The 57,390-nt window shown below is 63.4% G+C and carries 47 protein-coding genes, 2 tRNA genes, 1 pseudogene and 1 riboswitch (1 of these 51 only partly in view); of the genes and pseudogenes, 24 read left to right on the top strand and 26 right to left on the bottom strand.

The genetic code is table 11. The annotated features are described in order from the left end of the window. On the bottom strand, positions 1 to 420 hold the 5' portion of the coding sequence (locus RLDS_RS42155; RefSeq protein ID WP_408021114.1) for a hypothetical protein. Its footprint begins 81 nt before the window's first position; only the first 420 of its 501 coding nucleotides appear in the window; its start codon is at positions 418 to 420; the stop codon falls past the left edge of the window. Positions 421 to 856: 436 nt separating this feature from the next. On the opposite strand from RLDS_RS42155, the gene RLDS_RS42150 reads away from it, so the two are divergent. After that, entirely contained in the window at positions 857 to 3,739 is a 2,883-nt protein-coding gene (locus RLDS_RS42150) for a TonB-dependent receptor domain-containing protein (protein WP_021226444.1), read from the top strand. A gap of 73 nt (positions 3,740 to 3,812) precedes the next feature. Here RLDS_RS42150 and RLDS_RS42145 read toward each other — a convergent pair whose 3' ends face one another. The 3 genes from RLDS_RS42145 to RLDS_RS42135 all read right to left on the bottom strand — a co-directional run bounded on the left by RLDS_RS42145 (position 3,813) and on the right by RLDS_RS42135 (position 8,872). After that, on the bottom strand, positions 3,813 to 4,550 hold the full coding sequence (locus RLDS_RS42145; RefSeq protein WP_021226443.1) for a 2OG-Fe(II) oxygenase: 738 nt from the start codon (positions 4,548 to 4,550) through the stop codon (positions 3,813 to 3,815). Beyond that, the gene (clpB, locus tag RLDS_RS42140) at positions 4,547 to 7,120 is read right to left on the bottom strand and encodes an ATP-dependent chaperone ClpB (protein ID WP_021226442.1); all 2,574 of its coding nucleotides are present in this window, start codon (positions 7,118 to 7,120) and stop codon (positions 4,547 to 4,549) included. The genes RLDS_RS42145 and clpB overlap by 4 nt, the downstream gene beginning before the upstream one ends. 75 nt (positions 7,121 to 7,195) lie before the next feature. Then, positions 7,196 to 8,872, bottom strand: coding sequence for a M28 family metallopeptidase (locus RLDS_RS42135; protein ID WP_031298303.1), 1,677 nt, complete (start codon positions 8,870 to 8,872; stop codon positions 7,196 to 7,198). Between the two features lie 167 nt (positions 8,873 to 9,039). On the opposite strand from RLDS_RS42135, the gene RLDS_RS42130 reads away from it, so the two are divergent. From RLDS_RS42130 to RLDS_RS42095, 8 genes are all read left to right on the top strand, one after another. Next, positions 9,040 to 11,922, top strand: a complete 2,883-nt coding sequence (locus RLDS_RS42130; protein WP_021226440.1) for a M16 family metallopeptidase — start codon at positions 9,040 to 9,042, stop codon at positions 11,920 to 11,922. Positions 11,923 to 11,945: 23 nt separating this feature from the next. Beyond that, entirely contained in the window at positions 11,946 to 12,245 is a 300-nt protein-coding gene (locus RLDS_RS42125) for a hypothetical protein (protein WP_021226439.1), read from the top strand. Between the two features lie 124 nt (positions 12,246 to 12,369). Further along, positions 12,370 to 12,825 (top strand): MarR family winged helix-turn-helix transcriptional regulator, encoded by a 456-nt coding sequence (locus RLDS_RS42120; RefSeq protein ID WP_031298302.1) that lies wholly within the window; start codon positions 12,370 to 12,372, stop codon positions 12,823 to 12,825. Continuing rightward, positions 12,822 to 14,888 (top strand): FUSC family protein, encoded by a 2,067-nt coding sequence (locus RLDS_RS42115; protein WP_021226437.1) that lies wholly within the window; start codon positions 12,822 to 12,824, stop codon positions 14,886 to 14,888. The genes RLDS_RS42120 and RLDS_RS42115 overlap by 4 nt, the downstream gene beginning before the upstream one ends. After that, complete coding sequence (locus tag RLDS_RS42110; protein WP_021226436.1) at positions 14,885 to 15,100, top strand: DUF1656 domain-containing protein; 216 nt, start codon at positions 14,885 to 14,887, stop codon at positions 15,098 to 15,100. The genes RLDS_RS42115 and RLDS_RS42110 overlap by 4 nt, the downstream gene beginning before the upstream one ends. Further along, positions 15,097 to 15,999: an efflux RND transporter periplasmic adaptor subunit gene (locus tag RLDS_RS42105; RefSeq protein WP_021226435.1), complete on the top strand. Its 903-nt coding sequence runs from the start codon at positions 15,097 to 15,099 to the stop codon at positions 15,997 to 15,999. The genes RLDS_RS42110 and RLDS_RS42105 overlap by 4 nt, the downstream gene beginning before the upstream one ends. Beyond that, the gene (locus RLDS_RS42100; RefSeq protein ID WP_031298301.1) at positions 15,992 to 17,389 is read left to right on the top strand and encodes an efflux transporter outer membrane subunit; all 1,398 of its coding nucleotides are present in this window, start codon (positions 15,992 to 15,994) and stop codon (positions 17,387 to 17,389) included. The genes RLDS_RS42105 and RLDS_RS42100 overlap by 8 nt, the downstream gene beginning before the upstream one ends. 73 nt (positions 17,390 to 17,462) lie before the next feature. Beyond that, positions 17,463 to 18,320, top strand: a complete 858-nt coding sequence (locus tag RLDS_RS42095; protein WP_021226433.1) for a fumarylacetoacetate hydrolase family protein — start codon at positions 17,463 to 17,465, stop codon at positions 18,318 to 18,320. A 17-nt stretch (positions 18,321 to 18,337) separates the two neighbouring features. Here RLDS_RS42095 and RLDS_RS42090 read toward each other — a convergent pair whose 3' ends face one another. The 7 genes from RLDS_RS42090 to RLDS_RS42060 all read right to left on the bottom strand — a co-directional run bounded on the left by RLDS_RS42090 (position 18,338) and on the right by RLDS_RS42060 (position 24,209). After that, positions 18,338 to 19,384 (bottom strand): LacI family DNA-binding transcriptional regulator, encoded by a 1,047-nt coding sequence (locus tag RLDS_RS42090; protein ID WP_021226432.1) that lies wholly within the window; start codon positions 19,382 to 19,384, stop codon positions 18,338 to 18,340. 218 nt (positions 19,385 to 19,602) lie between these two features. Continuing rightward, the gene (pal, locus tag RLDS_RS42085) at positions 19,603 to 20,121 is read right to left on the bottom strand and encodes a peptidoglycan-associated lipoprotein Pal (RefSeq protein ID WP_009820520.1); all 519 of its coding nucleotides are present in this window, start codon (positions 20,119 to 20,121) and stop codon (positions 19,603 to 19,605) included. A 114-nt stretch (positions 20,122 to 20,235) separates the two neighbouring features. Beyond that, positions 20,236 to 21,570, bottom strand: a complete 1,335-nt coding sequence (tolB, locus tag RLDS_RS42080) for a Tol-Pal system beta propeller repeat protein TolB (RefSeq protein WP_021226431.1) — start codon at positions 21,568 to 21,570, stop codon at positions 20,236 to 20,238. Continuing rightward, entirely contained in the window at positions 21,567 to 22,532 is a 966-nt protein-coding gene (locus RLDS_RS42075; RefSeq protein ID WP_021226430.1) for a cell envelope integrity/translocation protein TolA, read from the bottom strand. Before RLDS_RS42075 ends, tolB begins: the two co-directional genes overlap by 4 nt. An 18-nt stretch (positions 22,533 to 22,550) precedes the next feature. Beyond that, positions 22,551 to 23,003 (bottom strand): protein TolR, encoded by a 453-nt coding sequence (tolR, locus tag RLDS_RS42070; RefSeq protein WP_021226429.1) that lies wholly within the window; start codon positions 23,001 to 23,003, stop codon positions 22,551 to 22,553. 34 nt (positions 23,004 to 23,037) lie between these two features. Beyond that, on the bottom strand, positions 23,038 to 23,742 hold the full coding sequence (gene tolQ, locus RLDS_RS42065) for a protein TolQ (protein ID WP_009820524.1): 705 nt from the start codon (positions 23,740 to 23,742) through the stop codon (positions 23,038 to 23,040). Next, a complete protein-coding gene (locus tag RLDS_RS42060; RefSeq protein ID WP_021226428.1) occupies positions 23,739 to 24,209 on the bottom strand; it encodes a YbgC/FadM family acyl-CoA thioesterase in 471 nt (156 codons plus the stop codon). The genes tolQ and RLDS_RS42060 overlap by 4 nt, the downstream gene beginning before the upstream one ends. 175 nt (positions 24,210 to 24,384) lie before the next feature. Here RLDS_RS42060 and RLDS_RS42055 point away from each other — a divergent pair, with 175 nt between their 5' ends. Continuing rightward, positions 24,385 to 25,263, top strand: coding sequence for a 3-hydroxyacyl-CoA dehydrogenase NAD-binding domain-containing protein (locus RLDS_RS42055; RefSeq protein ID WP_021226427.1), 879 nt, complete (start codon positions 24,385 to 24,387; stop codon positions 25,261 to 25,263). Positions 25,264 to 25,267: 4 nt separating this feature from the next. On the opposite strand, the gene RLDS_RS42050 is transcribed toward RLDS_RS42055, so the two are convergent. Continuing rightward, on the bottom strand, positions 25,268 to 25,681 hold the full coding sequence (locus RLDS_RS42050; RefSeq protein ID WP_021226426.1) for a DUF1801 domain-containing protein: 414 nt from the start codon (positions 25,679 to 25,681) through the stop codon (positions 25,268 to 25,270). A gap of 33 nt (positions 25,682 to 25,714) precedes the next feature. Beyond that, positions 25,715 to 25,822, top strand: a riboswitch (yybP-ykoY riboswitch). 97 nt (positions 25,823 to 25,919) lie between these two features. Here RLDS_RS42050 and RLDS_RS42045 point away from each other — a divergent pair. The 6 genes from RLDS_RS42045 to gltB all read left to right on the top strand — a co-directional run bounded on the left by RLDS_RS42045 (position 25,920) and on the right by gltB (position 35,205). Further along, positions 25,920 to 26,498 carry a TMEM165/GDT1 family protein gene (locus RLDS_RS42045; RefSeq protein ID WP_031298300.1) on the top strand — a complete coding sequence of 193 codons (579 nt, stop codon included), beginning with the start codon at positions 25,920 to 25,922 and terminating at the stop codon, positions 26,496 to 26,498. Between the two features lie 133 nt (positions 26,499 to 26,631). After that, positions 26,632 to 27,558, top strand: a complete 927-nt coding sequence (locus RLDS_RS42040; protein WP_021226424.1) for a complex I NDUFA9 subunit family protein — start codon at positions 26,632 to 26,634, stop codon at positions 27,556 to 27,558. A gap of 107 nt (positions 27,559 to 27,665) precedes the next feature. Continuing rightward, the gene (locus tag RLDS_RS42035) at positions 27,666 to 28,475 is read left to right on the top strand and encodes an undecaprenyl-diphosphate phosphatase (RefSeq protein ID WP_021226423.1); all 810 of its coding nucleotides are present in this window, start codon (positions 27,666 to 27,668) and stop codon (positions 28,473 to 28,475) included. Positions 28,476 to 28,640: 165 nt separating this feature from the next. Continuing rightward, positions 28,641 to 30,092, top strand: coding sequence for an NAD(P)-dependent oxidoreductase (locus RLDS_RS42030; RefSeq protein WP_021226422.1), 1,452 nt, complete (start codon positions 28,641 to 28,643; stop codon positions 30,090 to 30,092). Between the two features lie 23 nt (positions 30,093 to 30,115). Continuing rightward, positions 30,116 to 30,688 (top strand): DUF2059 domain-containing protein, encoded by a 573-nt coding sequence (locus RLDS_RS42025; RefSeq protein ID WP_021226421.1) that lies wholly within the window; start codon positions 30,116 to 30,118, stop codon positions 30,686 to 30,688. Further along, on the top strand, positions 30,688 to 35,205 hold the full coding sequence (gene gltB / locus RLDS_RS42020; RefSeq protein ID WP_021226420.1) for a glutamate synthase large subunit: 4,518 nt from the start codon (positions 30,688 to 30,690) through the stop codon (positions 35,203 to 35,205). The genes RLDS_RS42025 and gltB overlap by 1 nt, the downstream gene beginning before the upstream one ends. A 26-nt stretch (positions 35,206 to 35,231) precedes the next feature. On the opposite strand, the gene RLDS_RS56520 is transcribed toward gltB, so the two are convergent. Further along, the gene (locus RLDS_RS56520) at positions 35,232 to 35,795 is read right to left on the bottom strand and encodes a hypothetical protein (protein WP_021226419.1); all 564 of its coding nucleotides are present in this window, start codon (positions 35,793 to 35,795) and stop codon (positions 35,232 to 35,234) included. Positions 35,796 to 35,949: 154 nt separating this feature from the next. Here RLDS_RS56520 and RLDS_RS42010 point away from each other — a divergent pair. After that, positions 35,950 to 36,036 (top strand) — tRNA-Leu (locus RLDS_RS42010). A 60-nt stretch (positions 36,037 to 36,096) separates the two neighbouring features. Here RLDS_RS42010 and RLDS_RS42005 read toward each other — a convergent pair. Continuing rightward, positions 36,097 to 37,314: an MBL fold metallo-hydrolase gene (locus tag RLDS_RS42005; protein ID WP_021226418.1), complete on the bottom strand. Its 1,218-nt coding sequence runs from the start codon at positions 37,312 to 37,314 to the stop codon at positions 36,097 to 36,099. A 122-nt stretch (positions 37,315 to 37,436) separates the two neighbouring features. Between RLDS_RS42005 and fumC the strand changes: the two genes are divergently transcribed. Further along, on the top strand, positions 37,437 to 38,822 hold the full coding sequence (gene fumC, locus RLDS_RS42000) for a class II fumarate hydratase (protein WP_021226417.1): 1,386 nt from the start codon (positions 37,437 to 37,439) through the stop codon (positions 38,820 to 38,822). A 40-nt stretch (positions 38,823 to 38,862) separates the two neighbouring features. Next, positions 38,863 to 39,204 (top strand): hypothetical protein, encoded by a 342-nt coding sequence (locus RLDS_RS41995; protein ID WP_031298296.1) that lies wholly within the window; start codon positions 38,863 to 38,865, stop codon positions 39,202 to 39,204. Positions 39,205 to 39,210: 6 nt separating this feature from the next. Here the strand turns inward: RLDS_RS41995 and RLDS_RS41990 are convergent, their stop codons facing one another. Beyond that, the gene (locus tag RLDS_RS41990) at positions 39,211 to 39,783 is read right to left on the bottom strand and encodes a DUF2585 domain-containing protein (protein ID WP_021226415.1); all 573 of its coding nucleotides are present in this window, start codon (positions 39,781 to 39,783) and stop codon (positions 39,211 to 39,213) included. 53 nt (positions 39,784 to 39,836) lie between these two features. Between RLDS_RS41990 and gmk the strand changes: the two genes are divergently transcribed. Continuing rightward, positions 39,837 to 40,502 (top strand): guanylate kinase, encoded by a 666-nt coding sequence (gene gmk / locus RLDS_RS41985; RefSeq protein ID WP_009820539.1) that lies wholly within the window; start codon positions 39,837 to 39,839, stop codon positions 40,500 to 40,502. Between the two features lie 18 nt (positions 40,503 to 40,520). Here the strand turns inward: gmk and RLDS_RS41980 are convergent, their stop codons facing one another. From RLDS_RS41980 to hspQ, 8 genes are all read right to left on the bottom strand, one after another. Then, complete coding sequence (locus tag RLDS_RS41980) at positions 40,521 to 41,585, bottom strand: class I SAM-dependent methyltransferase (protein WP_021226414.1); 1,065 nt, start codon at positions 41,583 to 41,585, stop codon at positions 40,521 to 40,523. Continuing rightward, positions 41,575 to 42,477: a prolipoprotein diacylglyceryl transferase gene (lgt, locus tag RLDS_RS41975; protein WP_021226413.1), complete on the bottom strand. Its 903-nt coding sequence runs from the start codon at positions 42,475 to 42,477 to the stop codon at positions 41,575 to 41,577. Before lgt ends, RLDS_RS41980 begins: the two co-directional genes overlap by 11 nt. Before the next feature lie 73 nt (positions 42,478 to 42,550). Next, a complete protein-coding gene (locus RLDS_RS41970; protein ID WP_021226412.1) occupies positions 42,551 to 43,621 on the bottom strand; it encodes a phytase in 1,071 nt (356 codons plus the stop codon). Between the two features lie 11 nt (positions 43,622 to 43,632). Further along, positions 43,633 to 45,033: a purple acid phosphatase family protein gene (locus RLDS_RS41965; protein WP_021226411.1), complete on the bottom strand. Its 1,401-nt coding sequence runs from the start codon at positions 45,031 to 45,033 to the stop codon at positions 43,633 to 43,635. Between the two features lie 70 nt (positions 45,034 to 45,103). After that, complete coding sequence (locus tag RLDS_RS41960; protein ID WP_021226410.1) at positions 45,104 to 47,929, bottom strand: TonB-dependent receptor; 2,826 nt, start codon at positions 47,927 to 47,929, stop codon at positions 45,104 to 45,106. A 163-nt stretch (positions 47,930 to 48,092) separates the two neighbouring features. Then, positions 48,093 to 48,275 carry a DUF3606 domain-containing protein gene (locus tag RLDS_RS41955; protein WP_021226409.1) on the bottom strand — a complete coding sequence of 61 codons (183 nt, stop codon included), beginning with the start codon at positions 48,273 to 48,275 and terminating at the stop codon, positions 48,093 to 48,095. An 89-nt stretch (positions 48,276 to 48,364) separates the two neighbouring features. Further along, positions 48,365 to 50,332, bottom strand: a complete 1,968-nt coding sequence (locus RLDS_RS41950; RefSeq protein ID WP_021226408.1) for an OPT family oligopeptide transporter — start codon at positions 50,330 to 50,332, stop codon at positions 48,365 to 48,367. Positions 50,333 to 50,432: 100 nt separating this feature from the next. Continuing rightward, complete coding sequence (gene hspQ, locus RLDS_RS41945; protein ID WP_031298291.1) at positions 50,433 to 50,804, bottom strand: heat shock protein HspQ; 372 nt, start codon at positions 50,802 to 50,804, stop codon at positions 50,433 to 50,435. Positions 50,805 to 50,940: 136 nt separating this feature from the next. On the opposite strand from hspQ, the gene RLDS_RS41940 reads away from it, so the two are divergent. Next, positions 50,941 to 51,030 (top strand) — tRNA-Ser (locus RLDS_RS41940). A gap of 186 nt (positions 51,031 to 51,216) precedes the next feature. Further along, positions 51,217 to 52,575 carry a tyrosine-type recombinase/integrase gene (locus RLDS_RS41935; protein WP_021226406.1) on the top strand — a complete coding sequence of 453 codons (1,359 nt, stop codon included), beginning with the start codon at positions 51,217 to 51,219 and terminating at the stop codon, positions 52,573 to 52,575. 137 nt (positions 52,576 to 52,712) lie between these two features. Here RLDS_RS41935 and RLDS_RS41930 read toward each other — a convergent pair whose 3' ends face one another. Further along, positions 52,713 to 53,615 carry an exonuclease domain-containing protein gene (locus RLDS_RS41930; RefSeq protein ID WP_021226405.1) on the bottom strand — a complete coding sequence of 301 codons (903 nt, stop codon included), beginning with the start codon at positions 53,613 to 53,615 and terminating at the stop codon, positions 52,713 to 52,715. A gap of 274 nt (positions 53,616 to 53,889) precedes the next feature. On the opposite strand from RLDS_RS41930, the gene RLDS_RS41925 reads away from it, so the two are divergent. Together RLDS_RS41925 and RLDS_RS41920 are read left to right on the top strand one after the other, a co-directional pair. Next, positions 53,890 to 54,126 carry a DUF5818 domain-containing protein gene (locus RLDS_RS41925; RefSeq protein ID WP_021226404.1) on the top strand — a complete coding sequence of 79 codons (237 nt, stop codon included), beginning with the start codon at positions 53,890 to 53,892 and terminating at the stop codon, positions 54,124 to 54,126. Positions 54,127 to 54,622: 496 nt separating this feature from the next. Next, positions 54,623 to 54,907 (top strand): annotated as a pseudogene (locus tag RLDS_RS41920) (transposase); the annotation flags it as partial. Positions 54,908 to 54,958: 51 nt separating this feature from the next. Here the strand turns inward: RLDS_RS41920 and istB are convergent. Next, positions 54,959 to 55,765 carry an IS21-like element helper ATPase IstB gene (gene istB / locus RLDS_RS41915; RefSeq protein WP_009821099.1) on the bottom strand — a complete coding sequence of 269 codons (807 nt, stop codon included), beginning with the start codon at positions 55,763 to 55,765 and terminating at the stop codon, positions 54,959 to 54,961. After that, a complete protein-coding gene (istA, locus tag RLDS_RS41910; RefSeq protein ID WP_009823850.1) occupies positions 55,755 to 57,278 on the bottom strand; it encodes an IS21 family transposase in 1,524 nt (507 codons plus the stop codon). Before istA ends, istB begins: the two co-directional genes overlap by 11 nt. Positions 57,279 to 57,390 lie beyond the last annotated feature (112 nt).

Genomic DNA, 57,390 nt, shown 5'->3' with positions numbered 1-57,390 from the left:
GATCGACTGGCCAGCCTTCGGGTCACGTCCGGTCACCGCTTCGGTCGTCATCCATTGCGCGCCGTCTTCCAGCCCGATCTGCCATTTGCCGTAACCCAGGCTGCGCACGCTGGCGATCGTCGCTTGGATGTGGCTGACGCCTTCCTCTTCCTTGGCCGCGTCATCATCGTCGCCCCCGCCCAGGAAAGGCAGCTTCGGGAAGGAGAAGCCGAACAGCGTCTTGCGCGTCTTGTTAAGCTCGCTCTTGTCCAGAACCACGACTTCGTCGCGTTGCGATGCTGTCTCCATCGCGCCGACCTGGCGGTCGAAGCAGGCAAGGCGCTCGGCATCCGCTGCGATCGACCGGCATTGGAGCAGGTTGGTGAACAATTCCGCCTGTGGTGGGCGCGCCTTGGTCGCTGCCTGCCCGGGATTCGCCATCAGGACCAGCGTCACGACCCCCAGCATTTTGTATCCGCGTGTCATGCCACCTGTCTCCCTGTTCGTTCGATGCCGCCTTATCATGCCTTTTGCTGAAAATATGCGTCAAGAGATGGCCCTGTACCGCATGGATTGCACAGCACCATATTTTCCGACACTGTTCTGGCTAAGTGATGCACGAAAGCTGCACTGGCATGCTACGAGGTGAAATTTAATTGCAACAAGATCGTAAAACTGCCGCTCCCCGCCCTTGTTGCAATTATGATACAGCCCTCGTCAAAAGCGGCGCTGGACCTTTTCCCATGCTTTACAGCGCCCTGAAGCCCGCGCAGGTTCCACCAATCCATATGGGGGGATCGCTGTCGGGCACCATATCCCTCCGTACGGGCTACTAGGTGGCAGATAATCTGCCGACTCCAGAGCAAGGGACTGGACCGTGAAGACATTTTCGAAAAGGGCACTGCTGCGTGCCAGCGCCGCTCCGGCGATCCTGAGCGCGTCGCTGATCGCCAGCGCCGCCATCGCGCAGGACGCGCCCCAGGCAGCCGAAGCGGATATGGGTGATACTATTATCGTTACGGGGTCGCGTATTGCGCGTCCGGATCTTTCCAGCAGCAGTCCAATCAATATCGTTGGCGCTCAGGACATCGCTCTAAAGGGCGGTTCCGCGAATATCGAAAACGTGCTGAATGACCTTCCCCAGGTAACGGCGACATCGACGTCCGCTTCGAACAATCCAGGCGGTGGCGTCGCGACAGTCAACCTTCGTGGCCTCGGTTCGCAGCGGACACTCGTGCTGGTCGATGGGCGTCGCTACATGTCGTATGATGTGAGCCAGATTGTCGATCTGAACACGATTCCATCTGCCTTGATTGAGCGCGTCGATGTCGTGACTGGGGGGCAGTCCGCAGTTTACGGTTCCGACGCAATTGCGGGCGCGGTCAATTTCATTCTCAAGAAAGACTTTTCGGGTGTTGAGCTGAATTCCAGCTATGACATCACCAGCCGCGGCGATGGCGGAGTGTGGGATGTAAACGGCGTTATCGGTGGTAATTTCGATGATGGTCGTGGCAATGCCACCGTCTTTGCCGGTTACACCAAGCGAAAGTCAGTGTTCGCTGACGCCCGAGGTTTTGCCCGCAATGCTTTGGTCGATGATGGCAATGGCGGCTTCGTGTTTGGCGGTTCGCCCTCGGTCCCGCAGGGGCGTGTCAACGTGCCAGGCCTGGGCGCAGCGACTGGCCTGGGCTGCGACATTCAAGATTTCGCGGGTAATGTGAACACGTGCTATGACGGGGCTGCCGATGCATATAACTATGCGCCGGTCAACTATTTGCAGGTTCCGCAAGAGCGCTTTGTCCTCGCTGCTCAGGCGCGCTACGAAATCAATGACAGTTTCCAGCCTTATATTGAAACTCAGTTTGTTAATAACCGCGTAAGCGCTCAACTTGCGGCCACACCGATCAGCAATGGTACGCCGTATGGTGATGGCGTAATTGGTCAGATTCCGCTCTATGTCGATTCTCCTTACTTTACGGGAGATTTCCAGAACGCTCTACGCTCTCTGGACACGGATGGCGATGGCTACGTCAATGCCAACTTCAATTATCGTACTACGCAACTGGGTGGTCGTTTGAACTTTGACGACCGCAATGCATATCGCTTCGTAGCTGGTATGAAGGGCGACATCGGTAGCGGATTTAGCTACGACGGATACTATATGTATGCTCGTACGAAAAATACGCAGCGCCAGGCGGGCAACGTCGCCATTGATCGGTTCCTCAATGCGACCAACAATGTGCTTTTGAACGGTGAACTGGTTTGCGCAAGCGAATCTGCTCGCGACGCGGGTTGTGTGCCGGCCAACATCTTCGGTTTCAATAACCTGTCACCAGAAGCCGCCGATTATCTTGGCATCACGGCGACCAATGTCGAAACGTACAGCACGCAGGTCGCTTCCTTCGCCGTGACCAATTCGAGTCTGTTTGATCTCGGTGCTGGCGGTGTTGGTATTGCTCTGGGCGCCGAATATCGTAAGGAAGCGGGGTCGGTCGCGCCTGATACCTATCTGGCCAGCGGAAACGTTGCTGGTTTCAATCCTGGACAGGCCACGTCGGGTTCTTACAACGTCACCGAATTTTTCGGCGAAACGCGCATTCCGCTGCTGCGCGACAACATCGTAACTCGGTTCGAACTGACCGGTGCTGCTCGTTTCTCCAAGTATTCGAACGCTCCGGGCAATGTGTTCACATGGTCGGCAGGCGCCGAGTTGGAGCCGGTGCGTGGCATCACGCTGCGCGGTCAATACCAGAAGGCTGTTCGCGGACCGAGCGTCAACGAATTGTATCTTGGATCGACTGTTAGCTTTAACGGAAATGCTGACCAGTGCGGTACTGCGGCCGCCCTGCAGGGTCAGCTAAATGCCATCTGCCTAGCGCAGTTCGCGGCTGCTGGAGCGCCGACTTCCAACATCGGCAACGCAGCTATTCAAGATCCCAATAACGTCAACCCGCTCACTTTCATCGGTGGTAACCCGGACCTTCGTGAGGAAACCGCGAAGACATATACTGTTGGGATCGTGATTGCGCCGCCGAGCCTGTCGGGCTTCTCTGCAACTGTCGATTACTACAACATCAAGATCGACAATTATATCACCGCCGGTGTTGGTACTGATGCGATTGGAACGCTTTGTTTCACTCGCTTCAACCAGGATTATTGTGATGCTATCGCTCGTAATAGCATTGGTGAAATCGATACGTTCACTGATGGATATGTGAACAGCGGTGGTTTGAAGACCTCTGGTGTTGACGTCACGGCAAATTATCGGATCGGACTGGGTCCCGTTCTGGGCGCGGAAGATGCGCGTCTAACGTTTGGCTTTGATGGTACCCGTTTGATCAAAAATGACTTCACGCCAGTCGTTGGTTTGGATCTCACCTATAAATGCGCGGGTGCATTTGGTGCGAACTGCGGAGTTCCAACTCCGAAATGGCGGTCCACTTTGCGGACTACTTTTGAAACTGAGAAGTTCGAACTGTCGCTGCTGTGGCGCTATCTGGGTTCGGCAAATGATGATGATCCGGACACGGTCTACGCCTCAGAGCATTTTGACTCGGTCAACTATTTCGACCTGTCAGGTGCTTTCCACGTGAACGATAACTTCACGCTGAGAGGCGGTGTGGTCAACCTGTTCGATAAGAAGCCGCCGCTGTCCGCGAGCACGCAGAATGGTGGTAACGGTGAGCAGACCAATACCTTCCCGACGCTCTATGATGTCTTGGGTAGCCGCTTCTTTATGAGCGCAACCATGAAGTTTTAAATGCGTCGCATTCGGTTTGCGAATGCTCATAATGATAAAGAAGGGGGAGCGAGAAATCGCTCCCCCTTCTTTATCATGAGTAAGAACGGAACCATCCCGTGACCGATAATCTGCTGCTCGCCGCTGAGGGATTGACGAACGATACGCTATGCACGGACGGCACCTTGAAAAGATCAAGGCTGTTAAACGCCGGCCTGCGCCCTGCCAATTGATCTCGGCCTTCATGAAAAAGCAGGAGGCCTCCCCACTCAGCGCGCCAATTGTCGGTCAAGCCCATCACATACGCTGCGTGACGATGCTTGCCCTCGACGGCATCGTCATGCGCGGTAAGAAAGTGGCCCACATCGTATCTCGTGGCCTGTCCATCCGCGAAAGCAATTTGCTGCATGCCAATCGTCGTGCGCACGAGCTTTAATACGGACTCGGAGCGTAAGAATGCGACGAACTGCATCAACACATCCCCAGTACACAGGGTATCCTCGAAAAAGTCTGGCACCCGGATCGAACAATATCGATACTGAAATTCGTATCTGCTGGATTCTAAGACAGCCTTGTCGAGAGCAGCCCGATGATCCCGCCCCATGTTGCGGAGCATATCGGCGTCAAGTTCGAATACCTTGTCCCCGGAGTTTAGAACGAGTCGCCAATCCTTACGGGCCAATAGAGCCAAGCGTAATATGTTGGCATCGTCGGGATGAAGAAAAGGCTCAATCCGGACATGCCCATCCTTTAGAAAGTCCCTTCTCAACTGCTTTACGTCAATTCCACCAGCTAACCGCAGCGGTTTTGGGTATGGCATTTCCTGTGTCATCTCAACACCAACGCGCCGTCGCCTTCATCGACGCGCACGGTGGATCCGTCTGGCACGTCTCCGCGCAGGATCATGTCGGCAAGGGGGTCCTGCAAATAGCGCTGGACCGCCCTTTTCAGCGGGCGTGCGCCATAGACCGGGTCATAGCCCACCCGGCCCAGCCAAGCCCGCGCGCCGTCGGTCAGGTCGAGCGTGATCTTGCGGTCCTTCAGCAGCGTGCCGATGCGGGCGACCTGGATGTCGACGATCGGCGCCATATGGGCGGCGCCCAGCCGGTGGAACAGGATGATTTCGTCCAGCCGGTTCAGGAATTCGGGGCGAAAATGGGCGCGAACGACGTCCATCACCTGATCCTCGACCTTTTCGACCGGGTCGTCATCGCCAAGAGCGGCAATATATTGGCTGCCCAGGTTCGACGTCAGCACGATGATCGTGTTGGTGAAGTCGACGGTTCGGCCCTGCCCGTCGGTCAGGCGGCCATCATCCAGCACCTGGAGCAGGATGTTGAACACATCGCCATGCGCTTTCTCAACCTCGTCGAACAGGACGACTTGATAGGGACGGCGGCGAACCGCTTCGGTCAGCACGCCGCCTTCCTCATAGCCGACATAGCCCGGAGGCGCGCCGATCAGGCGGGCGACCGAGTGCTTCTCCATGAATTCGCTCATGTCGATGCGCACCATCGCGCTGTCATCGTCGAACAGGAAACCGGCCAGCGCCTTGGTCAGTTCGGTCTTGCCGACGCCCGTGGGGCCAAGGAACAGGAAGGAGCCGAGCGGACGATTGGGGTCCTGTAGCCCGGCGCGGCTGCGGCGCACGGCCGTAGACACGGCTTTCACCGCGTCGGCCTGCCCGATGACGCGCTTGGCCAGTTCGGCCTCCATCGCCAGCAGCTTCTCACGCTCGCCCTCCAGCATGCGGTCGACCGGGATGCCGGTCCAGCGGGATACCACGGCGGCGATGTCCTCGGCTGTCACTTCCTCGCGCAGCATGGCGCCGGCCGAGGCGGACTGTGCTTCGCTCAACCGCTTTTCGAGATCGGGGATGGTGCCATATTGCAACTCGCCGGCGCGGGCATATTCACCCGTGCGCTGCGCCTGTTCCAGCTGGATGCGCGCGGCGTCCAGCTGTTCCTTGAGCTTGGCCTCACCTGCAATCTTGTCCTTTTCCGCCTGCCAGCGGGCGGTGAGTTCAGCGGATTGTTGCTCCAGATTGGCAAGATCACTTTCCAGCGCCGCCAATCGGTCCTTCGACGCCTGGTCGCTTTCCTTTTTCAATGCCTCCCGCTCGATCTGCAACTGCATGATACGGCGGTCGAGATTTTCGATTTCCTCGGGCTTGCTCTCCACCTCCATGCGGATGCGGGATGCGGCCTCGTCCATCAGATCGATCGCCTTGTCGGGCAGGAAGCGGTCGGTGATGTACCGGTTGGACAGGGTCGCGGCGGACACGATCGCGCCGTCGGCGATGCGGACGCCGTGATGCGTTTCATATTTGTCCTTGATGCCGCGCAGGATGGAGATGGTGTCCTCCACCGTCGGTTCGCCGACGAAGACGGGCTGGAACCGCCGCTGGAGCGCAGGGTCTTTCTCGACATATTTGCGATATTCGTCGAGCGTGGTTGCACCGATGCAGTGGAGTTCACCGCGCGCGAGGGCGGGTTTCAGCAGGTTGCCTGCATCCATTGCGCCTTCGGATTTGCCTGCGCCGATCAGCGTATGCATTTCGTCGATAAAAAGGACGATCTGGCCCTCGGCCGCCTTCACCTCGTCGAGCACGCCCTTCAGCCGCTCCTCGAACTCGCCACGATATTTTGCCCCCGCGATCAGCGAGCCCATATCGAGCGCCATCAAGGTGCGGTCTTTCAGCGTATCAGGCACGTCGCCATTGGCGATGCGCAGCGCCAGACCTTCGGCAATCGCCGTCTTGCCGACGCCGGGGTCGCCGATCAGGACGGGGTTGTTCTTGGTCCGGCGAGCGAGAATCTGGATGGTGCGGCGGATTTCCTCGTCGCGGCCGATCACGGGGTCGAGCTTGCCGTCGCGCGCCGCCTCCGTGAGGTCGCGCGCGAATTTCTTGAGCGCGTCATAGCGATCCTCCGCGCCGGCCGTGTCGGCGGTGCGCCCTTGGCGCAACTGGTTGATCGCAGCGTTGAGCGCGTCGGCCTTGACCCCGGCGGCGGCCAGCGCCTTGCCCGCCGTCGTCGTGGTGGCGAGGGTGAGCGCGAGCAACAGCCGTTCGACGGTGACGAAACTGTCGCCCGCCTTCTGCGCCACTTGCTCGGCGCTGTCGAGCACGCGCACCGCATCATTGTCGAGGCCGGGCGTCTGCTGCGCGCCGCTGCCCGACACGGCGGGCACCTTGGCGAGCGCGGCATCGGTGTCGCGCAGCGCGACCTGCGGCGATCCGCCTGCCGCCTGGATAAGGCCCGACGCCATGCCCTGCTCATCCTCCAGCAGCGCCTTTAGCAGATGTTCCGGGCTGATCCGCTGATGGTTCATGCGGATCGCGACGGTTTGCGCCGACTGGAGGAAGCCCTTGGCGCGATCAGTGAATTTTTCGAGGTTCATGACATCCCCATGGAAGTAGATGGATCGGATGTAGTGTTGCTTAAAAACCACACAAGGGGCGAGGCGGGATAATCGTTATTTTGACGCCTTGCGCGCCTGCGGTGCGAAGAGATCGCCAAAAAAGTCGTTCTGGAACCACAGCGGCGGCGTGTCGGCGTCGGCCATGGCGCGGGTGATGCGGTAATTGGCCTGCGCAAAACGCGCGCCGGCCTGCCAGTCGATCTTCTGGCTCATATCGTCGCCGGGATGGTGATAGGCGCCGGACAGGAAATCGCCCCAGGCCTTTTCACCGCCATTGGCATAGCCGGTGGCGAGGAAAACGGCGGGGACGCCCTGCTTCACGAACATATAATGGTCCGATCGCACGAAGATGCTTTCCTGCGGCATCGGGTCGGGAGACAGGCTGACGCCCATGGGCTTGACCGCCTGCGCGACGATGGGGCCGAGCGTGGAGTGATCCGCGCCAAAGGCGATGACGTCGGTGAAGGGGTAGAGCAGCAGCGGCATGTCGAGATCGACATTGCCGACGATCTGGCGAATGGGGACGGAAGGGTGGCGGGCGAAATAATCGGCGCCCAGCAGGCCCTTTTCCTCGCCGGTCGAGGCCAGGAAGATGATCGACCGGCGCGGCTTGTTCGGCGCCATGGCCATTGCGCGCGCGACTTCCAGCATCGTCGCGATGCCCGCGCCATTATCGAGCGCGCCATTGTTGATGCGGTCCTTGTCCGCAGGTTCGCCCGGTTTTGCCGGGCTGACGCCGATATGGTCGAGATGGGCGGACAGGACGACATATTCATCCTTCAGCACCGGGTCGCTGCCGGGCAGGATGGCGACGACATTGGGGCTGGTGACGCGCTGGCTGGCGCTCTCGGACTGGATGCGAACGCTGGTCTTGAGCGCGAAGCCCTTGGGCTTGCCGCCCTTGCGATCGGCCAATTTGCGGATCGCGGCAATGCTTTGCGGCGCGCCGGCAAAAATAGCCTGCGCGGCCGGGTCGTTGAGCGCCGCGCCGGCGCGGATGCCCGGTGCCTGGTCGAAGGGCTGGCCTTCGGGCGATACCCAGGTGAAATCGGGTTCGTCGGCGAACTGCACCATGCGCGCCCAGGGCCGCGCCTTCATTGACTGGAGCGTGCCGATCGACAGCATGCCGATCGCGCCATGCTGTTCCGCGATCATTGCCTTGGTCGCCGACAGATGCGCGCCTTCCTCGCTCGGCAAGCCCTCGGGATAGCCGCGCAGGGTGACGACGATCTTGCCCTTCACGTCCAGCCTGGCATAATCGTCCAGGCCAAAGCGCTGATTTTCGAGGCCATAGCCGACGAAGACCAGCGGCGCGCGCACGTCCAGCCGCGGCTGCGCCGCATTCATGCCGATCAGCACGTCACCGGCATGGGTGAAACTCTGGTCGCCCGCGGGGCCGGAGACAGTGAGGGTCGCCGGCGTCGATGTCCGCTCCGTTTTCTGGAAAGTGATGCGCTGAAGCCAGCCGCGCCCCTGTCCATCGGCGTCACCGGCGGGTTCGAGGCCCAGGCCATCAAACTGGCTGGCGACATAGCGGGCGGCAATCTCATGCCCCTCGCTGCCGGTGTCGCGGCCCTGAAGCAGATCATCGGCGAGGAATTCGACATGGGCCCGCATCGCGGCCGCAGTGAAGACCGGATCGGTGGCGGCCGGTTGGCCGGGCGATTGTGCGGGGAGGGCGGCCGGCAGGATCAGGGCGAGCGCGGCGGCCGACAGGGACAGGCGTTTGATCAAGGGACAGGGCTTTCTGCTGAACGGATATGGCGCGCAGGATTGCCGTCCCGCAGGGTCGCTGTCCACCCTTTGCGTATTGCGCGCCTATCACGCCTCGCTATGGTGCAGGTCCTTCGGACGCGTCTGCGTCCCATGGTCCACATGCTCCTGCCAGAGGCCCTTCGATGACCCTATCCTCCCTGTCGCGCCGCCTGCCCCTGCTGATCGGCCTGTCGGCGATCGCGCTGATGCCCAGCCTGCCTGCCGCCGCGCAGGCGACCGCTGCAAGCGCCGCGCCCGCGCCCTTGTCCAGCCTGGTCGCCAAGGTCGATATTCCCTATGAGGAATTCACGCTGAAGAACGGCCTGCGCGTCATCGTCCATACCGACCGGAAGGCGCCGATCGTCGCGGTGTCGGTGTGGTATCATGTCGGGTCGCGCTACGAGCCGGCGGGCAAGACGGGCTTTGCCCATTTGTTCGAACATCTGATGTTCTATGGCTCGGAAAATGCCGACGGGCCTTTTTTCGGGCGACTGGAGGATATCGGCGCGACCGACTGGAACGGCACGACCTGGTTTGACCGCACCAATTATTTCGAAACGGTCCCGACTGGCGCACTTGATCGGGCGTTGTTCCTGGAGAGCGACCGCATGGGGCATTTGCTGGGCGCGGTGACGCAAGTGAAGCTGGATACGCAGCGCGGCGTCGTCCAGAATGAAAAGCGCATGGGCGAAAATGAGCCCTATGGATTGGTGGAATATGCCCAGCTGGCCGCGCTGATGCCCGAAGGCCATCCCTATCGCCATTCGACCATCGGGTCGATGGCGGATCTCAATGCCGCGAGCCTGGCTGACGTGCAGATGTGGTTCAAGACCCATTATGGCCCGAACAACGCCGTGCTGGTGCTGGCCGGCGATATCGACGCGGCGACGGCGAAGGCGAAGGTCGAAAAATGGTTCGGCAACATCCCGGCCGGCCCCGCGCCCCAGGATGTGGATGCCAGCGTGCCCACTTTGGCGAAGGACGCCGAGGTGATGATGCACGACAATGTCGCGGCCACGCGGCTGTATCGCAACTGGGTGGTGCCCGGCGTCAATTCCGCCGACCTGCCGCAGCTGGACCTGGCGCTGGCGGTGTTCGGCGGCCTGGGTTCATCGCGCCTCGACAATGCGCTGGTGCGGGACGAGAAGGTGGCTGTGGGCGTCAAGGCAAGCATGCAGCCGTTCGAAAAGCTGAGCCTCGCGGAGATCACGGTCGACGTGAAACCGGGCGTGGACCCGATCGCGGTGGGCAAGCGGCTGGACCAGTTGCTGGCCGATTATCTGGCCAACGGGCCAAGCGCCGACGAGGTGCAGCGCGCCGCGACCCGCCAACTGTCGGGCACGATCGGCGGGCTGGAAAAGGTGGGCGGCTTTACCGGCAAGGCGGTGACGCTGGCCGAAGGCGCGGTCTATTCCGACGATCCGGCCAAATATAAGAAGGACCTGGCGATCTACGCCGCCGCGACGCCGCAGAGTGTGGCGGCGGCCGCGCGCAAATGGCTGGGCCGCCCGGTGCTGCGCCTGACTGTCGCGCCCGGCGAGCGTAGCGCCGCCGACAATGCGCTGGCGGGGAATGTGAAGGCAGAAGGCGCCACGCACCAGCCGGCGCATTTTCGTGATCCCGCCGCGCCGGCTCCCGCCGCTGCGACGCCGCCGGCCCCCACTAGGATCGCCGAGCCACCGATCGAGCCGGTCAAGGATCTGGACTTTCCCGACGTCGAGCATGGGACGCTCAAGAACGGCATTCCGGTCGTCTTCGCCCGGCGCGACGCCGTGCCGACGGTTCGGGTGTCGGTGGCGTTCGACGCGGGCAATGCCGCCGATGACAAGGCGAAGCTGGGGACGGCAGGCCTGACCACCGCGCTGCTGGACGAAGGCACGACGACCCGGTCGTCGATCGAGATTGCCGAGGAGCAGGAACGGCTGGGCGCGGCGATCAGCGCGGCCAACAGCATGGACAGCACGACCGTCGGGCTGTTCGCGCTCAAGCCCAATCTGGATGCGTCGCTGGGCCTGCTGGCCGATGTGATCCGCAATCCCGCCTTCCGCCCCGAGGAGGTCGAGCGGCTACGCGGCCAGGTACTGACCCGCATCGCGGCGGAAAAGACCGAGCCGATGGCGATCGCGCAGCGCATGCTGCCGCCGCTGCTCTATGGGCAGGCGCACCCCTATGGCATTCCCTTCACCGGGTCGGGCACGGAAAGCGGCGTGAAAGCCGTGACGCGGGCGGACCTGACCGCTTTCCATAACGCATGGATGCGCCCCGACAATGCGACCATCTTTGTGGCGGGGGACACCACGCTGGCCGAAATGATGCCGCTGCTCGAAAAGCGGTTCGGTGACTGGAAGGCGCCGGCGGCGCAGAAGGGGACCAAGCTGTTCCGCATGGACAGGATGATGCGCCCGTCGCGCATCGTGCTGATCGACAAGCCGCAAAGCCCGCAATCGCTGATCCTGGCGGGGGTGCTGACGAACAAGGCGGGAACCGACAATCCGGTGACTCTGCTGACCGCCAACGAGGTGCTGGGCGGCAGCACCACGTCGCGCCTGACGATGGACCTGCGCGAAACGAAGGGATGGGCCTATGGCGCGGGCACGGCATTGCCGGGCGTCAAGGAAACGATCCCGCTGCTGGTCTATGCCCCGGTGCAGACCGACAAGACCGGCGAATCGATCATCGCCGCGCGGCAGGATGTGAAGGAGTATCTGACCACCAAGGGCACCACCCAGGCGGAGCGCGACCAGACGATCAACAGCCAGATCTTGTCGCTGCCCGGCAGTTTCGAAACATCGTCCGAACTGCTGGGCGCGATGATGCGCAACCATCTGATCGGCCGGCCGGACGATTATTATGAGACGTTGCCCAAGACCTATCGCGCGATGACCGCTGCCGACATGGACAAGGCCGCGCGTGAGGCGATCAACCCCGACAATCTGATCTGGGTCGTGGTGGGCGACGTCAAACAGGTGCGGCCGCAGCTTGACGCGGTGGGCCTGCCGGTGGAAATGGGCACATTGGCTGATTGACGCCAACGTAAAGGAGAAGGACTATGGCAGTGGATGGCGCTTATGATTGCGTGGCCAAGACGCCGATGGGCGACCAGAAGGGCGTCTTCACCGTCGTCAGCAACGGCGACCGGTTCAACGGCACCTTTGCCGGCATGATGGGATCGCTCGACGTGGTCGATGGCAAGGTCGATGGCGACAAGCTGACCTGGAAGATGGAAATGACCATGCCGATGCCGATGACGCTGGAATGCGAGGCGGAAGTGGCGGGCGACGCCATCACCGGCACTATGCAGCTGGGCGCGTTCGGCGCGTCGGCCTTCAACGGGACCCGCCGGGCCTGACATCATTTCCGCCGCCGGAACGGGGACCTTTTTCGCGTTCCGGCGGCGGATGTGCAAATCTTGCATCTGTGACAGCAAAATTGACAGGTGCAAAAATATCGCAAAGTCATTAGTTAGCTATCTAATGACTGACCCCCTTGATGATCCCCGTCGCGCATTGGCGCACAAAATGGCCCCGGTTGCGCGCCAATGGCGGCAATTGGCGGATGACGCGCTGGCCGAGTTCGGCGTGTCCAACAGCGCGGGATGGTGCCTGATCCATATCGACCGAATGGGCGCCGACGTACGGCAGGCGGACCTGGCCGAAGCTCTGGATATACGCCAGCCGTCGCTGGTGCGAACGCTGGACAATTTGCAGGCGAGCGGCTTCATCGCGCGCGCCGTGCATCCGGGCGACAAAAGGTCCAACATCATCACCCTGACTCCTGCCGGGCGCGACCTGGTGGGTGGCATCGAACAGAAGCTGGGCGTCTTGCGCGACCAATTGCTGCGCGACATTCCCGAAGAGGCGATCGAGATCATGGTCGAATTGCTGGACCTGATCGGACAGCGCATCGCCGAGAAACGCAGCCAGTCATGACCGGCCGTCCCCTGGGCGAAGCGATCGGCCTGCCGGCCGCGCTCTTTTCGCTCAAATGTCTGATGGCCGCGATGCTATCCCTGTTCCTGGCCTTTCACATCGGGCTGGAGCGGCCCTATTGGGCGTTCCTGACCAGCTATATGGTCGCGCAGCCCATGGCTGGCGCGGTCATTTCAAAAGGGGCGTTCCGCGTGATCGGAACCTTGGCTGGCGCGGTCTTTTCCGTGGCGGTCGTGCCGCCCCTTATCAACGCGCCGGAACTTCTGACGCTGGCGATGGCATCCTGGCTGGGCCTGTGCGTGTTCGTCTCGTTGCTCGACCGGACGCCGCGATCCTATATGTTCGTGCTGGCGGGCTATACCGCCTGCCTGATCGTGTTTCCGGACGTGGATTCGCCCCAGACCATCTTTACCGTTGCGTCGCTGCGCGTGCAGGAAATCACGCTGGGCATCCTGAGCGGCACCTTGGTGCATGGCGTCGTGCTGCCCGGCTCCGTCACCGGCGTGCTGCTGGGCCGGGTCGAGGCGATCCTGCGCGATGCGGAACGCTGGTCGCGCGATGCCATCGCCACCGATCCGGTGCCGGGGCTGGACGCCGAACGCCGCAGGCTGGCGCAGGACGTCACCGAGTTGCACCAGATGTCGGTGCATCTGCCCTTCGACATCAGCCGGCTGGCGCCGCGCATCCGCACGGTGCGGGCCTTGCAGGATCAGCTGTCGCTATTGCTGCCGCTCGGCGCGGCGGTGGAGGATCGGCTGGCACAGCTGAAGGCCGCCAATGGCGGTGTGGTGCCGGCGCCGGTCGAGGCGCTGATCGCCGATGTGCGGTCCTGGCTGGAGACGCCGGCCCCGGATAATGCGACGCGGGCGGAGCGGACGCAGGCGCTGATCGACCGATGCCATGCGATGGAACCGCAGGCGACGGGCGACATGGGGTGGGCCGACATGATGCGCCTCAGCCTCTACGCCCGGCTGGCGACACTGATCGCGGCGCACCGCGATTGCCGCGACCTGCTGGACCAGATGCTGACGCACCGCCGCAGCGCCGTGACGCCGCGCGTCGCCGAATTGCTGGAAGGGCGGCGCAACCGCGAACTGCATCGCGATTATGCCGGCGCGCTGCGCGCTGCGTTCGGCGCATTCCTGACCGTCGCCATCGGCTGTGCGCTGTGGATCGGCAGCGGCCGGAAGGACGGGGGGACGGCGGTGATGCTGGCGGGCGTGTTCCTGGCGCTGTTCGCGGCGCAGGATAATCTGATCGCGCCGCTCAAGGGTTTCATGATCGGCACCATCATCGCGTCGGGGCTGGGGGCGATCTATGGCTATGTCATCATGCCGCGCCTCGATGGCTTTGCCATGCTGGCGCTGGCCTATGCGCCGCCCTTGCTGGTTCTGGGCGCGATGATGGCGTCGCCCCGTTGGATGGGCATTGCGCTGCCGACGCTGCTGGGGCTGGGCAGCCCTGTGTTGCTGTCCGATCGCTATGTGAACGCCTTTGCGGCTTATGCGAATGGCGCAGTGGCGCAGCTGGTCGGCATCTGGTTCGCGATCATCATGGCGGGCCTGTTGCAGTCGGCGGGCGTCGAGCGCGCAATCCGTCGCACCGTCCGCGCCGGCTGGATCGACATTGCCAACCGCGCCAATGTGAAGGGCGCGCCCGATGTGCGCGCATGGATCAACCGGATGCTCGACCGCATCGCGCTGCTGGCCCCGCGCCTGGCAGCCACACGACAGGACAGCGGCGCGCCGCTCTACGATGCGCTGCGCGACCTGCGCACCGGCGCCGCCATCGGGGAATTGCGCCAGCTGCGTATCGACCTCGACCCGCAAGATGGCGCGCCGCTGACGCGGGTGCTGGCGGGCGTTGGCGACCATTATCGCGCGCTGGACCCGGATGCGCCAGCGCCCGCCGATCCGGCGCTGCTGTCGGCGATCGACGGCGCGATCGACGATCTGGGCGGCCATGCGCGGCCTTCGGTCCGGCGCGATGCCGTGCTGGCGCTGGTCAGCCTGCGCCGCAATCTCTTCCCCGACGCGCCCGGCCACAGGAGGGCTGCCGCATGACCGGAGAAATCGCTCTTGGCGGCGTCTATGTGCCGACGCTGTTGCTGCTGGCGCTGGTCGCGCTGGTCCTGACCTGGGTCGTGACCCGCCTGATCGGCGCGGCTGGCCTTTATCGCTTTCTCGCCTATCGCGCCGCCGTGGACCTCAGCCTCTTGGTGCTGATCCTCTGCGGCCTCTCCATCCTCGTCCCCACCCTTGGAATCCGCTTATGAACCGCATTCCCGCAACGCTGATCCGCAGCGCCGCCACCATCATCCTGGTCATCGCCGCCCTGTTGGCCGCCATATGGATGTGGAATCATTATGAGCGCAGCCCCTGGACGCGCGACGGGCGGGTGCGCGCCGATGTCGTGCGGGTGACGCCCGACATCAGCGGGCTTGTGACGTCGGTCGCCGTCCGGGACAATCAGCAGGTGAAGGCAGGCGACCTGCTGTTCGTCATCGACACGCCGCGCTACAGGCTGGCGCTGGAGGAAGCAGAGGCGCAGATCGCCAGCGCCAGGGCGACATTGGCGCAGGCGCGGCGCGAGGCGCGGCGCGACACGGCGCTGGGCGATCTGGTCGCAGCCGAAACCCATGAGCAGAATCTGGCGCGGGTGGAGACGGCGCAGGCGGCGCTGGCCGAAGCCTTTAGCGGGCGCGATGCCGCCGCGCTGAACCTCAAACGCACGCAGGTGCGCGCGTCGGTCAATGGCGTCGTCACCAATCTGGACCTGCATCCGGGCGACTATGTCGGCGCGGGGAGCCAGGCCATGGCGCTGATCGACAGCGATTCGACGCGGGTGGAGGGCTATTTCGAGGAAACCAAGCTGCCGCTCATCTGCATTGGTGCGCCGGTGACGGTGAAGCTGATGGGCGAGGAGCGCGAGATTCACGGCCGGGTCGACAGCATCGCCTATGGCATCAATGACGACAGCCGGTCGAATGCGGGCAATTTGCTGCCGTCGGTCGAGCCGACCTTTTCGTGGGTGCGGCTGGCGCAGCGTATTCCGGTGCGGGTGCGGCTGGACAAGGTGTCGGCGGGGCTGCGGCTGATTTCCGGGCGGACCGCGACGGTGACGGTGCAGCCGGCGGCGAAGGAGGCCAAGCCGGGGGATTGCCGTCATGCGTAAAGCGATGGGCGCGCCGCTGCTGGCGCTAAGCCTGGCCGCCTGCACGACGGCGGGGCCAGATTATCAGTTTCCGCAAGCATCCGTCGCGACCGCGCCGGCGGCAACGGGCGATTTCCATTCGGCACAAGGCGCGCAGTTCAGCAATGCGCCGCTGCCCGACCAATGGTGGCGGCTCTATGCCGACCCGCAGCTGGACGCGCTGGTCGCAGAGGCGTTGGCGGCCAACGCCGACCTCAGGCAGGCGCAGGCCAATGTCGAACGGGCGCAGGCGGTGCTGCGCGAGGCGGAGGCGGAGCGGCAGGTGACGACCGCGATCAGCGGCGGCGAGACGCTGTCCCGGCCATCGGGCGTGGCGCAGCATCTGCCCGGATTCGTCAGCTATGATCTGGGGCTGAGCGCGGCCTATCCGCTGGACCTGAACGGCCGGATCCGTCGCGCGATCGAAGCGAGCGCCGCTGACGTCGAGGCGGTGACGGCGGCGCGCGACTATGTGCGCGTCAGCGTGGCGGCGGCAACGGCGCAGGCCTATGCGCAGGTGTGCGCGGCCAATTACAGCCTGACCGTCAATCGCAGGGTGGTGGCGTTGCAGCGTCAGACGCTGGATGCGACGCGGCGGCTGGCCAGGGGCGGGCGCGGCACCGCCTTCGATGTCAGCCGGGCGCAGGCGGCGGTGGAGACGAGCGAGGCGGCGCTGCCCGGCTTTGTGGCGCAGCGGCAGAACGGCCTCTATCTGCTGGCGACTTTGCTGGGGCGGCCGCCTGCCGATTATCCCCGCGCAGCCGAAGATTGCGCCAACCTGCCGCTGCTGCGCCAGCCGATCCCGGTGGGGAATGGCGCGGCGCTGATCCGGCGCCGGCCCGACATCAGGCAGGCCGAGCGGGCGATCGCCGGCGATACCGCGCGGCTGGGCGTCGCCATGGCGCAGCTTTATCCGCAGGTCAGCATCGGCGGGTCGGTCGGCCTGTCGGGACCGCTTGAGGATTTCGGGTCGGGGTCCGCCTTCGGCTTCAGCCTGGGGCCGCTCATCAGCTGGACCTTCCCCAATCGCCCGGTGATCCGCGCCCGCATCGCCCAGGCCGATGCGCAGGTGCGCGGCGATCTGGCCGGGTTCGACGCGACCGTGCTGGAGGCGCTGCGCCAGACCGAAAGCGCGCTTGAAACCTATCGCCGCGATGCTGAACGGGCGGCGGCGCTGGACCGGGCGCGGGAAAGCGCGGGCGTGTCGGCGGCTCAGGCGGGCAAGCTGTTCCGCTTTGGGCGCGGCGATTTCCTGTCGCTGCTGGACGCGCAGCGCAGCCAGGCGAGCGCCGAGGTGACGGCGGCATCGGCGCAGGCGCAACTGGTGCAGGATCAGATCGCGCTGTTCCTGACGCTGGGCGGGGGATGGTGACTGGATCGACGCGACAAGAGCTCTATACACGGCACAGTGCAGCCCATCGATCCGACAAAGAAAGACATATGCCATGAAAGTCTGCCGCTTTGGCCAGCAGGGCCAGGAAAAGCCGGGTATCATTGGTCCTGACGGCGAGATACACGACCTGTCGGGCGTTGTGCCGGATCTGACGATCGACGCACTGGCGACCGTCAGGGAGGTCGATGTGATGACGCTTCCGGTCGTGGCGGGTGCGCCGCGTTACGGCGTGCCGATCAAGGGCATCGGCAAGATTGTCGCCATCGGCCTCAATTATGAGGATCATGCCATCGAATCTAACCTGCCGATCCCGACCGAGCCGGTCATGTTCATGAAGGCGCTGTCGGCGCTCAACGGCCCGAACGACCCGGTAATGCTGCCGAAAGATTCCACCCATAGCGACTGGGAAGTCGAACTGGGTGTGGTGATCGGCGAAACCTGCCGGTACGTCAGCGAGGATGAGGCCTTGTCGAAGGTGGCTGGCTATGTCCTGGTCAACGACGTGTCGGAAAGGTTCAACCAGAAGCAACGTGGCACGCAATGGTCAAAGGGCAAGGGACATGACACATTCTGTCCCGTGGGCCCTTGGCTGGTGACGCCGGACGAAGTGGGCGATCCACAGCAACTGGCCATGCACCTCGACGTCAATGGCGTGCGGATGCAGACCGGTAATACGAGGACGATGATCTTCACTGTGGCCCAGCTGATTTCCTATGTCAGCGAATATGTCACCCTTTATCCCGGCGATCTGATGATCACTGGTACACCGCCGGGCGTGGGCGAGGGCAAGAAACCACAGCCGATCTTCCTGAACGCCGGCGATGTGATGGAACTGGGCATCGAAAAGCTGGGCGCGCAGCGTCAGCACGTAATCCCTTGGCGTGATCTGGGTGACGCGCGGCTGGGCTGAACGGAGGAGGGCGGCCGTTAGTGCCGTGCAGGCACGGCATCGGATTGGCGCCGGATCAACTGATAATCGAGCCTGATTGTGGCAAGGCTGTCGTCGTCACCGCCTTCGTCGCGGCTGCGAAAATGCATGGACAGAAGGGCTATGGCCTCCCGGCTCATGTCGCGGATAGGCTGGCGGATGGTGGTGAGCGCTGGCCAGATGGCGCTGGCCAGAGGCGTGTCGTCGAAACCGCAAATGCTGATGTCGCCCGGCACGTTCATCTTGCGCTGATGCGCGACGGTGATGGCGGCAGCCGCCATGTCGTCATTGCAGGCGAAGATGGCGGTCGGGGGCGTCGCGTGGCCCAGCAACTGTTCGGCGGCGTCCAGCCCGCTGCGAAAGGAGAAGTCGCCTGGAGCGATCAGGTCGTCCTCGACAACGATGCCATGGTCGCCCAGGCAATCGCGGAACCCCTGCAGCCGGCGGGCGCTGGCCCGGTGGCGCGGGTTGCCCTGGATGAAGCCGATGCGGCGGTGCCCCAGGTCGATCAGATGACGGGCAAGGTCATAGGCGGCGTGGCGATCGTCGGTGCCCACTGAAAGCCGGTCGGGACCATCGCGATCAGGTGCGATCGCCACCACTGCGATGTCGCGGTCGGACAGCCGGTCGACAAGATCAGACCAGTCACAAAGTGGCGGCGGCAGGATGACGCCGGCGACATGCGCCTGCGCGACCTGATCGACAATTTCCTGCGCGAAGGCGCCGGGGGCGCATTGTTCGACCACCAGATGCAGGTGGCGTTGGGGTGCTTCCGCAAGCGCGCCCAGCAGCAATTCGCCAAGATAGGCCGAGGTGGTGCTGTTGCTGTAGAGCAGGGCAACGCGCCGGTCCGCACCGCCGGCGAGCGCGCGGGCCGACGCATTGGGGACATAGCCCAGCGCTTCCACGGCTTGCGCCACTGCCTGCCGTGCGCTGGGGCTGACCAGCGCCCTGCCATTGATGGCGCGTGATGCGGTCATGACGGACACGCCCGCATGGGCGGCCACATCCTTGATCGTGGGGGGCTTGCGGTCGTTTCTCTGCATCTTGCCCAACCCTTAGCCAATTTGCGGCGAAAGGAAAATTGGAGCGATCAGGGGTCGACCGGAGATCATCAGCAGCGTCCTGCCCGTGTTGTCGCCAGGCGAGAAACGGCATCAGGCAAATTGGCAGGCTTGTCAGCAGATTTGTTCGCGCAGAGAAAAAGGCCCGCCCGTCCTTTCGGACGAGCGGGCCTTTGGTCAGACCAAACCGGTGGTTCCGATCAATATTGGATGGTGACGGTCACGGCGCGGCGATTCTGCGCCCAGGCCGCTTCGTCGGAGCCCAGAGCGGCCGGGCGTTCCTTGCCATAGCTGACGGTGGTGATCCGGCCGGGATCGATGCCGAGCGAGGCGAGATAGTTTTTGGCGGCATTGGCGCGGCGCTCACCCAGCGCGATATTATAGTCGCGCGTGCCGCGTTCGTCGGCATGGCCCTCGATCGTGACGCGCACCGAGGGGTTCTGCTGCAACCAGGCGGCCTGGCTTTGAAGCGTCGCCTGGTCCTCGGCATCGACATCATATTGGTCGAGGCCGAAGAAGATGCGGTCGGACGCGACCGACGCGACGAAATCTTCCTGGCTGCCCTTGCGCGGGCCGGCTGGCGTGGCGGGGCCGGTGGGCATGGTGCTGCCGGCATCCGTGCCGCCCGGCGCGGGCGGCAGTTCGGCCGGCGGCTTCTTGGAACAGGCGGCAAGAGCGATGATGGCGCTCGCGGCCAGCACTGTGCGGGACAATTTCATCACAAGGTCTCCTTGTTGCGCTGTCTGCCGCCCGGCTTGAAGGGGGGAGGGGGCGGCGACAGGGTCTGTAAACATCGTTACGCTGTCAAGACGATTGGGTTCCCCGGACCCTGGTCAGGGAAGCAGTGGTCCCCAGGCCGGGTCGGACCCGCTGAGCGGCGTCGGGATGCGGCGTTCGTTGACGCCGGTCAGGTCGACCTGCCACACTTGGCTGGTGCCCTGGCGTCCGGGCGTGGTGCGGAAGAATTGCAGCACCCGGCCATTGGGCGACCAAGTGGGCTGTTCGTCCTGCCAGCCATTGGTCAATATCCGTTCATTGTCGCCATTGGGCGACATCACCGCGATCTTGAAGTCGCCCGACAGCTTGGTGAAGGCGATAAGGTCGCCGCGCGGGCTCCATTCTGGGGTCGCGTAACGGCCCCCGCCATGGCTGATCCGGCGCTGGTTCGACCCGTCGGCATTCATGACATAGAGCTGCTGGCCGCCGGACCGGTCGCTTTCGAAGACGATGCGGCTGCCATCGGGCGAATAGCTGCCGCCCACGTCGATGCCCGGCGAATTGGTGAGGCGCACCGGCGATCCGCCATTGGCGGAGATGCGGTAAATGTCGGTATTGCCCGCGACCGCCATAGAAAAGAGAATGTTGCGGCCATCGGGCGACCAGCGCGGCGCAAAGGTCGGATTGTTGCTTTCCGTTACCAGCCGCTGCTGCCCCGTGCCGATGTCATAGACATAGAGGCGAACCCGGCTGCCCAGATAGCTGACATAGACGATGGATTTATAGTCCGGCGAAAAGCGAGGGGTGAGCGCGATCGACTGGCCGTTGGTGATGAAGCGATGGTTCGCGCCATCCGAATCCATGATGGCGAGCCGCTTGGTGCGGTTCCCCTTGGGGCCGCTTTCGGCGATATAGGCGATGCGGCTGTCGAAAAAGGGGCTTTCGCCCGACAGGCGCGCATAGATGGCGTCGGCACATTTATGCGCGGCGCGCCGCCAGTCGCGCGGGGCGACGACATAGCCTTGTCGCGTCAGTTCCTGTTGCAGCGCGACGTCGTAGAGATAGCAGCCCACGGTAATGTCGGATTCGCCGCCGCTCGTGCGCACGAAACCCTGCACCAGCGCCTGATAGGCGCCCCATTTCTGATATTGGGGGAAGGTGACTTCGGGGAAGGGGATGGCGGGAAGGCCGCTTGGCCCGGACGGATCGAAGAGGCCCGAGCCTTTGAGGTCAGACGCGATGACTTCGGCAATCTTGCGGCCAAGGTCGCTGGCCGATCCTGCGGGCGTGTCTGCCTGCTGCTGCGCGGGCATGGGCGGCACCGCGATCTTGAGATTGCTGTCAATGTCGCCGGTCACGTCGACCGACAACTGCGCCATGGCGGGCGCGGCCAGGATGGCGGCAAGCGCGGCGGTCGCAAGCGACAAAGCGCGCAGGAAGGGGGTCTTCATCGGTTCAGCCTCGCGTCAAAGCGGAGTGGCCGGAGCCATTTCCATTGGTCGTAAAATTCAGGTGGCAAATTCCTGAAGGGGGCGGCGAGTTTCACGGCCTGGATCGCGCGTTCGGCGTGCAGCTTGGCCTGCGGCCGGTTGCTGGCCGTGACACCAAGCTGGTCGATCACCTGCGGCGTGCCGACAAGCGCGCCGCTCTTGTCCAGCCGCACCTCCAGCAAGGTGACGAGTTGGTCGGCGTCCGCGCCCGAAGGCGGACGCCAGTGCGGTTTCAACTGCCGACGGATTTCCGCGTCGAGCGCGGATTTCTGCGCCGGTCCCATGGCAGCCGCAGGGGGCGGCGCGGCCTTGCGCGGTGCGTCGGCGCTGGTGTCGATGCCCTTGAGGAAATCCTTGCCCAGCAGCGATCCGCGCGGCTTGTCCGCCTTGCCCGCGCCCGACGCCTTGGCCGGCGCGTCGCTGGTCTTCTTGGCTTTGCTCGATGATTTGGCGGGCGCGGCGGCGGCAGGCTTTGGCGTCGGCTTTTCGGGCTTGGGCTTCGCCTTGGCCGCCGGTTTTTCAGCCGCCGGCTTGGGCTTGGCAGGCGTTTTTGCGGTCGCCTTCTTGGGCGGCGCGGGCTTTTCTTTCGGCTTGGCCGGGGCTTCTTTGGGCGCGGGGCGCGGAGGGGCGGGGGTTGGCTCTAGCGGCGCGGGGGTCGGTTCCGGCGCCGGCGCGGGTTCAGGCGCAGGCGCGGCCTCTTCGGTCGGACCCTGGTCCGGGGCGACGCTGGGCGGGGGCGGCTGTGTCGATATCTGCGGCGCCATGGACTTGAGCGCCACCTCGTCCACCAGGCTCACGTCCATAGGCGGGCTGTTGAGCTTGAGAGGATTGGGGGTCGAGAGGAATCCGGCCGACAGCAAGCCGAACAGGAGGACATGTCCCGCCGTCGCGACGCCAAGGCCGATCTTTTCCGCGCGCTCCATATGACCGACCTATGGCCCCTATTCTGAACCGTCGCTGTCCGAGCCGGTGCTGACCAGCGCGACCTTGTTGAGGCCCGCACGGTTCAGCTCGCCCATGACCCGCATCACCCGGCCATAGTCGAGCGCGGTGTCGGCACGCAGGAAAATCTGCGGCGCTTCCGCCTTGCCGGCATTTGCGGCCATGATTTCGGCGAGGCGGTCGGGCAATTCAGCGTCACTGATCTGCGCGTCGTCGATGAACAGGCCGCCGTCGCGGTCGATCGACACGACCGTGGGCTTGGCGTCCTGGTCCAGCCCCTTGGCGCGGGTTTCGGGCAGGTTCACAGGGACGCCCGTCACCAGCAGCGGCGCTGTCACCATGAAGATGATGAGCAGCACCAGCATGACGTCGACCAGTGGCGTCACGTTGATGTCGGCCATGGGCGCGCGTCCGCGCCCGCGCCGGCCGGAGGGAGGCCCCGCCATCGCCATCAGCGCGCTCCCGCTCTTGCAGCGATGCCCAAGTTCATCGCTGGGCCTCCAGCTCGCGGCTGAGCGTCGAATAAAAGCCGTCGGCAAAGCGGGTCATCGCCGCTTCCAGCCGGTTGATGCCATGGCTGAACCGGTTGTAGGCGATGACCGCGGGGATGGCGGCGAACAGGCCGATGGCGGTCGCGAACAGCGCTTCGGCGATGCCCGGCGCAACGACGGCCAGCGAGCTATTCTGTTCCGCCGCGATCGAGGTGAAGGCGCGCATGATGCCCCAGACCGTGCCGAACAGGCCGACAAAGGGCGCGACCGATCCGATCGTCGCCAATATGTTGAGCCGGTCGGACAGGCGATCGACCTCGCTGGCGATGGTGCTGGACATGACGGTCGACAGGCGGTCCCGCGTCCCTTCGCGGTCGATCACCTTCTGCGCGGTCGAACGGCGCCATTCGGTGACGCCGGCGGCCATGACCTTGGCCGCCGGGAAGCTGCCCTTGCCCCGTGCTTCGTAGAAACGGTCGATATCCTCGGCCTTCCAGAAGTCCGCTTCGAACTTGCGGCTTTCCTTGCTGGCCTTGCGCAGCGTGACGCTGAAGCCGATGATCATCGCCCAGGTCCAGATGCTGGCCAGCAACAGGCCGATCATCACGCCTTTGACGACGATATCGGCCTGAAGGAACAGGGCGAGCGGGGAAATGGTCGCGGCGTCGGTCATCGCGCCGGCGGGCAGGTTGAGCGTCATGGGTGGATGTCTTCCCCTTGGCAAAGGCGGGTATAAATGTCGGTCCAGGCCTTTGGCTGGCGTTGCGGGCGGCCCTGCGGCGTCAGCCAGGCGACGGTGATGGTGGCGTTGGTCAGCTCTTCGTCGCCGCGCATGACGGATTGGTCAATGGTGCAGCTGGCCGATCGCACGGCGGCGACGCGGCTGACCACCATCAGCTCATCGTCCAGCCGCGCGGGCCGGCGATAGCGGATCGCAAGGTCGGTGACGGCATAGACGCCGCTCCCCCCTTCATGCGCGCTCCGCTGGTCGATGCCCGCGATGCGCAGCATGTCGGACCGGGCGCGCTCCATATAGCGCAGATAATTGGCGTGATAGACCAGGCCCGAAAGATCGGTGTCCTCAAAATAGATGCGCAGCGGAAAATGATGCACTGAGGACAAGAAGCGTCCGGTCGCTGGCGCTGGCATCGGGTCGGACAAGGACATGGCGGGCTTTTAACCATGGCGCGGGCGAGAGGCAAAGCGGGAAAATCGCCCAAAGCGCCATTCCGTTCGATTGGCCGCCTGATCGGTCCGGCTGCGCATAATGATAGGAACCTACCTCTGGTCTTGCCTGCGCCCTGCGATTAAGGGGTTGGACGAATTGATAGGGAGGATTGGCATGACGGATATTCGCACCGTGGGCGTCATTGGCGCGGGACAGATGGGCATCGGCATCGCGCAGGTGTCGGCGCAGGCCGGCTATGATGTCATCCTGTCGGACATCGACCTGCCGCGCGCGGAGAAGGGGAAGGCGAATATCGCCAAGCTGCTGGCCCGCGCGGTCGACAAGGAAAAGATGACCCAGGCCGAAGCCGACGCGGTGCTGGCGCGCATCACGCCGGTGGGCGAGCTGGCGCCGCTGGCCGACGCCCAGTTCGTGATCGAGGCCGCGACCGAGCGCGAGGAGGTGAAGCGCGCGATCTTCGGCAATGTCGGCAAGCTGCTGGGCAAGGACGCGATCCTGGCGACCAACACATCGTCCATTCCCATCACCCGGCTGGCGCAGGCCGCCCCTGACGCCGGGCGGTTCATCGGCCTGCATTTCTTCAATCCCGTGCCGGTGATGGTGCTCGTCGAAATCATCCGCGGGCTGGCGACCACGCCCGAGGTTGTGGCGGCGGTGGAAGCCTATGCCACGCGCATCGGCAAGACCGTGGTCCATGCGTTCGACGCGCCGGGCTTTGTCGTCAACCGCATCCTGCTGCCGATGCTGAATGAAGCGGTGTTCGTGCTGGGCGAAGGCGTGGGCAGCGTCACCGACATCGACCAAGGGTGCAAGCTGGGGCTGAACCATCCGATGGGGCCGCTGGCGCTTCTTGATTTCGTCGGGCTCGACACTGCCCTGGAAGTGCTCAAGGTCTTTCAGGGCACCACCGGCGATCCCAAATATCGCCCCGCGCCGCTGCTGGTCAAATATGTCGAAGCGGGCTGGTACGGCCGCAAGACCGGCCGGGGCTTTTACGATTATTCCGGGCCGGAACCCGTGCCGACCCGGTAAGCCGTCAGCGCGGATAAGCCTCGTCCATATGGGCGAGGCTTTTTATGATCAGCCTTTCCAGCGCCGCCATGTCGATGTCGCGCAGGCGTTTGACATAGAGGCAGCCCTTGCCGCGCCGGTGCTTGCCCAATGCTGTCATGTCCGCATCGTCGAGGCCCGCAAGATACAGGACCAGTTCCGCCTTGCGCGACGCAAATCCGATGCGCAGGCTGTCACCTTCCCGCCCGCTGTCATAGCGATAATGATAGCGGCCAAAGCCGACGATGGCGGGTCCCCACATCGTCGCCGGCTCGCCCGACAACCGGGCCATCAGCGCCGCCAGCACCCGCGCGTCGGCCTGGCGCTCGGGTGGTTCGATGCGTGAGAGCATATCCTCCACCGCCTCGCCCGTTGCGACCGTCTTGTTACCCTGCGCCATGGCTTGCCTTTCCCTTCGCCGCGCACTAGAGGCTAGCGCGTCATCTGGGGAGTAGCCAGCCGTTCCGCATCGGGACGGATCATGCGTCAACATAGTCGGCCGAGAGGTCGTGGCGTATGGGATGCGGCGTCAAGCCGCATCGGGCGAGACCAATGGCATCGGCGCATTCCTGTCCGGCCGGGCGGAGTGCGGCGGTGGCATTGTGTCTGTTGCAAAAGCCCGGCCCGGAGATTGCCTGATGGATGCTTTGCTGACATCCGCCGCGCTCGTCGCGCTCGCCGAAATGGGTGACAAGACCCAGTTGCTCGCCATGTTGCTCGCCACCCGCTTTCGCAAGCCGGTGCCGATCATCCTGGGCATATTGGTCGCGACCATCGCCAACCATTTTCTGGCCGCGCTGGTCGGCCATTCGATCGCGGGCGTGCTGACCCAGCCCTGGTTCCGCTATGCCGTCGCCGCATCCTTCATCGCGATGGCCGCCTGGACGCTGATCCCCGACGAGATCGACGAGGATGCCCCGCTCAAGGCCCCGTCGAAGGCGGGCGTATTCCTCACCACGCTGGTCGCTTTCTTCCTGGTGGAAATGGGCGACAAGACGCAGGTGGCGACCGTGGCGCTGGGCGCGCAGTTCGACAATCTGCTCGCCGTGACGGCCGGCACAACGCTGGGCATGATGATCGCCAATGTGCCCGCCGTGCTCTTTGGCGAGGCGCTGGCCCGCAAGGTGCCGATGCGCGCGCTGCAACTGGCGGCCGCGCTGCTGTTCCTGCTGCTGGGGCTGTGGATGATCGCCGACCTGCAAGGCTGGGTCGGCTGACCGGGGCTTGCCAGCCCCCGCACAGGCAAAAAAGGAACGTCGCGCGCGCGGGGCGGTTGTCAGCGCGCGGCGGCTGTTGCAAGGGGATGGGCAGAGTCATTCCCTTCAGCTTGGAAGATATGGGACGCGCGTGATGAAGGACAGTCTGGTTACGATCTTCGGCGGCGGCGGCTTTCTGGGCCGGCAGGTCGCGCAGGCGCTGATGGCGCGGGGCGCGCGGGTGCGGATCGCGCAGCGCGACCTTGCCAGCGCGGTCAAGGTGAAGTCGCTGGGCGCGCTGGGGCAGAGCCAGTTCGTCGCCGCGGACATTCGCAAGCCCGCCACGGTGGAGCGCGCGATCGCGGGCAGTGATGTCGTCGTCAATCTGGTCGGCATATTGGCGGGGGATTTCGACGCCTTCCATCATCAGGGCGCCGCCAATGTCGCGCAGGCAGCCGCCGCCGCCAATGTGCGCGCGCTGGTGCATGTGTCGGCGATCGGCGCGGACGCGGATAGCCCATCCGCCTACGGCCGGTCGAAAGCGGCGGGCGAGGCTGCGGTGAAAGAGGCTTTCCCCGGCGCGACGATCATCCGCCCCTCGATCATCTTCGGCCCGCAGGACCAGTTCCTCAACCGCTTCGCGGACCTCATCGCGTCCATGCCCGTCATTCCGGTGATCAGCGGCGCGACCAAATTTCAGCCCGTCTATGTCGGCGATGTAGCGGACGCGATCGTCCATGCCGCCGAGCGGCCCGACCTGCATGGCGGCACGGTCTATGAAGTCGCCGGGCCGCAAATCCTGTCGATGAAGGAGATCAACGGCTGGATCGCCAAGCAGATCGGCCGGGACAAGCCGATCGTTGACGTGCCGGGCGGCTTCGCCTCGATGCTCGCAATGCTGCCGGGCGGACCGATCACGCGCGATCAGCTGGCGATGCTGGGCCGCGACAATGTCGCCGCCGCGGGCGCGCCGGGCCTCGATGCGCTGGGCGTATCGGCGACGCCCATGGCCGCCGTCGCCGACAAATGGCTGGTGCGCTATCGCCGCCATGGGCGCTTCGCCGGGCGCGTGCGCGCCTGATCCACGCTGCCATCATCGGGGCGGGATCGGGCACGGCCTGTCCCGCCCGTTATGCTCCTCCCCGCAATCGGGGAGGATTTTTTATGCAAGCGCAATAGGGCGTCGCCATGGACCTTCATTACCTCACCGTCATCCTGCTGGGCATTGTCGAGGGGCTGACCGAATTTCTACCGGTGTCCTCGACCGGGCACCTCATCCTGGCGAGCGAGTTGCTGGGCTATGATGCGTCGACCTGGGCGATGTTCAATGTCGTCATCCAGCTGGGCGCGATCCTGGCGGTGGTGGTGCTTTACTGGCGCACCTTCTGGGCGGTGGCGATGGGATTGTTGCGGCGCGAGCCGGTGAGCTGGCGCTTCCTGCGCAATCTGGTCGTCGCCTTCATCCCGGCGGCGATCATCGGCCTGGCGCTCCACGACTATATCGAGATTCTGCTGGGCGCGCCGCAGGTGGTCGCCTGGGCCTTGATTGCGGGCGGCGTCGCCATCCTGCTCATCGAGCGGATGGTGAAGCAGGACCTGTTCCACGGCATTGCCGATATCCCCCTGGCCCGCGTCATCGGCATCGGCTTCATCCAGTGTCTGGCGATGGTGCCCGGCGTCAGCCGCTCCGGCGCGACGATCATGGGTGCGCTGACGCTGGGAGTGGAGCGGCGCACCGCGGCCGAGTTCAGCTTTTTCCTGGCGATCCCGACCATGCTGGGTGCGACCGCGCTCGAGCTTCTCAAGAAAGGGGACCAGATCATCAGCGCAGCGGTCGGCTGGGACAGCATAGCTTTGGGTTTCGTCGTGTCCTTCCTGGTCGCCATCGTCGTCATCAAGGCGTTCGTCGGGCTGGTGTCGAAACATGGGTTCGCACCCTTCGCCTGGTATCGAATCATTGCAGGCGCATCGGCTCTGGTCTGGCTGGCGCTGAGGTAGGTCCGACATGGACCTATATGGCGAAAGAAAATTCTAACGACCCGCAATCTTTGCTTTTTCAAATAAATAAATAGGTCATCTAACCTGACCTAAATGGCAGAATCCGCGTGACTGCGCGGGTTTTTCTGCTATGCGCATGGCCGACACAGACGTTGAGGACACGCTATGGCCGACAATCCGATGCTGAAATTCGTAGGACTGGGCCAGGCCTATCCCGACAAGCGCGCCGCAGGCGACCGCGCCGACGACTTTCTGGAAATCAGCCGCAGCTTCATTGTCGACAAGGCGGAGGAGCAGGCGTCGCGCTGCTCGCAATGCGGTGTTCCCTATTGCTCCACCCATTGCCCGCTGCACAATCATATCCCCGACTGGCTGCGCCTGACGGCCGAAGGGCGGCTGCGCGAAGCCTATGAGCTGTCCAACCTCACCAGCACCATGCCCGAAATCTGCGGACGCATCTGCCCGCAGGACCGATTGTGCGAAGGCAATTGCGTCATCGAATTTTCCGGGCACGGCGCCGTCACCATCGGCAGCGTGGAAAAATTCATCACCGACACCGCCTGGAAGGAAGGCTGGGTCGAACCGCTCGTCCCCGGCAAGGCCACGGGACAGTCGGTCGGCGTCATCGGCGCGGGCCCGGCGGGCCTTACAACCGCCGAATATCTGCGCGTCGCGGGCTATGAGGTGCATGTTTATGACCGGCATGACCGCGCCGGCGGGCTGCTGACCTATGGCATCCCCGGCTTCAAGCTGGAAAAGGATGTTGTCATGCGCCGCGTCCAGCGGCTGAAGGATGGCGGCATCGTCTTCCATGAAGGCTTCGAGGTCGGCCGCGACGCGACCATGGAGCAACTGCGCGAAAAGCATGACGCGATCCTGATCGCGACGGGCGTCTACAAGCCGCGCGATATCAAGGCGCCGGGCGTGGGTGCGGGCGGCGTGGTGAAGGCGCTCGATTTCCTCACCGCCTCCAACCGCGCCGGCTTTGGCGACGCCGTGCCCGAACATGATGACGGTTCCCTGCTGGCGACGGGCAAGAATGTCGTCGTCATCGGCGGCGGTGATACGGCAATGGACTGCGTGCGCACCGCCATCCGCCAGGGGGCGAAGTCGGTGAAGTGCCTCTATCGCCGCGACCGCGACAATATGCCTGGTTCCCAGCGCGAAGTCGCCAATGCCGAGGAGGAAGGCGTCGAGTTCGTGTGGCTGACCGCGCCAATCGCCTTTGAGGGTACGGACCATGTCACCGGCGTCAAGGTGACGAAGATGCGCCTGGGCCAGCCCGATGCGTCGGGCCGCCGCGCGCCCGAACCTGATCCGGGCAGCGAACATACGCTGGAGGCGGACCTGGTCATCAAGGCGCTGGGCTATGACCCCGAAGACCTGCCCAGGCTGTTCGGCGCGGACGACCTGTCGGTCACGCGCTGGGGCACGCTGCGCGTCGACCACAAAACGATGATGACCAGCATGGATGGCGTATTCGCCGCCGGCGACATCGTGCGCGGCGCATCGCTGGTCGTGTGGGCGATCCGCGACGGGCGCGACGTGACCGAGCATATGCACCGCTATCTGAAGGCAAAGGCCAAGGTTGCCTCGGGCGAAAGGGTCGCGGCGTGAGGCATAAGCGCGCCCGCCCCATAATGTCCTTCGTTGTGCTGTGCGCCGCTGCTCTTGGCAGCGTGCCATTGGTGACTGCTCAAACAGCGATGACGGCATCCGCTGAGGACCCGAAGGTTTCGGCGGCTTTGAAGCTGCTCGACCTTACCGGCTACGAACAGCAGTTGGATTTCATGTTTCAGACCTTGAATCCGTTGTTTGCTCAAAGCGTCATCGGCATTCTGCAAGCGGATCCTGCCAGTAAAGCGATGGTGGACAAGCTGATTTCTCAAGGAAAAGGTGGTCAGGCGCGGCTGACTGCCATCTTGAGCGAGGAATTCGCCAAATCGGTGAAGCTGCAATATCCCAGCATGAAGGCAAGTGCCGCGCGGGAATATGCCGCGGTTTTCTCGATGGACGAGTTAGAGGCGATGGCCGATTTTTATCGGTCGCCAGCTGGACTGAAAAGTCTGAAAGTTTTGCCCGACTTGCAGCGAAAGATTGGCGCAGCGGGGGAACAGTTTGGACGGGTCGCCGGCGAAGAGGCCGGGCGCAAGGGCTTTCAAAGAGCAATTGAGGAAATGCTGCCGGAGCAGGGCGGAAAGGCGAAATTGTGATGAATGAACGTGAACGTCTCCGCATCGCCGAAGTCGGCATGTATCACCCTGATCTCGAATCCGACGCCTGTGGCGTAGGCCTGGTCGCGGCGACTGATGGCAAGCCGTCGCGGCGCGTGGTGTCGAGCGCGATCGATGCACTGAAAGCCGTATGGCATCGCGGCGCGGTCGACGCGGACGGCAAGACTGGCGACGGCGCGGGCATCCATGTCGACCTGCCGGTGCGCTTCTTCGACGACGCGATCGCCGATGGCGGGCACAAGCCGCTGCCCAATCGCCTGGCGGTCGGCATGATCTTCCTGCCGCGCACCGACCTCAGCGCCCAGGAAACCTGCCGCACCATCGTCGAAAGCGAGATCATCGAGGCGGGCTACACCATCTATGGCTGGCGTCAGGTGCCGGTCGACGTGTCGGTCATCGGTGAAAAGGCGCAGCGCACGCGCCCGGAAATCGAGCAGATCATGATCGCCGGGCCAATGCCCGAGGAACGCGACGTCGCCGAGTTCGAAAAGGACCTCTACCTCATCCGCCGCCGGATCGAGCGCAAGGTGATCGCGGCGCAGATTCAGGATTTCTACATCTGCTCCCTGTCCTGCCGGTCGATCATCTACAAGGGGCTGTTCCTCGCGGAATCGCTGTCGGTCTTCTACCCCGACCTGCAGGACGAGCGGTTCGAAAGCCGCGTCGCGATCTTCCATCAACGCTATTCGACCAACACCTTCCCGCAATGGTGGCTGGCCCAGCCGTTCCGCACGCTCGCCCATAATGGCGAGATCAACACGATCCGCGGCAACAAGAACTGGATGAAGAGCCACGAGATCAAGATGGCGAGCCTCGCCTTTGGCGAGCAGTCGGAGGATATCAAGCCGGTCATCCCGGCGGGCGCGTCCGACACCGCCGCGCTCGACGCCGTGTTCGAGGCGATCTGCCGCTCAGGCCGCGACGCGCCCACGGCCAAGCTGATGCTGGTTCCCGAAGCCTGGCAGGGCGACAATGCCGAACTGCCCAAGGCGCATGCCGACATGTATGAATATCTCGCCTCCGTAATGGAGCCGTGGGATGGCCCGGCCGCGCTCGCGATGACCGACGGGCGCTGGGTCGTGGCCGGCGTCGATCGCAACGCGCTGCGGCCGCTGCGCTACACGCTGACCGGCGACAATCTGCTGATCGTGGGATCGGAAACCGGCATGGTCGTGGTTCCCGAAACCACCATCGTGCGCAAGGGCCGCATGGGTCCGGGCCAGATGATCGCGGTCGACTTGCAGGAAGGCGAAATATACGACGATCGCGCGATCAAGGACCAGATTGCGGGCGAGCGGCCCTATGGCGAGCTGATCAAGGACTTTCTGACCGTCGATGATCTGGGCGACGCGCCCAGCGCGCTGCCGGCCTGGGACAAGGCGGAGCTGACCCGCCGGCAGGTCGCGGCCAACCTGACGCTGGAGGATATGGAGCTGATCCTCAGCCCGATGGTCGAGGATGCGAAGGAAGCGATCGGATCGATGGGCGATGATACGCCGCTGGCGGTCATTTCCGACAAGCCCCGCACGATCAGCCATTTCTTCCGCCAGAATTTCAGCCAGGTCACCAATCCGCCGATCGACCCGTTGCGCGAACGGCATGTGATGAGCCTCAAGACGCGCTTTTCCAACCTGCACAACATATTGGAGGAAGGCGCGCAGAACAGCCATGTGCTGGTGCTGGAATCGCCGGTCGTCACCAGCGCGGAATGGGCGCGGCTGAAAGCCAATTTCGGCGCGGCGGTCGCGGAAATCGACTGCACCTTCCCGGCCGAAGGCGGGCAGGAACAGCTGCGCGCCGCGATCGCCCGCATCCGGCAGGAGGCCGAGCAGGCGGTGCGCGAAGGGCGGACCGAGATTTTCCTGACCGACGAGCATGTCAGCGAAACCCGCATCGCCATCCAGGGCATATTGGCGGCCGCCGCCGTCCACACCCATCTGGTGCGCAAGGGGCTGCGCAGCTACGCGTCGATCAACGTGCGCTGCGCCGAAGCGATCGACACCCATTATTATGCGGTGCTGATCGGGGTGGGCGCGACCACGGTGAACGCCTATCTGGCCGAAGCGAGCATCGCCGATCGCCATGCGCGCGGCCTGTTCGGCGACCTGAGCTTCGACCAGTGCGTCGAACGCTATCGCACCGCGATCAACGAAGGTCTGCTCAAGATCATGTCCAAGATGGGCATTGCGGTCATCAGCTCCTATCGCGGCGGCTATAATTTCGAAGCGGTCGGCCTATCGCGCGCGCTGGTCAATGACCTGTTCCCCGGCATGCCGGCCAAGATTTCGGGCGAAGGCTATCAGTCGCTGCACTATAGCGCGATGCTGCGGCATCAGGCGGCCTATGACGCGGCGGTCGTGCGCCTGCCGGTCGGCGGCTTCTACCGCCAGCGTAATGGCGGCGAAAGCCATGCCTATTCCGCGCAGCTGATGCACCTGCTGCAAACCGCGGTCGGGACCGACAGCTATTCGACCTATCTGCAATTTTCGCGCGGCGTGCGTGACTTGCCGCCGGTCTATCTGCGCGACCTGATGGAATTCAACTTCGCGCGCGAAGCCGTGCCGATCGACGAGGTGGAAGCGACTACCGAAATCCGCAAGCGCTTCGTGACGCCGGGCATGAGCCTGGGCGCCTTGTCACCCGAAGCGCATGAGACGCTGGCGATCGCGATGAACCGCATCGGCGCCAAGGCGGTGTCGGGCGAGGGCGGCGAGGACGCCAATCGCTTCACCCCTTACGAAAATGGCGACAACGCCAATAGCGTCATCAAGCAGATCGCGTCGGGCCGCTTTGGCGTCCATGCCGAATATCTGGGCAGCGCCGAAGAGATCGAGATCAAGGTGGCGCAGGGGGCAAAGCCCGGCGAAGGCGGCCAGCTGCCCGGTTTCAAGGTGACGGAATTCATCGCGAAGCTGCGCCATTCGACGCCCGGCGTGACGCTGATTTCGCCGCCGCCGCATCATGACATTTATTCGATCGAGGATCTGGCGCAGCTCATCTACGACTGCAAAATGATCAACCCGCGCGCGCGGGTCTGCGTCAAGCTGGTGAGCCAGGCGGGCATCGGCACGGTGGCGGCGGGCGTGGCGAAGGCGCATGCCGACGTCATCTTGGTCGCGGGCCATGTCGGCGGCACCGGTGCTTCGCCCCAGACCAGCATCAAATATGCCGGCACGCCTTGGGAAATGGGCCTGTCGGAGGCCAATCAGGTGCTGACCCTCAACGGCCTGAGGCATCGGGTGAAGCTGCGCACCGATGGCGGGCTCAAGACCGGGCGCGACATCGTCATCGCCGCGATCCTGGGCGCGGAGGAGTTCGGCATCGGCACGCTCAGCCTCGTCGCCATGGGTTGCATCATGGTCCGGCAGTGCCACAGCAACACCTGCCCGGTGGGCGTGTGCGTGCAGGATGAAAAGCTGCGCCAGAAATTCACCGGCACGCCGGAAAAGGTCATCAACCTCATGACCTTCATCGCCGAGGAAGTGCGTGAAATCCTCGCGCGGCTGGGCTTCCGCAGCCTGGACGAGGTGATCGGGCGCACCGAATTGCTCAAGCAGGTCAATCGCGGCGCAGAGCATCTCGACGATCTCGATCTCAACCCGATCCTGGCCAAGGTCGATGCGCCCGACGAGCAGCGCCGCTTCTCGCTCGACGCATGGCGCAACGAAGTGCCCGACAGCCTTGATGCGCAGATGATGAGGGATGCGCGCGCCGTGTTCGAACGCGGCGAAAAGATGCAGCTGACCTACACGGTGCGCAACACGCATCGCGCGGTCGGCACCCGCCTGTCTGCCCGCATCACCGAGAAGTTCGGCATGTCGGCGTTGGCCGACGGGCATCTGACCGTCCGGCTGCGCGGCAGCGCCGGCCAGTCGCTGGGCGCCTTCCTGTGCAAGGGCATTACGCTCGAAGTCTTCGGCGACGCCAACGACTATGTCGGCAAGGGGCTGTCGGGCGGCATCATCAAGGTGCGCACGACCGTATCCTCGCCGCTATCGTCCAAGGACAACACCATCATCGGCAATACCGTCCTCTACGGCGCGACCAGCGGCAAGCTGTTCGCGGCGGGGCAGGCGGGCGAGCGTTTTGCCGTCCGCAATTCGGGCGCACAGGTCGTGGTCGAGGGCTGTGGCGCCAATGGCTGCGAATATATGACCGGCGGCACGGCCGTGATCCTGGGGGAAACCGGCGCCAATTTCGGGGCCGGCATGACGGGCGGCATGGCGTTCATCCTGGACGAGGACGGCCGCTTCCCCTCGCGCGCCAATCCCGAAAGCATCATCTGGCAGCGGCTGGAAAGCGCCCATTGGGAAGCGCAGTTGAAGGCGCTGATCGCCGAACATGCGGTGGCGACGGACAGCCGCTGGTCCAACACCATATTGGATGATTGGGATCGCTGGCGGCGCTATTTCTGGCAGGTCTGCCCCAAGGAAATGGTGAACCGCCTCACGCATCCGCTGAGCGACGCACCGGCGCAAACGGTGGCGGCCGAATAATCTGCTGACCGCTTGGCGGCAGGGGATCAATAGGCGCTGGCAGTCTGGGTCCTGACGGGCTGGACCACGGCGGATCGCGGCGAAGCGGCCGGTATTGGCGCTTCGCCCATCGCGACGCGCTGCGCTACTGGCGGTGCGGCGCGTTCGGCGGCTGACGGACTATCGGCGAAGCGCACGACATTGGGCGGCAACTGATGGATGGCCGGGATCGGGGCCGTATTCATCGCAGTTCCGTCGTCCGTGCTGTCTTGCGCGTGCATGGCATAGTTCGGCGCGTCATACTCCTGCGCCATATAATCCCGCACGACCGGGTCGCTGCTGCCGCCGTCGATCATGGCATAGCTGTCATAGCCCGCCATGTCGGCGGCATAGCGGCGATCCGCCAGCGTCGGGCCACAGCCAGTGCAGTGGATGACCTGGGGGCCAGGATCGGGCATCGCGGCCGGGGCGGCGGCGAAATCGGAGCTGATCGGCTCTTCGTACGGCTGGTCCAGCGGTGATCTCTGGGGGCTGATGGCGTAGCTTCCCAGCGTCAGGCCCATGGCCGCAGCAGCGGCCACCGTGCCGCCAGACAGCATCCATAATCGCATGTCGTCCGCTCCCTTCCGCCCTGCTGGCGGATCCATCCTCGTTTCCCACGACAAAGCTAACGCAGACGCACATCACTTGTTGCATGGCCCAAAAGCCTTTGCTAAGGGCCGCCTCCTACCAAGGCACCGGCCCCGCCGGTTTCCCTGTTGATGTGCGGTCGTGGCGGAATTGGTAGACGCGCAACGTTGAGGTCGTTGTGGCCGAAAGGCCGTGGAAGTTCGAGTCTTCTCGACCGCACCATCATTTCTTTCAGCATTGTTATGCCAGACAGGCGACGGCGCGCGACCTGCGGCCGCGTCGCTATTCCAGCGCCCGGATTGCGCGTTCGTCGCAGCGGCGGGGAACGGATGGCACCGGGCTGATGGTCGGGATGGGCCGGGCCTGGCCGATGCGCAGCGGCGCAAAGCGGTCAACCGGGATGCCCGCGCAGCCCAGCGCCAGTTGCAGCATCCGGGGCGGCGTGTTCCACCCTTCATAGGACAGGCGGAACGTGCCCCAGTGAATCGGGATGGCGGTTGATGCGCCCAGCCGTTTGAATACCTCCGCCGCCTGGAGCGGGCCGATATGCGCGTCGGACTGCATCTGCCCCTTCCAGAAACGGAAGGCGCCGATCGGGATGAGCGCCAGTCGGATCGGGCCATAGCGACGCGCCTCGATGGGCCAGCCCATGTCGCCCGCACCCGTGTCGCCGGCAAAGAAGATGTTGCCGGCTCGCGTTTCGATCACGAAGCTCGACCACAGCGCACGGTTGCGATCGCTGCCCCAGCGGCTGCCCCAATGATGGTTGCGCGTCACATGGACGCGATAGTCGGGGCAATGTTCGTAATTGCCGCACTGGATCACCGCCTGGGGCGCAAGACCATTGAGCGCCGCGCCGCTGATCGACTGGCCCCAATCGAGCGCGGTCGCCGGGATGCCCTGATGCTTCAGGATCGTATCGTTGCCCAGGCTGGTGACGATCCTGGGTCGGTCGCGCGCCCAGAGCCGTTTGAGTGTCGGCAGATCCATATGATCATAATGATTGTGGCTGATCAGGACGAGATCGATCTTGGGCAGGTCGTCGAAGCGGATGCCCGGCTGCGCCACACGCCTGGGGCCAAGCGGCGGAAAGGGGCTGGCATAGTCGGACCAAATGGGGTCGGTCAGGATGTTGAGGCCCGCCGCCTGCACCAGCACCGTCGCATGCCCGACCCAGGTCGCGGTCATGCCGCGCGGGGCGGCGAAGGGCGCTGGGCGGGAGGGCTTGACCGCCACCGCTTCCGGCCAGGCCGGGCGATCATCGTCGCCCAGCAGTGTGCGGGTGATGAAGGTCGATCGACTGACGCCCGGCGGGGCAGGGGTGTCTATCTCTCCGTCGGGATTGAAGAAATGCGCGCCGTCATAATGGCGGCTGACCGGTCCGTCATAATAGATGCGGTCCAGAAAGGGCGGCAGGATCGTGATCGCCAGGCACAGCGCGATAACGAGGAACAGCAGCGCGATGCCCGCGCCCCGGACGATGGTGACAAGCCGACCCATATATGCTCCCGCGCTGGTGACGGCCCCGTGCATAGCGCAGCGGTCGAAGCGGGCAAGGGTTGGAATCCCGTCGCGTGTCGCTACATATTTTGCGATCTGTTCTCAATTGGGAGTCCCGCCGCATGGCCGACACGCGCACAGAAACCGACAGCATCGGGGCGATCGAAGTCCCCGCGACCGCCTATTGGAGCGCGCAGACCCAGCGCAGCATCGAAAATTTCCCCTTTGGCGCGACCGAGCGCATGCCGATCGGCATCGTCCACGCGCAGGCGATCGTGAAGCAGGCGGCGGCGCGGGTGAATGCGAAACATGGCCTCGACCGGCAGATCGTCCAAGGCATCGAGGACGCCGCGCAGGCCATCATATCGGGCGCGCTCGACGATCAGTTCCCGCTCGTCATCTGGCAGACGGGCAGCGGCACCCAGACCAATATGAACGTCAATGAAGTGATCGCGGGCTATGCCAATGAAAAGCTGGCCGGCACGCGCGGGGGCAAGAGCCCGGTGCACCCCAATGATCACGTCAATATGAGCCAGTCGTCCAACGACAGTTTCCCGACCGCGCTGCACGTCGCCACCGTGCTGGCGACGCGCGACCGGCTGATTCCGGCGCTGGAAAAGCTGACCGCGGCGCTCACGGCCAAGGCCAGGGCGTGGAGCCACATCGTCAAGATCGGCCGCACCCATACGCAGGATGCGACGCCGCTGACGCTGGGGCAGGAATTTTCCGGCTATGCCGCGCAGCTGATCAGCAGCAAGGCGCGGATCGAAGGCGCGCTCAATGGCAATATCCGCAAGCTGGCAATTGGCGGTACGGCGGTCGGCACCGGTCTCAATGCGCCCGAAGGCTGGGCGGATGACATGGTCGCGGCGATCAGCGACATTGCCGGAACGCCGTTTGAAGCGGGCCCCAATAAGTTCGAACAGCTTGCCGCCAAGGACGGGCTTGTCTTCTATTCCGGCGCGCTCAACACGCTGGCGGTGGCGCTGACGAAGATCGCGAACGACATCCGCTTCCTGGGATCAGGACCGCGATCGGGCCTGGGCGAGCTGGATCTGCCGGCCAATGAACCGGGCAGTTCGATCATGCCGGGCAAGGTCAATCCGACCCAGTGCGAATCACTGACCATGGTGGCGGCACAGGTGATCGGCAATCATCAGGCGGTGACGGTCGGCGGCATGCAGGGGCATTTCGAACTCAATGTGTTCATGCCCCTGATCGGCGCCAATGTGCTGCGCTCCATTCATTTGCTGAGCGTCGGCATGGAAAGCTTCGCCGAACGCTGTGTCGATGGGCTGAAGGCGAATGAAGAACGGATCGCCGATCTGGTCGACCGGTCGCTGATGCTGGTGACGGCGCTCGCGCCCGAAATCGGCTATGACAATGCCGCCGCCATTGCCAAACATGCGCATAAGAGCGGGCAGACGCTGCGCGAGGCGGGGCTGGAATTGGGGCTGGTGGATGGCCCGACCTTCGACCGACTGGTGCGGCCGGAAAATATGGTCTGATGCTGGCGGAACCAGTCGGCGCGCGATACATTGATCGTTCATGAAGAGGAAATCCGCGCCCCCCGCTCTTGTCCCCCCCAAATCGCACAAGAAGCGGGGGATATTGCGCAAGGCCGCCCGCGTCGGCGCCACGCTGGTCGCGGCGCGCGTCGCGGCGGACACGGGCAAGAAGGGCGTGATCGGCCTGCTCGCGGGCGCAGGGGCAAAGCGGTTGATCTTGCGCTATCCCGCCGGCGCGATGTTCGTGACGGGCGCCTATATGGCCGGCAAGCTGTTCGAGGCGAAGCGCGCGGCCGACGCGAAGAAGGTGCAGAAACTGCTGCCCGACCGCACCGGCGAGGCCATCCCGATCGAAAGCGCGCGCAAGACGAGCCAGCGCTGACCCCGTCTACAGCGCGGCCTGCCAGTCGCGAATGGCCTCGACCGGCCAGGTCAGCATCAGGATGTTGAGCGTCAGATTGTCGCGAATGACGACAAGTGCCAATAGTTCCAGCCCGATCGCCAGCGCCACCGTCAGCCACAGTGGCGCGCGCGCCGCGAAGACAAAGCCCAGCGCCATCATCGCAATATCGCTCATCGAATTGACGATGGAATCGCCCGAATAGCCAAGCGCGATCGTCGCGGTGCGATAACGGTCGATGATGACGGGCGAATTTTCCAATATCTCCCACGCCGCCTCAATTCCCACCGCAAGGGCAAGCCGCATGCCGAGGGGTTGCCGCCGCAGCAACCAGCGCGTCAGTGCATAGAATAGGAAGCCATGGATGACGTGGCTGAGGCTGTACCAGTCGGCGATATGCTGGCTGTTCCCGCTGTCGAGCGCGCCATGCCACAATTCCAACCGGCCGCAGGTGCAAAGCAGCGGCCGGTCCATCAGGACCAACAGCCCGAACGCCATGGCCGCTATCAGGACTGCCAGCAGGAAACCGCGCCTGTTCCGCCGCTTATGCGATGCCGCCAATCCGCCGATCCCCCGCCTCTTGCAAAAATGCGTCTTTCCGGCCACTAGCGGCCATGGCCGACACCATCCCAGCAGATATTCCCGATTTCAAGCGCCGCGGCGTGCTGTTCGTCCTGTCGTCGCCCTCTGGCGCGGGCAAATCGACGATCGCGCGCAAATTGCTGGCGGCCGAGCCGGATCTGTCCATGTCGGTGTCGGCGACGACCCGCCCGATGCGGCCGGGCGAAGTCGACGGCAAGGATTATCATTTCGTCGACCTGGAAGATTTCCGGCGCATGGCGAATGACCATGAGTTTCTGGAATGGGCGCATGTCTTCGGCCAGCGCTACGGCACGCCACGCGCACCGGTGGAAGCGATGCTGAAATCGGGCAAGGACGTCTTGTTCGACATCGACTGGCAGGGCGCGCAGCAATTGCACCAGATTGCCGGGGGCGATGTCGTGCGCATCTTCATCCTGCCGCCGTCGATGGAGGAACTGGAACGCCGACTGCGCGGACGCGCCACCGACAGCAATGACGTGATCGAAGGCCGCATGGCGCGCGCCGCGGGCGAGATCGCGCATTGGGACGGCTATGACTATGTGCTGTGCAATGTCGATGCGGAGGATTGTTTCCGCCGCGTCCAGACCATCCTGCATGCCGAACGGATGAAGCGCAGCCGCCAGACCGGCCTGATCGGCTTCATCCGCAAGCTCAGCCGCTATCATCAGGACGACTGAGCGGGCGTTTACGCCCTATTAGCCTTCGAATCCCGCCGGGTCGGCCCAGTCCGGGTGCGTCCACGCCATCGCCTTGAACAACGTGCCCATCGCGTCCTCATGGGTCAGGCGATGCGCTGCATCCTGCACCTCCTGCGCGCGGGCGGGCGTATGGGCGGCGAGTTGCTCGGCGCGGGCGTCTATGCCCAGCCGCCGCAGGAAGCTGCCCTGGCCCACCGGGCCATGCACGCGCAACCCCGCCTGCCGGGCCATATTGCCGAGCATGGTGAAATCGACATGGGTGGTGAGGTCCACCTCGCCCGGATCGACGAAGGGATCGGCGAATTGATGCGCCCGTACCGCCTGAAGCGTGTCGCCAAGCGCCGGCCCTTCATAGCCATAATCGATGATGATCGCCACGCCGCCCTGTCGCGCGATCCGCTGCGCCAGCGCATAGGCGATTTCCGCGCCGGCGATCGGCGATTCCAGGATCGCGCCATCGGGCGCATCCGTCGCGATCGGCGGCAGGCCCGATTCGATACGGCGATAGCCCGCGACCGCGATGAAACGCCCGGGTTCTTCCCGTGGCAGCAGTACGCGCTCCCGCCATTCATCGCCCACACGGATACATTGGCGCACGGGCAGCGCGTCGAAAAATTCATTGGCGACGACCAGCAGCGGACCTTGTTCGGGCAGGCTCGCGATCGTGTCATGGTGGGTGGCTGTCGGTAGCAGCGCCTGTTGGCGGCCGCGCAGTGCCGGGCTGGTTTCGACCAGATGGACCGGCGGCGTCAGGCTGGCGCGCAGCATGGCGCGCAGCGCATCGGACGCCAGCGTCCCGCGTCCGGGGCCTAATTCCACATAAGCGGCCTGGGCGCTGCGGCCCGACCGCATCCAGATGTCGGCCAGCGCCAGCCCGACCAGCTCCCCGAACATCTGGCTGATTTCCGGCGCGGTGGTGAAATCGCCGTCCGCGCCCAGGGGATCGCGGGTGGCATAATAATGCTGGTTGGCCTCGGCGATATAATGGGCGACCGAAATCGGCCCGCCAGAGGCGATCTGCCGCGCCAGCCTGTCGGCCAGCGGCAGCGGATCAGGCGACACTGGCGCTTCCCGCCACAGGCTCGACGCGCAGGCGACGGCCCTTGGCGGTCAGGATGAAATAGAGGCCGGCCAAAATCATCGGAATGCACAGCCACTGGCCCATATGCAGGCCCGTGCGCGCGGCGAACTCCATCAACTGCGCATCGGCTTCGCGGAAATATTCGACGGCGAAGCGGAAACAGCCATAGCCCAGCAGGAAGATGCCGACCAGCATGCCGGGCTTGTAGCGCGCCTTGGTCTTCCAGAAGGCGAAGGCCAGGATCAGGAACAGGACGATGCCCTCCAGCCCTGCTTCATACAGCTGGCTGGGATGGCGCGGCACGTCGCCGCCGGTGGGAAAGACGATCGCCCAGGGCACGTCGGTCGCCTTGCCCCATAATTCGCCATTCACGAAATTGGCGAGCCGGCCGAAGAAGAGGCCGAAGGGCACGACGCAGGCGACATAATCGTGGATGCGCAGCCAGCTGAGCTTTTCCTTGTGCGCCATATAGAGGATGCCGAGCGACACGCCGACCGCGCCGCCATGGAAGGACATGCCGCCATTCCACAGTTTGAAGATGTCCAGCGGATTGGCCAGGATTTCGGGCTGGTAGAAGATCACATAGGCCAGCCGGCCGCCGATGATGATGCCCAGCGTCGCGTAGAAGATCATGTCGTCGGCATGGCGGCGCGCCATGGGCGATCCGGCCTGCGCCACAAGCCTCAGCAGATACCAATAGCCGATCAGGATGCCGGCGAGATAGGCCAGGCTGTACCATTTCAGCTGAAAGAAGCCGAGGTCGAGCGCGACCGGATCAAGCCCCAGATCGTTGAAGTGGATGGCACTCGAAGCGGCCGCGGCAAGGTCCAGGATCAAATCGGCTTCCCTCAAAATGGACAGGCCTGCCCCCATAGAGCAAGGGCCGCGCCAGACCAAGAGGCTGCTGGAAAGGGCGGGCGCTTTGTCCGCCCCCTTCAGTCTTATGTTATCGAGGCAGGCCGAGCGCGCGGACGATGTCGTCCCAGGCGACGAGCTTGAAATTCTGCGCGGCGGCCGCGTTATGGCCGTCCTGCGCGACGAACAGGCCGCCCGGATAGGCTGGTCCGAAATCGCCCAGCATCAATTCGATGCCGTCGGTTTCCTCCGACCCGCCGATGGCGCCATCGACCACGCGAAAGCGGCCGACATAGGCGTCGTCGCGCAGGCGATAGAGGACATAGGCATTGTCGCCCTGGCTGGAAACGAGGACATAACCGTCCTTTTCGCCGATCGGGGCGATGGCCACGCCTTCGGCATCCATGACGAGATTCTTGCCGTCCGCCGCCGCGATTTTGGTCGGTATGGTCGCCCCATCGGCGCGCGCGTCGAAACGCCACAGGCCGACATCTTCCTCCGCGACATAGAGAATGTGCGTGCGATCATCGACCGCGCAGCCCTCGGCCTGGCTGCTCAATTTCAGGGTGCGCACAATGCGCCCAGCGGGCGTCGCGCCCGATGTGTCGAGCGCGATCTGGTGGATGGTCCCGTCCTTGAGCACGATATAGGCAGACAGGCCGCTTTCATCCCGGCCAAGGCACAGGCCATAGGCTTCGCCCGTGCCGCCATCGACCTTGCCGATGGCGGTCAGCTTCGCGGTCGCGGTATCGAGCCGGAACAGCGCCACCTTCGCATGGGCGACGTCACTGCGGTCTGACGCGGCGACCAGAACGCCCGGCGTGCCGTTGATGACGACGCCATCCTTCAGGTCGACATTGTTGACGTGCCCAGCGTCCAGAAAGTCGCGTGTCCCGCCGTCAAGGCCATAGACATAAAGGCCCGCCTTCTTGTCGGTGCCCACGATCAGGCTTTGCGCAGGGTCCGCGGCATTGCGCCAGATGGCCGGATCATCGGCGGCGTCGGCATTGGCGGTGCCAACCGGCGTGGTTTCGCCGCGCGCCGTCACCGATACGGCTGGCGTTGCATTGGCGATGCGGACCGAGACCGGCGCTTCCTGTTCTGTTGCCGCGCAGGCTGATAGCGCGAGCAGGCCGGTCAGGGGAAGGACCACATGTTTCATGGATGTGCTCCTTATTTGCCGCGCGCGACGCATGGGCCGCCGTCTGGGCCGATAGCGCCGGTGCAGGTGCGTATGGCGATGGTCGGCTCGGTCGTGTCGGTGAGATGATTGCCGTCGGCGCGCTTTTCCATATCGAAGCCGTCATAGAGCTTACCCGACGCGGTGAAGGTGCGGAAGGTGAGCCGGTCGCCGTCGACATCCACGACCTGATAAAGTTCGGTCGCCTCTGCGACCTTGTCGGGCTGGGTGCGGGCGCGGTCATTCAAGCCGTACATTTTCGACCCGGTGACAGAGACGACATAGACTGGCCCCTGGACCGCGCCATCCGCGCGCGCCGTGGCCGAGGCTTCGCGTCCCGCCTCCGACGTCAGGCGGCTGTAGCAATGGTCATGGCCTTGCAGCACCAGATCGACCCTGCGCGCGTCGAATATCGGCTTCCAGGCGGCCTTGATCTCAGCCGTGTCATCGGGGCGGGCGCAGGTGAAGACGGGCTGGTGGAACAGCACGACATTCCATGTCGCCTTGCTCGACGCCAGCGTAGCGTCCAGCCACCGGGTCTGCGCCGCCATGGTGCCCAGGTCCATGGCCGATGTGCCGTCCATGATAATGAAGCGCACGCCCTGATAATCGACGAAATAGGTTGTCTGGACGCCGGGCGCGCCATTGTCCGGCAGCGCGAACTGCAAGGGGAAATAGGGACCGAGCGCGCGGCTTTCCCGCCCGTCGGGCAACGTCACGTCGACATATTCATGATTGCCGGTCGCGGGCAGTTGCGGAACGATGGACCAGTTATAGCCGCCCGCCTGATTGAATTCGCCCCATTCGTCGTCATGGTCCAGATCGTCGCGCTGAGCGGCAAGGTCGCCGGCATGCAGGACGAGGTCAATGCCGCCATTGGCATGAAAGGCCTGACGGATGACCCGGCTGGCATAGGTCAGGATGCCGTTCTGAATGTCACCCAGATAGAGGAAGCGAAAGGGCTTTGCCTGCGTGGCGGCGGTGCGGAATTGCAGCCATTCGCTCCAGCCCGCGCTGCCTTTCAGCCGATAGGCGTAGACGGTGTCGGGCGTCAGGTCGGTGAAACGGATCTGGTGATAGAGCGCCGGGCCATTGGCGCTGTCCTTGCGCGTGCCGGGCTGGCCGCTGACCGTGCGGGCCTGCCGTTCGAGCGTGGGGCCATCGACCGCGACCGCGATCTGTGCCTCGCTCGCTGCCTGGGCGATGTCGGTGCGGAAGCTGACCGCCACACCGCGGGACGGGTCCGCCGCGGGCGTCAGCATGATCCGATCGGGCAGGCTGCGCGCGGCATAAGGGGTGCCGGCAGACCGGGGCACCGGGGGCTGAGGCGCGGATTGCGCCACTGCCGGCAGCGCCGACGCGAGCAGCAGCGCCGCGAAAGAAAGACGGATCATGCGCGTCCCTTCATGGAAACAGGACTGCCGGCCGCACGGGGCGGCCGGCAGAAAAGGATGAGGCAACGGATCAGAAGCTGGCAGTGATGCCGAACTTGGCTGTCCAGTTATATTCCTCGAACTGAAGCAGGCGCTTGCCGCCGGCGAAGTTCTGATAGGCGAAATACGGTTCGTTGCCGACGTTGATCCATTCGGCGAACAGGCGAACACCAGGCACCAGGCGATATTTCGCGCTCAGATCGACCTGGAAATGACTATCGACATAACGATCTTCTTCCGCACTGCCGCCCAGTTCGTCCAGATATTTGTCGCGATAGGTGCCCGCCGCACGCAGTGAGATCGGACCCTTTTCATACCCGAGCACGACGTTGAACGTGTTCTTGGACGAAGAAGCGAGCGGGATGCGGCGCGGATCGGCGATATCGCCATCGGTCAGGACCGTGCCCTTGGCGTCGGTATAGGTGTAGTTGGCATTTACCAGCAGGCCGTCGAACGGTGCAGGCAGGAAACTCATTACTTGGCTGTAGGACAATTCAAAGCCCTTCACCTTGGCTTTGTCCCCATTTATGAAGCTTGAGAGTTCCTCATATTGCACGCCGTAAAGCGTGCCAGCATCGCGGGTACGCTGTTCGACGACGAAATCTTTGATCGACTTCCAGAAAAAGCCGCCGGTCAGTGCGGCGTTGCTGCCGAAATACCATTCTGCCGACGCATCGATGTTCCAAGCGCGATAGGGGTTGAGTTCCGGATTGCCGGTTTCCGCTTCCAGATCCTCGTTAATGGTAAAGCGTGGCGTCAGGCTCGATAGATTAGGGCGCACGAGGCTTTTGTAGGCGCCGGCGCGCAGCACGACATTACGGACCGGCTCGTAGCGCACCGTGATGCTGGGTAGCCAGTCGGTATAGTTGCGCACGAACCGGTTTGGCGTAACGAAAACGGTGTCCTCATCCAGTTCCTCGCCCTGATATTCGCCGCCTTCTTCCACAAATTGCGTCAGCTTGGCGCGAATGTCGTTGCGTGTTTGCTCCATGCGTACGCCAGCGATAACGCGTAGCTTTTCGCTGTCCCAACGGCCCAACAGATAGGCGGCGAGGATGTCCTCCTTCACCGAATAATCGGACGAATTTGAGTTGATCTGCGTATCGATCGGGTTCAGTTCGAAATTATTACGATTGTCGTTGAAAAAGTCGGTCGGGCCGGTGTGGCTGGGCAGCGGCAGGATATCCTGGATGCGATAGGTTTGTCCGCCCAGAACATCGGCAAGCGAGTAGTCGCCATCATAGCCGTCATAGAGGGTTGATTCGAGATTATAGCTCTTTTTGCGCCAGCGGGCTTTCATGCCCGTTTGCACGGTAAAAGTGCCCGCGTCCGATGCAAAGGCGCGTGAGATATCGCCTTTGACGGCATATTCGCGGTCTCGCGCATCCGACAGGATGGTTTGCTCCAGTTCATTGAAGCCATAGGTCGTCGGATCGAAAAAGGCGTCCGAGCCGCTGCCGCTGACGCTGTAGAGAGGTTTGCGAGGGTTCGAATAATCGAAGCCGACGTTCAGGTTGTCGCCTTCCTCGAACCGGGCGCGGAAGCGAGTGGGGTCAATGGAACCATTTTCCCGTTCGCTGGCCTCAGACCAACTGCCCGAATATGTCATCTTCCATGGTCCGGTGTTGGTTTCACCACCCAGGGTCAGCGATTTGATCTTCTGCCGTTCAAACCGATCCTTCATGCGGCGTCGCACCTCGATACGACCATCCTCGGACGAGAATTCGGCACTGCTCGCGGTCGAGGCGCGGGGGGCCTCGTCCATGATGAAGATCACATCGCCGCGATATTCCTGATCGTCAAACTGGCTGTAGATGCCGCGCGCGTACAGCTTGGTAGTGTCTGTCGCCAGCCAGTCGAGGCTGAGGGTTCCGCCAATGCGCTTTCGCTCCACGTCATAGTCGCGATACTGCAGCTCGGCGGCGTAGGCGTTGCCATTGTCGTCGATCGCCCAGTCGGCGCCCTCGATATTGTCGCTCTCAAACTTGCGCTTATAATAGCTGGCGCCACCCGCGATGCCCAGGCGGTCGGTAATGCGGGTCGAAAAGTCAAAGCTGCCCTTGGGCGTCAGTGCGTCGGCGAATTCATTATAGCTGCCCTCCAGTTTGACGGAATAGAGATCCTTTTTCCGATCGAAGGCGCTGGTGGTGTTGATTTCGATTGAGGCACCAATGGTGTCGCCGTCCATGTCGGGGGTCAGCGACTTCTTGACTTCGATAGATTCGATGAGTTCGGATGGAATGACATCGAGTGCGACTTGGCGCGTGTCGCTTTCCGGTGCCGGCAGGCGGGTGCCATTGATCGAGGCTGCGTTCAGCGATGGATCAAGACCGCGCACCGAGACAAAGCGCCCTTCGCCCTGGTCGTTCAATATGTTGATGCCGGGCAGGCGGCGGAGCGATTCGGCGACATTCTGGTCGGGAAACTGGCCGATCGCGTCGCGGGTCAGCACGCTTTCGACGCCATCGGCGGCGCGCTGGCGCGACAGGGCCGACGCCTGGTTGGCGACCTGGCCGACGACGATGATGGACGCGTCGACATTGGAGCCGATGCGGATATCCGCGTCGACATCGCCGGTCGCCGGGACCACGACGGTGGTGCGGACCGGGTCTGCGCCGACATAGCGCGCCTCGATCGTGTAGGTGCCGGGCGCGACGTCGGGGAAGCGATAGGAGCCGTCACGGCCGGCTTCGGCGATGCGGCCAAGTTCGACGATGGTGAGCTGCGTCGACTGAAGCGCGCGGGTTCCGGTGCCGTCCGACACCGTGCCGCTGATCGTGCCGGCAAGGGCTGCGGCAGGCATGGTGAGCGCAAGGGTAAGGGCAACGCGGCTTGCGCCGCGTAAAAGGCGGTTCATTCTGGAATCTCCCTGTTGCCGTAGCGATGCGCTTGACATGCGCGCGCCTGCCGGCTGCCCGGCCCATGAGAGATTATTGCGACAGCTTCATTCCATCACGATGACGAAAAAGAGTCATTAAGATTGCAGCTGCGTGACCTTCTGCACGTTCAACCCCTTGGGTTCAGCGCCCGACATTGAGATAGGCCGCGACGGCATCGACATCGTCTCCGACGGTGTCGACGGCTTCGACCAGTTCGTCACGCGACACGCTGAACCGGTTGGCCCAGTAAAGACACTCCTCTTCCCGCTCCAACGACACGCGTGCCGGGTTCAGCGGCGTCCTGTGGCTTTCCTCTGGCGTCATGGCTCGGCGCGTCTCCCTGATTGCCTCTTCCTAAGAAGCAACGCATAAAAGGCGCGCCAAGTCCCCTTCCCTTTAGGACAGGGGGCTCTTTAGGACAGGGGGCGGCTGGCCCAGCCCCGCAGGCGGGCATAGAGGCCCGCGATCACGGCGGCGAAGATCAGGATGGCGAGCGGCACCGCCCAATGGCTTTCCCCGACCAGCGCCAGCGGCGCATCGCTGTCGGTGCCCGCGACGATGCCGGCGAAGGCGACGCCGAACAGGCTTTCGCCCACGATGAAGCCGGTCGCCATCAACACGCCCATGCGCTCGGCAAATTCCGGGTTCGCCTGTCGCAGCGCCCAGCGATTATAGACATGGCCGATGACCGCGCCGACCGGGATCAGCAGCGTCAGCGCCATGGGCAGATAAATCCCCATGCCCACGGCCAGCGGCGGCAGGCGCAGCTTGCCGGCGCGGCCCAATGCTTCGTCGACGATGATCACGACAACGCCGATGCCCGCCCCGATAGCGATCAGGCCCCAGTCGAGATCGCCGCCCAGCACGCCCTTGGCCAGCGCCGAAATGAGCGCCGCCTGCGGGGCCGGCAGGGCATTGGCGCCCGCGCCGCTCGCCCCGGCAAAGCCGAAGGCGCTGTTGAGCAGATCGAGCACCGGGGGGATCACCAGCGCGCCGAAAATGACGCCCAGCACCAGCGCCAGCTGCTGCTTCCAGGGCGTCGCGCCGACCAGCTGCCCGGTCTTGAGGTCCTGAAGATTATCATTGGAAATGGTCGCGATGCCAAAGACGATCGCGGTGGTGAACAGGGCATAGGCGATCAGCGCCTGTGTCTGGCCTTCGTCGCCGCCCGACCCGTAAATGGCGGCCAGCAGCAGCGAAGCGCCCAGCACGGCGAGGATGCCGACGCCCGAAATCGGGCTGTTCGATGCGCCGATCAGGCCCGCCATATAGCCGCAGACCGACGCGATGACGATGCCGGCCACCAGCACATAGGCCAGCGTCAGCCCGATGACGGGCACGGGGTTGAGGGCGATCGGCCCCCCTTTCGCGAAGACCCAGAGCAGAAGCGCAATGGGCAGCATCGCAGCGGCGATCGTGCCGGCGACGATGCCGATGGGCAGGTCGCGCTCGGTAATGTCGAGCAGCCCGGCATTGCCCGCCCTGCGCGTGGCATTGGCGGCGAGCGCGGAGCGGATGCCGCTGATGATGGGGCCAAGGATCTTGAGCAGGGTCCAGATGGCGGCGACGCCGATCGTGCCCGCGCCGATGAAGCGCGCCTTGGTGCTGAACACGGTTCCGACCACCGCGCTGAGATCAGCGCCGGCGGGGGTTGGCGCGGTCAGATAGGGGACAAGGCCGACCCAACTGATCAGCAGGCCGATGAACATGGCGACGCCCACCGACAGGCCGACCAGATGGCCGACACCGATCAGCGCCATGGAAAAGCTGGTCGATACCGACGTCGCACCCGCCCCCAGCTTGAAGAAGGTGGCGGCTTCCTCCGCGATCAGCCGGGTCTTGGCGACGATCGAGAAGGTGGCGGCGGACAGGGCGCTGGCGACGATGGCGGCCAGCCCGCGCTTGTTTTCCTCCAGGCCCTCGCGCGATCCGGCGCCGACTTTCAGCACTTCGGCCGCTGCCACCCCTTCGGGATAGGGCAGGTCCGATCCCGTCACCAGCGCGCGGCGCAGCGGCACGGAATACATGACGCCCAATATGCCGCCGGTCGCGATGGTGAAGGCCGACAGCCAGTAGGGAAAGCCCTGCCACCAGCCGATGATGACCAGGCCCGGCAGCACGAAGATGATCGCCGACAAAGTGCCGGCCGCCGACGCGATGGTCTGGACGATATTGTTTTCCAGGATGGTGCCAGTGGAAAACAGTCGCAGCACCGCCATGGAAATGACCGCCGCGGGGATCGACGTGGCGAAGGTCAGGCCGATCTTGAGGCCCAGATAGACATTGGCGGCGGTGAAGACGAGCGTGATGAGCGCGCCCAGAATGACGCCGCGCAGCGTCAGTTCGGCGATGCCGCTGGTCTGTGGCTGTTCGTTCGTCACCGCTTACCCCTTGTCGATCCTGCCAAGGTTCGGTCATAATCGTGCCGGACGGCGGATCAATCGCAAACTTGGGCGATGGTCGGGAAGGGCAGGCCCGGCATTAGTGGCGGTGCAGCGCGCGCAGCCGATATTTGCCCTTGGCATAGGTGCCGAACATGCCGGAAATGGCGGGATGGTCGACCGGTTCGTCGCTGTCGTCCGTCACCAGATTCTGCTGGCTGACATAGGCGACATAGCTGGATTCACCATTTTCCGCGAGCAGATGATAGAATGGCTGATGCTTGTCGGGGCGGGCTTCTTCGGGAATGGCCTCATACCATTCCTCGCTATTGGCGAAGACCGGGTCGATATCGAACACGACGCCGCGAAATCCGAACATCCGGTGCTTGACCACATCGCCGATGCTGAAGCGCGCATGGACGATCGGCGGGGCCGTCATGCCCGCGCCAAAAATCTGACTCATCTCTTTCATGAGGCTTAATTTAGGGCCGCGCTGCGACGACACAAGAAAAATACCCCGAAGGTCGCTTGGCAAGCGTGATTTCATCCGCTAATGGCCGCCGCTCGACCGGGAAAGCAGCGCCAACGGCGCTTGCCGGACCTTCTGCGGAGAGGTGGCAGAGTGGTCGAATGCGCCGCACTCGAAATGCGGTTTACGGGTAACCGTAACGTGGGTTCGAATCCCACCCTCTCCGCCATTTGACCCTCCGCAGGGGTCTCCAGAAGTCCACTGATATCGACTTTTTCTCCCTGATTACTGACGCTTGGCTCACCAGCTCGGCCGCAGTCGTCCACAGCCCTCCGCAGGCGTTTTGCGGTGATTGTGGTACTGATTCGTGGTCTCGGCGGTCGAAAAACGTGGTACTTTTTGGAGACGACGACCGATGCTCAGTGACGCCAAAGTCCGGGCGGCCAAGCCCCGCCCCAAATCCTACAAACTGACCGACACCAATCGCCTGTTCCTGCTCGTGACGCCGAGCGGGGGAAAGCTGTGGCGGTGGAATTACAGCTACGACGGCAAGCAGAAAACGATGGCCTTCGGCGCCTGGCCCCAGGTGGGATTGGCGGATGCCCGAGCGAAGCGGGATGAGGCCAGCGGACATCTGATGGAAGGCGACGATCCCACGATCCTGAGGAAACTCAAGGTTGTGGCCAAGCTCGAGGCCGGCAGGCAGACCTTCGAGCGGGTCGCGCGGGCGTGGCATGAGAATGCCAAAGCGCAATGGGCTATCGTACATGCCGCCGATATTATTCGCAGCCTGGAAAGGGATGTGTTTCCGGCCATCGGTGACATGCCGATCGCCCAGCTGACGCCCCCGCTCGTTCTGAGCGTCTTGCGGGAGATCGAGGCGCGCGGCGCGATCGAGACTGCAAAGCGCGTCCGGCAGCGCATTTCAGCGGTCTTCATCTATGGTATCGCAGAGGGTATCGCGACGAGCGATCCTGCCGAGAAGCTGGGAGCGGTCCTCAAGCCCCTGCGAAAAGGGCGTCAGCCTGCAATCACCGATCTCGTTCCCCTTCGCCGGATGATCCGCACGGCTGAGGAAGATTATGCGCGCCCCGTCACGCGTCTCGCCCTTCGTCTGCTCGCGCTGACCGCGGTGCGACCCAGTGAACTGCGCGGCGCGCAGTGGGATGAGTTCGAGGATCTGAACGGCTCGGAGCCCTTGTGGCGCATTCCGGCCTGGAGGATGAAGGGCGACGCCGATCGCAAGGATGAGCTCCACGGCGATCATCTCGTGCCGATCACGCCACAGGCATTGGCGGTATTGAGGGCAGTGTGGCCGCTTACGGGTGAAGGACCGCTGGTTTTCCCCAGCAACCGCCACGCCCATCGCCCCATGAGCGAAAATGCCATCGGCTATCTTCTCAATCGGGCCGGTTACCACGGCCACCATGTCCCTCATGGGTTCCGCGCCGCCTTCTCTACGATCATGAATGAGTGGGCCGAGCGCGAAGGCAAGGAACATGATCGCAAAGTGATCGACCTCATGCTTGCCCATGTCCCTACGGGCAAGGTTGAAGGGGCGTATAATCGCGCAGCCTACATGCCCCGTCGCAGGGAACTCGCCATGGCCTGGGCTGACATGTTGAGTGACGGCTTGTCCGCACCGTCAGTCCTGCTTGATCTGCCCGCAAAGGCAATGGGACCGCAATCGCGTCGACGGGTGCTACCACCTGTCGATATCGAGTTTCGTTTTCCCACCCGAAGGCGCAGCTCCGCTAAGATCATTGCTCGCTAGAGTAAGGCGGGTGCAGAATCCTTCATGACAGGAGGGGGCTGTCGGCCCCCTCCATTGTGCTCGCCACATTATGGAATGGCCGCTTGGATAGATGTCCTCGCCCAGGTAACACGCGCCACTGGCGAAGCGTCCTGCGATCAGACATCGCGCCGATCCGGTAATGTGCTGAGCAGTGCGCTGGCCGAGACGATATGGATATCATCGCCCGCCAGGCGACGAGCTTCGGCCTTCTTGAATTCGGCGTCATAACGCACATAGCCAAATGGCTCGTCCGCTGCGACCACCAGCATAGTCGTTGTTGCGCCGACTGATGCCATGATCCGACCACCATTGGCGGCAATTTGTTGCGCCAGGCGGCCGTTGCGAGACTCGCCAAGAATGGCAATGCGCTGACCTTTCAATGTGCCGTCGGGAGCGGGCGTGGGCGGTGCCGTTGCGCGTTTTCTTGGCTGGGGTGCCAGCCAGTCTGATAATTGCAAACCGGTATGATCGATCGCTTTCACGACGATCATGCCTGCCGCGCGGGCGTCGCTGAGCGCATCATGATGCTTGAGCGGGATACCCAGATGTTTCGCCACGATATTGAGCCGATGGCTGGGCAGCTCGGGCCAGGCGCGCTTGGCAACTCGGACACTATCCAGCCATGTGGTCTCGAGCATCGCGCGATCATTTATACGGCATGCTGCTGCGAGGGCGCCCTTGTCAAAATAGGAATGGGCCACGGTCGTGCGGCCATTCAGATGGGCTTGAAGGATGCCGTGAACGTCAGCGAAACAGGGTTGGCCCAGTACGTGGCTGGCAGCAATCCCGTGGATCCGCGTATTGAAGCTGCTGAAATGATCCTGCGGATCGACAAGGGTCTCATACTCAAACGCGACAGCGCCGTTGCGAAAGCCGACAATGCCTATCTGGCAGATGCTGCTGACACGCGAGCACGCCGTCTCGACGTCGATGACCACGAAGTCTGGTTCTTCGGTATCGCCATTTCGTGCAGTTGCCGCGGCGTTGGCAGAGAGGTTGGCGTGAAGGGGTTGGAACATATCAGGATCATACGCGGCGCTTAAAGCGTTGCACAAGGCCCTTGGCGCGGACAATCTTCGATGTGCATTGGCTTTTGGGAGCCATGCCGACATCGATGATGATCTGCTGTCCAACATCACACAGACGCTTTGGCAGGCGAGAAGCAGGGCGGTGGCAGCAAGATCAGCGGGCTCGTTCCTGCGGAATGACAAACTGGTTTCGGATCGCCGGAGAAATCGCACGGCATATGGCACGAAACATGGAATCCGATACCGCCCCGCATAGATCAGGCACATGAATATCGGTTCATATTTCCGCCTTGAAGGCATGCTGATTGCGGGCGCGACAAGCCTGTATGTCCAGGCTCGTGATGGCGCTTTCTGGGAGATCGGAAAGCTGAAGGATGTCGGGCATCTGCTGCAAAGCAATGTTGTCGTCGAGGGCATTCGCACAGGCGCACAAAGCGTGGCAGTAATTTGGATCGAGGCCATGAGGCCGATCCAGCATGCGATGAGTAGCATCGGCATGTAGCGTCCGGAAATCGCGCTTTGAGGTGCTCCTAGCCGGTTGGGTTGGGTCGCGAGCGGCCGAGGGAACAGTGCGACTGTGTCGACGTCGATTGCATCGAAGGAGCGGGCCAAGAAGACAGCTGTAAAAGCAGGGGCCGCGTAAACAACAAAGGCCCGCCCGGCAAAGCCGAGCGGGCCAGTAAAAGGCTTGAAGCCTTCGGGTCGCGCTATCCTGCTATGCTCATGCAATCGATTCGCATTGTATGAATCGGACATAAAGGAGAATAGTTCCGTTACGGAAAGCGTGAAAACAAACTGCCGAGATTGGCAGCTCCATCAAGCGACACAAGTCTGACCGGTGGTGTCCATATGGAGCGCAATCTTCAGTCGGGCATCATTGCCGAACGCACCCTGATTGAAGGGAAGGCTAGCACTACTTTGGCAGAAGTGTGATTTTTGGGATTCCCTGCAGAGGAAATGCGTGATTCATAGGAAGCCAGCTTTGATGGAGGCTGGCGGTGGAAGAGGATTGGCGGCGGGATCTCGAGCATTGGCTTGAGCCGTATCTGCAGAAGTTGGGTAACAAGACGCGGCGTCGGATGTGCCCAGCCTACATCGCCGGCTTGATTGGCCCCGGCGATCGCAAGAGCATCCAACCCATCGCGGCCCGCGCAGACGCGCTCAGCTATGACCGGCTGCATCATTTCATCGGTGCCGGGATCTGGGATAGCGCGCCGCTGGAGGCGACGTTGTGGGGGCAAGCGGATGAGTTGGTCGGTGGCGACAAGGCCTGGCTGTTGATTTCCACTGAGAAGTGACCCGGGTTTTCCATCGAGAAGTGACCCGTCTGCGGATTATGTTTCGGGTGTCACGGGTGGGTCAACCCGTGGTTTTCTCTTTTGGGTTCTGGCCTGCTTGGCAGAGCTGTTTTTGAAGCGGAAGCTATCGTTGCCGGTCTCCAGGATGTGGCAGTGATGGGTAAGCCGATCGAGGAGCGCCGTGGTCATTTTGGCGTCGCCGAACACGGTGGCCCATTCGCTGAAGCTCAGGTTTGTGGTGATGATGACGCTGGTGCGCTCGTAGAGTTTGCTCAGCAGGTGGAAGAGCAGCGCGCCACCTGAAGCACTGAACGGCAGATATCCAAGCTCATCCAGGATAACGAGATCGGAGTGCAGGAGGCGATTGGCGATCTGACCGGCCTTGCCCTGTGCTTTTTCCTGCTCGAGCGCATTGACCAGTTCGACCGTCGAGAAGAAGCGGACGCGCTTTCGATGATGTTCGATGGCCTGGATGCCCAGCGCCGTTGCCACATGGCTCTTGCCGGTGCCAGGACCGCCGACCAGCACGATATTGTCGGCGATGTCGATGAAGTCGCAGCGATGCAACTGACGCACCAGAGCTTCATTGACCTCGCTACTGGTAAAGTCGAAGCCGGCCAGATCGCGATAGACAGGGAAGCGCGCGATCTTGAGCTGATAGGCCACAGACCGAACCTCCCGTTCTGCTGTCTCGGCTTTGAGTAACTGGGAGAGGATCGGGATGGCGGCTTCGAACGCTGGAGATCCCTGTTCCATGAGATCGGTGACGGCCTGCGCCATGCCATGCATCTTGAGGCTGCGGAGCATGACGACGATGGCGCCGCTGGCAGGGTCATGACGCATGACGCTTCTCCTTGCGCAGATCATCATAGCGTTCGACATTGGCCATCGGTTCGCTGACCAGCTTGAGCGCCTGGGGCGCCGTCACCGGCGGCGTGGAGATCGGTTTTCCGTCGACCAGCCTATAGAGCAGATTGAGGATATGGGTCTTGGTCGGAACGCCAGCCTCCAGCGCCATGGTGACCGCCGTCAGCACCAGTTGCTCATCATGATGAAGAACCAGCGCCAGTATTTCGACCATTTCCCTGTCGCCGCCGGGATTGCGCAACAGATGTCGCTGCAGACGCTGGAACGCATCGGGTAGCTCAAGGAAGGGCGCACCGTTGCGCAGGGCGCCGGGCTTGCGCTGCACGACCGCCAGATAATGGCGCCAGTCATAAACCGTATGACCTGGACCGTCGTGAGAGCGGTTGATGATGCGCTGATGTGCGCAGATTGGCTGCCCCTCGGCGACGACCTGGAAGCGATCAGGATAGACGCGCAGGCTGACAGTGCGATTGGCGAAAGAGGCCGGTACGCTGTAGCGATTGCGCTCAAAGTGGATGAGGCACGTCGGCGATACCCGTTTGCGATATTCCACAAAACCATCGAAGGGCCTGCCCGCAACCATCAGACACTCAGATTCATCGGCCCAGGCATTGGCAACCGATCCGGGTTCGATCCCGTGAGGGATGTCCTCCCATAACGCCTTGCAGCGCTCCTCCAGCCACAGGTTCAGCGCATCAAGGCTTTCGACCTGCGGCGTGGGTTGCCACAGACGGTGCCGCGCATCCTGGACATTCTTCTCGACCTGCCCCTTTTCCCATCCCGCAGCCGGGTTACAGAACTCAGCTTCGAACAGATAGTGGCTGACCATCGTCAGGAAGCGTGCGTTGACGGTGCGTTCCTTGCCACGCCCGACCTTGTCGACGGCCGTGCGCATATTGTCATAGATACCCCGGCGCGGCACGCCGCCCAGCACGCGGAAGGCGTGATTATGGGCGTCGAACAGCATCTCATGGGTTTGCAGCAGGTAGGCGCGCACGATGAATGCCCGGCTGTAACTGAGCTTGAAATGCGCGACCTGCAGCTTGGTCCGAACCCCGGCGATGATTGCCCAGTCCTCACTCCAATCAAACTGGAAAGCTTCCCCCGGCGCGAACGACAGGGGCACGAATGTCCCACGCCCGCCAATCTGTTGCTGGCGCCGATAATCTTCGCGCCAGTCCCGAGCAAAAGCGGCAACCCGGTTGTAGGATCCTTCATAACCCAGGCTCACCAAATCGGCGTGAAACTGCTTGATCGTGCGCTTCTGCTTGCGCGATCGGCCCATATCGCGCCGCAGCCAGGCCGCCAGATGCTCAGCAAATGGGTCCAGTTTGCTTGGTCGATCAGGCACCTTGAACCGCGGATCGATCGTCTCGGACCGCAAATATTTGCGGATCGTGTTGCGTGATAGTCCGGTGCGCCGCGCTATCTCCCGGATCGGTAGATGATCGCGAAAATGCCAGCGCCGGATAACGCTCAATAACGCCATGTCCAACACTCCATATACCCTCGCTTGTCAAAGCCAGGGACGAGTTCAACATGGGTCAATTCTCAGTGGAAATTTACGCCCTACCCGGGTCACTTCTCAGTGGAAATCAACA

It is taken from the genome of Sphingobium lactosutens DS20 (assembly GCF_000445105.1).
GTDB lineage: Bacteria > Pseudomonadota > Alphaproteobacteria > Sphingomonadales > Sphingomonadaceae > Sphingobium > Sphingobium lactosutens.
The sequence above is the reverse complement of the archived record's forward strand: the minus strand, read 5'-3'. Positions and strand labels throughout refer to the sequence as shown.

Excerpts from the sequence above, each read along its gene's own strand:
- RLDS_RS42145 (WP_021226443.1), bottom strand. The coding sequence starts at position 4,550 with ATGACACAGGAAATGCCATACCCAAAACCGCTGCGGTTAGCTGGTGGA.
- clpB (WP_021226442.1), bottom strand. The coding sequence starts at position 7,120 with ATGAACCTCGAAAAATTCACTGATCGCGCCAAGGGCTTCCTCCAGTCG.
- RLDS_RS42130 (WP_021226440.1), top strand. The coding sequence starts at position 9,040 with ATGACCCTATCCTCCCTGTCGCGCCGCCTGCCCCTGCTGATCGGCCTG.
- RLDS_RS42125 (WP_021226439.1), top strand. The coding sequence starts at position 11,946 with ATGGCAGTGGATGGCGCTTATGATTGCGTGGCCAAGACGCCGATGGGC.
- RLDS_RS42120 (WP_031298302.1), top strand. The coding sequence starts at position 12,370 with ATGACTGACCCCCTTGATGATCCCCGTCGCGCATTGGCGCACAAAATG.
- RLDS_RS42115 (WP_021226437.1), top strand. The coding sequence starts at position 12,822 with ATGACCGGCCGTCCCCTGGGCGAAGCGATCGGCCTGCCGGCCGCGCTC.
- RLDS_RS42110 (WP_021226436.1), top strand. The coding sequence starts at position 14,885 with ATGACCGGAGAAATCGCTCTTGGCGGCGTCTATGTGCCGACGCTGTTG.
- RLDS_RS42105 (WP_021226435.1), top strand. The coding sequence starts at position 15,097 with ATGAACCGCATTCCCGCAACGCTGATCCGCAGCGCCGCCACCATCATC.
- RLDS_RS42100 (WP_031298301.1), top strand. The coding sequence starts at position 15,992 with ATGCGTAAAGCGATGGGCGCGCCGCTGCTGGCGCTAAGCCTGGCCGCC.
- RLDS_RS42095 (WP_021226433.1), top strand. The coding sequence starts at position 17,463 with ATGAAAGTCTGCCGCTTTGGCCAGCAGGGCCAGGAAAAGCCGGGTATC.
- RLDS_RS42090 (WP_021226432.1), bottom strand. The coding sequence starts at position 19,384 with ATGCAGAGAAACGACCGCAAGCCCCCCACGATCAAGGATGTGGCCGCC.
- pal (WP_009820520.1), bottom strand. The coding sequence starts at position 20,121 with ATGAAATTGTCCCGCACAGTGCTGGCCGCGAGCGCCATCATCGCTCTT.
- tolB (WP_021226431.1), bottom strand. The coding sequence starts at position 21,570 with ATGAAGACCCCCTTCCTGCGCGCTTTGTCGCTTGCGACCGCCGCGCTT.
- RLDS_RS42075 (WP_021226430.1), bottom strand. The coding sequence starts at position 22,532 with ATGGAGCGCGCGGAAAAGATCGGCCTTGGCGTCGCGACGGCGGGACAT.
- tolR (WP_021226429.1), bottom strand. The coding sequence starts at position 23,003 with ATGGCGATGGCGGGGCCTCCCTCCGGCCGGCGCGGGCGCGGACGCGCG.
- tolQ (WP_009820524.1), bottom strand. The coding sequence starts at position 23,742 with ATGACGCTCAACCTGCCCGCCGGCGCGATGACCGACGCCGCGACCATT.
- RLDS_RS42060 (WP_021226428.1), bottom strand. The coding sequence starts at position 24,209 with ATGTCCTTGTCCGACCCGATGCCAGCGCCAGCGACCGGACGCTTCTTG.
- RLDS_RS42055 (WP_021226427.1), top strand. The coding sequence starts at position 24,385 with ATGACGGATATTCGCACCGTGGGCGTCATTGGCGCGGGACAGATGGGC.
- RLDS_RS42050 (WP_021226426.1), bottom strand. The coding sequence starts at position 25,681 with ATGGCGCAGGGTAACAAGACGGTCGCAACGGGCGAGGCGGTGGAGGAT.
- RLDS_RS42045 (WP_031298300.1), top strand. The coding sequence starts at position 25,920 with ATGGATGCTTTGCTGACATCCGCCGCGCTCGTCGCGCTCGCCGAAATG.
- RLDS_RS42040 (WP_021226424.1), top strand. The coding sequence starts at position 26,632 with ATGAAGGACAGTCTGGTTACGATCTTCGGCGGCGGCGGCTTTCTGGGC.
- RLDS_RS42035 (WP_021226423.1), top strand. The coding sequence starts at position 27,666 with ATGGACCTTCATTACCTCACCGTCATCCTGCTGGGCATTGTCGAGGGG.
- RLDS_RS42030 (WP_021226422.1), top strand. The coding sequence starts at position 28,641 with ATGGCCGACAATCCGATGCTGAAATTCGTAGGACTGGGCCAGGCCTAT.
- RLDS_RS42025 (WP_021226421.1), top strand. The coding sequence starts at position 30,116 with ATGTCCTTCGTTGTGCTGTGCGCCGCTGCTCTTGGCAGCGTGCCATTG.
- gltB (WP_021226420.1), top strand. The coding sequence starts at position 30,688 with ATGAATGAACGTGAACGTCTCCGCATCGCCGAAGTCGGCATGTATCAC.
- RLDS_RS56520 (WP_021226419.1), bottom strand. The coding sequence starts at position 35,795 with ATGCGATTATGGATGCTGTCTGGCGGCACGGTGGCCGCTGCTGCGGCC.
- RLDS_RS42005 (WP_021226418.1), bottom strand. The coding sequence starts at position 37,314 with ATGGGTCGGCTTGTCACCATCGTCCGGGGCGCGGGCATCGCGCTGCTG.
- fumC (WP_021226417.1), top strand. The coding sequence starts at position 37,437 with ATGGCCGACACGCGCACAGAAACCGACAGCATCGGGGCGATCGAAGTC.
- RLDS_RS41995 (WP_031298296.1), top strand. The coding sequence starts at position 38,863 with ATGAAGAGGAAATCCGCGCCCCCCGCTCTTGTCCCCCCCAAATCGCAC.
- gmk (WP_009820539.1), top strand. The coding sequence starts at position 39,837 with ATGGCCGACACCATCCCAGCAGATATTCCCGATTTCAAGCGCCGCGGC.
- lgt (WP_021226413.1), bottom strand. The coding sequence starts at position 42,477 with ATGGGGGCAGGCCTGTCCATTTTGAGGGAAGCCGATTTGATCCTGGAC.
- RLDS_RS41970 (WP_021226412.1), bottom strand. The coding sequence starts at position 43,621 with ATGAAACATGTGGTCCTTCCCCTGACCGGCCTGCTCGCGCTATCAGCC.
- RLDS_RS41965 (WP_021226411.1), bottom strand. The coding sequence starts at position 45,033 with ATGATCCGTCTTTCTTTCGCGGCGCTGCTGCTCGCGTCGGCGCTGCCG.
- RLDS_RS41960 (WP_021226410.1), bottom strand. The coding sequence starts at position 47,929 with ATGAACCGCCTTTTACGCGGCGCAAGCCGCGTTGCCCTTACCCTTGCG.
- RLDS_RS41955 (WP_021226409.1), bottom strand. The coding sequence starts at position 48,275 with ATGACGCCAGAGGAAAGCCACAGGACGCCGCTGAACCCGGCACGCGTG.
- hspQ (WP_031298291.1), bottom strand. The coding sequence starts at position 50,804 with ATGAAAGAGATGAGTCAGATTTTTGGCGCGGGCATGACGGCCCCGCCG.
- RLDS_RS41935 (WP_021226406.1), top strand. The coding sequence starts at position 51,217 with ATGCTCAGTGACGCCAAAGTCCGGGCGGCCAAGCCCCGCCCCAAATCC.
- RLDS_RS41930 (WP_021226405.1), bottom strand. The coding sequence starts at position 53,615 with ATGTTCCAACCCCTTCACGCCAACCTCTCTGCCAACGCCGCGGCAACT.
- RLDS_RS41925 (WP_021226404.1), top strand. The coding sequence starts at position 53,890 with ATGAATATCGGTTCATATTTCCGCCTTGAAGGCATGCTGATTGCGGGC.
- istB (WP_009821099.1), bottom strand. The coding sequence starts at position 55,765 with ATGCGTCATGACCCTGCCAGCGGCGCCATCGTCGTCATGCTCCGCAGC.
- istA (WP_009823850.1), bottom strand. The coding sequence starts at position 57,278 with ATGGCGTTATTGAGCGTTATCCGGCGCTGGCATTTTCGCGATCATCTA.